This window comes from Paenibacillus zeisoli (assembly GCF_003994465.1).
GTDB classification, from domain to species: Bacteria; Bacillota; Bacilli; order Paenibacillales; family Paenibacillaceae; genus Fontibacillus; species Fontibacillus zeisoli.
In genome coordinates this window covers 1-48,537 of the sequence record NZ_RZNX01000017.1, presented here as the reverse complement: position 1 = coordinate 48,537, position 48,537 = coordinate 1, and the positions used below count along the sequence as shown (strand labels likewise).

At 50.3% G+C, this 48,537-nt stretch carries 39 protein-coding genes, 1 pseudogene and 1 riboswitch; of the genes and pseudogenes, 12 read left to right on the top strand and 28 right to left on the bottom strand.

All coding sequences use genetic code 11. From position 1 onward, the window contains the following. Positions 1 to 388: 388 nt before the first annotated feature. The 6 genes from EJP77_RS20490 to EJP77_RS20465 form a co-directional block, all read right to left on the bottom strand. Complete coding sequence (locus EJP77_RS20490; RefSeq protein ID WP_127201122.1) at positions 389 to 1,759, bottom strand: NCS2 family permease; 1,371 nt, start codon at positions 1,757 to 1,759, stop codon at positions 389 to 391. A gap of 152 nt (positions 1,760 to 1,911) precedes the next feature. Next, positions 1,912 to 2,011, bottom strand: a riboswitch (purine riboswitch). 283 nt (positions 2,012 to 2,294) lie between these two features. Continuing rightward, positions 2,295 to 3,833 (bottom strand): glutamine-hydrolyzing GMP synthase, encoded by a 1,539-nt coding sequence (gene guaA, locus EJP77_RS20485; RefSeq protein WP_127201121.1) that lies wholly within the window; start codon positions 3,831 to 3,833, stop codon positions 2,295 to 2,297. A 77-nt stretch (positions 3,834 to 3,910) separates the two neighbouring features. Beyond that, positions 3,911 to 6,220: a DUF4129 domain-containing transglutaminase family protein gene (locus EJP77_RS20480; protein ID WP_127201120.1), complete on the bottom strand. Its 2,310-nt coding sequence runs from the start codon at positions 6,218 to 6,220 to the stop codon at positions 3,911 to 3,913. Further along, complete coding sequence (locus EJP77_RS20475) at positions 6,213 to 7,415, bottom strand: DUF58 domain-containing protein (protein WP_127201119.1); 1,203 nt, start codon at positions 7,413 to 7,415, stop codon at positions 6,213 to 6,215. The genes EJP77_RS20480 and EJP77_RS20475 overlap by 8 nt, the downstream gene beginning before the upstream one ends. Then, a complete protein-coding gene (locus EJP77_RS20470) occupies positions 7,412 to 8,404 on the bottom strand; it encodes an AAA family ATPase (protein ID WP_127201118.1) in 993 nt (330 codons plus the stop codon). Before EJP77_RS20470 ends, EJP77_RS20475 begins: the two co-directional genes overlap by 4 nt. 89 nt (positions 8,405 to 8,493) lie before the next feature. Then, a complete protein-coding gene (locus EJP77_RS20465) occupies positions 8,494 to 9,780 on the bottom strand; it encodes a polysaccharide deacetylase family protein (RefSeq protein WP_246021968.1) in 1,287 nt (428 codons plus the stop codon). A gap of 135 nt (positions 9,781 to 9,915) precedes the next feature. Between EJP77_RS20465 and EJP77_RS20460 the strand changes: the two genes are divergently transcribed. Further along, positions 9,916 to 10,575 (top strand): DedA family protein, encoded by a 660-nt coding sequence (locus EJP77_RS20460; RefSeq protein WP_127201117.1) that lies wholly within the window; start codon positions 9,916 to 9,918, stop codon positions 10,573 to 10,575. A 129-nt stretch (positions 10,576 to 10,704) separates the two neighbouring features. Here EJP77_RS20460 and bcp read toward each other — a convergent pair whose 3' ends face one another. After that, complete coding sequence (gene bcp, locus EJP77_RS20455; RefSeq protein WP_425464270.1) at positions 10,705 to 11,181, bottom strand: thioredoxin-dependent thiol peroxidase; 477 nt, start codon at positions 11,179 to 11,181, stop codon at positions 10,705 to 10,707. A 125-nt stretch (positions 11,182 to 11,306) separates the two neighbouring features. On the opposite strand from bcp, the gene EJP77_RS20450 reads away from it, so the two are divergent. Both EJP77_RS20450 and EJP77_RS20445 read left to right on the top strand, forming a co-directional pair. Continuing rightward, positions 11,307 to 12,350, top strand: coding sequence for an LCP family protein (locus EJP77_RS20450; RefSeq protein ID WP_127201115.1), 1,044 nt, complete (start codon positions 11,307 to 11,309; stop codon positions 12,348 to 12,350). A gap of 61 nt (positions 12,351 to 12,411) precedes the next feature. Then, positions 12,412 to 13,722, top strand: a complete 1,311-nt coding sequence (locus tag EJP77_RS20445; RefSeq protein WP_127201114.1) for a glutamate-1-semialdehyde 2,1-aminomutase — start codon at positions 12,412 to 12,414, stop codon at positions 13,720 to 13,722. A gap of 364 nt (positions 13,723 to 14,086) precedes the next feature. Here the strand turns inward: EJP77_RS20445 and EJP77_RS20440 are convergent, their stop codons facing one another. After that, positions 14,087 to 15,544: a multicopper oxidase domain-containing protein gene (locus EJP77_RS20440; RefSeq protein ID WP_127201113.1), complete on the bottom strand. Its 1,458-nt coding sequence runs from the start codon at positions 15,542 to 15,544 to the stop codon at positions 14,087 to 14,089. A 45-nt stretch (positions 15,545 to 15,589) separates the two neighbouring features. Then, positions 15,590 to 17,845 (bottom strand): alkaline phosphatase PhoX, encoded by a 2,256-nt coding sequence (locus EJP77_RS20435; protein ID WP_185897415.1) that lies wholly within the window; start codon positions 17,843 to 17,845, stop codon positions 15,590 to 15,592. 344 nt (positions 17,846 to 18,189) lie between these two features. Here EJP77_RS20435 and EJP77_RS20430 point away from each other — a divergent pair, with 344 nt between their 5' ends. Further along, positions 18,190 to 19,398 (top strand): hypothetical protein, encoded by a 1,209-nt coding sequence (locus EJP77_RS20430; RefSeq protein WP_127201112.1) that lies wholly within the window; start codon positions 18,190 to 18,192, stop codon positions 19,396 to 19,398. 196 nt (positions 19,399 to 19,594) lie between these two features. Here EJP77_RS20430 and EJP77_RS20425 read toward each other — a convergent pair whose 3' ends face one another. From EJP77_RS20425 to EJP77_RS20390, 8 genes are all read right to left on the bottom strand, one after another. Continuing rightward, complete coding sequence (locus EJP77_RS20425) at positions 19,595 to 20,872, bottom strand: stalk domain-containing protein (RefSeq protein WP_246021966.1); 1,278 nt, start codon at positions 20,870 to 20,872, stop codon at positions 19,595 to 19,597. 21 nt (positions 20,873 to 20,893) lie between these two features. After that, the gene (locus EJP77_RS20420; RefSeq protein ID WP_127201110.1) at positions 20,894 to 21,139 is read right to left on the bottom strand and encodes a hypothetical protein; all 246 of its coding nucleotides are present in this window, start codon (positions 21,137 to 21,139) and stop codon (positions 20,894 to 20,896) included. Positions 21,140 to 21,161: 22 nt separating this feature from the next. Continuing rightward, complete coding sequence (locus EJP77_RS20415) at positions 21,162 to 22,043, bottom strand: inositol monophosphatase family protein (protein WP_246021964.1); 882 nt, start codon at positions 22,041 to 22,043, stop codon at positions 21,162 to 21,164. A 244-nt stretch (positions 22,044 to 22,287) separates the two neighbouring features. Continuing rightward, on the bottom strand, positions 22,288 to 23,058 hold the full coding sequence (gene fabI / locus EJP77_RS20410; RefSeq protein ID WP_127201109.1) for an enoyl-ACP reductase FabI: 771 nt from the start codon (positions 23,056 to 23,058) through the stop codon (positions 22,288 to 22,290). Between the two features lie 90 nt (positions 23,059 to 23,148). Next, positions 23,149 to 24,150 (bottom strand): UV DNA damage repair endonuclease UvsE, encoded by a 1,002-nt coding sequence (uvsE, locus tag EJP77_RS20405; RefSeq protein ID WP_127201123.1) that lies wholly within the window; start codon positions 24,148 to 24,150, stop codon positions 23,149 to 23,151. 114 nt (positions 24,151 to 24,264) lie between these two features. After that, positions 24,265 to 24,585, bottom strand: coding sequence for a hypothetical protein (locus tag EJP77_RS20400; RefSeq protein ID WP_127201108.1), 321 nt, complete (start codon positions 24,583 to 24,585; stop codon positions 24,265 to 24,267). 2 nt (positions 24,586 to 24,587) lie between these two features. After that, on the bottom strand, positions 24,588 to 25,682 hold the full coding sequence (locus tag EJP77_RS20395; protein WP_127201107.1) for a D-alanine--D-alanine ligase: 1,095 nt from the start codon (positions 25,680 to 25,682) through the stop codon (positions 24,588 to 24,590). A gap of 27 nt (positions 25,683 to 25,709) precedes the next feature. After that, on the bottom strand, positions 25,710 to 26,711 hold the full coding sequence (locus tag EJP77_RS20390) for an amidase domain-containing protein (RefSeq protein ID WP_127201106.1): 1,002 nt from the start codon (positions 26,709 to 26,711) through the stop codon (positions 25,710 to 25,712). 358 nt (positions 26,712 to 27,069) lie between these two features. Here EJP77_RS20390 and acnA point away from each other — a divergent pair, with 358 nt between their 5' ends. Together acnA and EJP77_RS20380 are read left to right on the top strand one after the other, a co-directional pair. Further along, positions 27,070 to 29,793, top strand: a complete 2,724-nt coding sequence (gene acnA, locus EJP77_RS20385; protein WP_127201105.1) for an aconitate hydratase AcnA — start codon at positions 27,070 to 27,072, stop codon at positions 29,791 to 29,793. Between the two features lie 140 nt (positions 29,794 to 29,933). Continuing rightward, positions 29,934 to 31,115 carry a copper amine oxidase N-terminal domain-containing protein gene (locus EJP77_RS20380; RefSeq protein ID WP_185897414.1) on the top strand — a complete coding sequence of 394 codons (1,182 nt, stop codon included), beginning with the start codon at positions 29,934 to 29,936 and terminating at the stop codon, positions 31,113 to 31,115. A 358-nt stretch (positions 31,116 to 31,473) separates the two neighbouring features. Here EJP77_RS20380 and cysK read toward each other — a convergent pair whose 3' ends face one another. Next, the gene (gene cysK, locus EJP77_RS20375; RefSeq protein ID WP_127201103.1) at positions 31,474 to 32,409 is read right to left on the bottom strand and encodes a cysteine synthase A; all 936 of its coding nucleotides are present in this window, start codon (positions 32,407 to 32,409) and stop codon (positions 31,474 to 31,476) included. 170 nt (positions 32,410 to 32,579) lie between these two features. Between cysK and EJP77_RS20370 the strand changes: the two genes are divergently transcribed. The 3 genes from EJP77_RS20370 to EJP77_RS20360 are packed head-to-tail and all read left to right on the top strand — an operon-like array spanning position 32,580 to position 35,766. Beyond that, on the top strand, positions 32,580 to 32,981 hold the full coding sequence (locus EJP77_RS20370) for a GntR family transcriptional regulator (RefSeq protein WP_127201102.1): 402 nt from the start codon (positions 32,580 to 32,582) through the stop codon (positions 32,979 to 32,981). A 2-nt stretch (positions 32,982 to 32,983) separates the two neighbouring features. Next, positions 32,984 to 34,084: a DUF1648 domain-containing protein gene (locus tag EJP77_RS20365; protein ID WP_127201101.1), complete on the top strand. Its 1,101-nt coding sequence runs from the start codon at positions 32,984 to 32,986 to the stop codon at positions 34,082 to 34,084. A 44-nt stretch (positions 34,085 to 34,128) separates the two neighbouring features. Beyond that, on the top strand, positions 34,129 to 35,766 hold the full coding sequence (locus EJP77_RS20360) for a stalk domain-containing protein (protein WP_127201100.1): 1,638 nt from the start codon (positions 34,129 to 34,131) through the stop codon (positions 35,764 to 35,766). A gap of 98 nt (positions 35,767 to 35,864) precedes the next feature. Here EJP77_RS20360 and EJP77_RS20355 read toward each other — a convergent pair whose 3' ends face one another. Both EJP77_RS20355 and EJP77_RS20350 read right to left on the bottom strand, forming a co-directional pair. Further along, entirely contained in the window at positions 35,865 to 36,179 is a 315-nt protein-coding gene (locus EJP77_RS20355) for a hypothetical protein (RefSeq protein ID WP_127201099.1), read from the bottom strand. 96 nt (positions 36,180 to 36,275) lie between these two features. Continuing rightward, on the bottom strand, positions 36,276 to 37,019 hold the full coding sequence (locus tag EJP77_RS20350; protein ID WP_127201098.1) for an IclR family transcriptional regulator: 744 nt from the start codon (positions 37,017 to 37,019) through the stop codon (positions 36,276 to 36,278). A 237-nt stretch (positions 37,020 to 37,256) separates the two neighbouring features. Between EJP77_RS20350 and EJP77_RS20345 the strand changes: the two genes are divergently transcribed. After that, positions 37,257 to 38,276, top strand: coding sequence for an alpha/beta hydrolase (locus EJP77_RS20345; protein ID WP_127201097.1), 1,020 nt, complete (start codon positions 37,257 to 37,259; stop codon positions 38,274 to 38,276). Between the two features lie 90 nt (positions 38,277 to 38,366). Next, positions 38,367 to 39,737: a Fe-Mn family superoxide dismutase gene (locus EJP77_RS20340; protein ID WP_127201096.1), complete on the top strand. Its 1,371-nt coding sequence runs from the start codon at positions 38,367 to 38,369 to the stop codon at positions 39,735 to 39,737. A 95-nt stretch (positions 39,738 to 39,832) separates the two neighbouring features. On the opposite strand, the gene folE is transcribed toward EJP77_RS20340, so the two are convergent. The 7 genes and pseudogenes from folE to chrA form a co-directional block, all read right to left on the bottom strand. Then, positions 39,833 to 40,426, bottom strand: coding sequence for a GTP cyclohydrolase I FolE (folE, locus tag EJP77_RS20335; protein ID WP_127201095.1), 594 nt, complete (start codon positions 40,424 to 40,426; stop codon positions 39,833 to 39,835). A 45-nt stretch (positions 40,427 to 40,471) separates the two neighbouring features. Beyond that, positions 40,472 to 40,702, bottom strand: a complete 231-nt coding sequence (locus EJP77_RS20330; RefSeq protein ID WP_127201094.1) for a YneF family protein — start codon at positions 40,700 to 40,702, stop codon at positions 40,472 to 40,474. A gap of 98 nt (positions 40,703 to 40,800) precedes the next feature. Further along, a complete protein-coding gene (locus EJP77_RS20325) occupies positions 40,801 to 41,838 on the bottom strand; it encodes an HD-GYP domain-containing protein (protein WP_127201093.1) in 1,038 nt (345 codons plus the stop codon). Between the two features lie 127 nt (positions 41,839 to 41,965). After that, positions 41,966 to 43,094, bottom strand: a pseudogene (gene queG, locus EJP77_RS20320) (tRNA epoxyqueuosine(34) reductase QueG); the annotation flags it as partial. 29 nt (positions 43,095 to 43,123) lie between these two features. Next, the gene (gene lepB / locus EJP77_RS20315; protein WP_127201091.1) at positions 43,124 to 43,720 is read right to left on the bottom strand and encodes a signal peptidase I; all 597 of its coding nucleotides are present in this window, start codon (positions 43,718 to 43,720) and stop codon (positions 43,124 to 43,126) included. Positions 43,721 to 43,846: 126 nt separating this feature from the next. Next, positions 43,847 to 44,284, bottom strand: a complete 438-nt coding sequence (locus EJP77_RS20310) for a GNAT family N-acetyltransferase (protein ID WP_127201090.1) — start codon at positions 44,282 to 44,284, stop codon at positions 43,847 to 43,849. A 358-nt stretch (positions 44,285 to 44,642) separates the two neighbouring features. Continuing rightward, a complete protein-coding gene (chrA, locus tag EJP77_RS20305; RefSeq protein ID WP_127201089.1) occupies positions 44,643 to 45,854 on the bottom strand; it encodes a chromate efflux transporter in 1,212 nt (403 codons plus the stop codon). 213 nt (positions 45,855 to 46,067) lie between these two features. Between chrA and EJP77_RS20300 the strand changes: the two genes are divergently transcribed. Beyond that, a complete protein-coding gene (locus EJP77_RS20300) occupies positions 46,068 to 46,682 on the top strand; it encodes a superoxide dismutase (RefSeq protein WP_127201088.1) in 615 nt (204 codons plus the stop codon). 272 nt (positions 46,683 to 46,954) lie between these two features. On the opposite strand, the gene EJP77_RS20295 is transcribed toward EJP77_RS20300, so the two are convergent. Continuing rightward, positions 46,955 to 48,537: S-layer homology domain-containing protein (locus tag EJP77_RS20295; protein ID WP_185897413.1), on the bottom strand; the 1,583-nt coding region annotated here is incomplete at its 5' end.

Genomic DNA, 48,537 nt, shown 5'->3' with positions numbered 1-48,537 from the left:
TTCAGTTTTCAAAGATCAAACTCGCTTTTGTTCGTCACCGCTTCACTTTCATCAAGTGTTTGATCAGCAACTCTTATACTATATCACTTCAGCTTCACGAATGCAAGAAGTTTTTTTCTTGCGAAATTCACTTACCTGCTTACCGCTCAATTACTGCGGTGTGTTTGGCTGGATTTATAATATACCATCCTGGGCACTCAAATGCAACGTTTTTGAAACAGTTATTTTTTTACAACTCAGACGTTGTTATTCACCCTTCCTCAACACTTCCTATATAAATGTTATCCATGGGAAATGGTAGCTGTATCTCTACACCTTTAATTTATGTCGGTATAGCAGTTAAATAAAAAGCCGACTCTAATGAGCCGGCTTACTACTGATGAATATGTTATGCAGCCCCAAGGAAAATGTAGCGACATAAGATTAGAATGGCCAAGATCCACATTAACCAGTGAATTTGCACTTTATTTTTGGTGAAGAGGTTATTAAACAAGGCCAGAATTACATAAGACACAATCCCTGCTGAAATTCCGTTTGCGATTCCGCCTGTAAAAGGCATCAGTACAATGGTAAGGAAGGCCGGAAATGCATGAAGGAAATCATCCCATTCAATATTACGGACCTGAGACATCATAAGAACACCAACAATAATCAAGGCCGGTGCAGTTGCAGCCGATGGTACCATACTTGCTAGTGGAGAAATAAATAGGGCCAGAAGGAACAGAATACCTGTAGTTACCGAGGTAAGACCTGTACGTCCACCTTCAGCCACACCAGCTGTACTCTCTACATAAGAAGTAATTGTACTTGTACCCAGGACGGCACCCGCGCTAACCCCTACCGCATCGACCAGCATCGCTTTACCGATCTTCTTCTCGCCTTCTTCTTTGTTCTTCATTAATCCAGCTCGTGTAGCTGTACCCACCAAAGTACCGAATGTGTCAAACAACTCAACGAAAGTGAAGATAAATACGATCTCGAACAAGCCGATTTTGAAAGCACCTGCAAGGTCAAACTGACCTACAGCTAAATTCTCGAATGTTGGAATCCAGTGTCCACTGGATAACCCTTCCGTATGGGTAACTCCCATTGGTATACCGATCAATGTTGTAAGCACAATCCCGATTAGTAAAGCTCCCTTTACGCGAAGCACCATCAGAACTGCGATAACAATCAGACCAATTAAAGTCAGTTGAACATCATGATTATGGACAAAGTCTCCAAGAGCAAAATTCATGCTGCTGCCTGGAACTGTCTGAGTAGGATCTTTGACTCCAGCAAGATTGGCTACCATGAGGTTGCTCAGTTTGAAACCAATGATGGCTACGAACAGACCAATGCCGACTGTAATTGCTGCCTTAATGCTTGAAGGCACCGCTTTGATCAGCAGTTGTCTTACCTTAGTTACCGTAAGGATAAGGAAGATAATCCCCGAGATAAATACCGCACCCAGCGCAGCTTGCCAGGTAATAGCTCCATTGGAACTAAGAACGACTGTCATGAAGTAAGCGTTCAAGCCCATACCAGGAGCGAGCGCGATAGGAATGTTAACGAACAATCCCATTAGGATTGTAATCAAGCCTGCGCCTACTGTTGTTGCAAAGAACACACCGTCAGCCGGGATCCCGGCGCCACCAGGACCCAAGAAGATGTTGTTAACAACCAGGATGTAGGCCATCGTCATAAAAGTGGTAATCCCTGCGATCACTTCTGTTCTCACATTTGTTCCATTTTCCTTTAGCTTAAAGAACCGATCCATTGTAGAAATTCTCCCCCTTAGAAATGAGTCAAAGACGACAAAAAACCCGCGACACTAACTGTCCCCGGGCTCTAAGCTTGGAGGAAAAGGTGGAAGCTGCATCAGCATCTCCTGCTAAACAGCAGGCCTTGAGCAATGTATGCTTCTTGAATCAGAGCGCCTTTTCCCTTCGTAGCCAGATCATTACGGTGACCTCGTAGAAACTCCCGGGCCAATCCCCGGAATTATACGAAAAGCTATATGGTTTGTACTAAAGACTGCGTAAAGATTACCTTTAGTGCATTCCATATTTATTGTATTATTGTCGAAAATCCTCGTTAAAAATCGTTTTAACACTCTTTACTTGATTTATTGTAGGCGTGAGTGATGAACTTGTCAACACAAAATACGAATGTTTTACGCTGCATTTACTTTATTGTTCGTGATTTACCTCACTATTATTAATTTTAATGATTTTCAACCCTTAAAGCCTGTTATGTAAAAAACAAAAAGAAGAGCAATCTCATATAGCGAGATTGCTCTTCTGTATTCGGTGCTATTCCCACTCAATCGTTGCCGGCGGCTTGGACGTTACGTCGTAAACGATACGGTTAACATTATCGACTTCGTTAACGATACGAACGGAGATCTTCTCCAGCACGTCCCAAGGGATACGTGCCCAGTCGGCTGTCATGCCATCGATGGATGTCACCGCGCGGATACCTACGGTATAGGAATACGTACGAGCATCACCCATAACGCCGACACTCTTCATATTTGGCAGGGCTGTGAAGTACTGCCAAATCTCACGATCAAGTCCTGCCTTGGCGATCTCTTCACGAAGAATGAAGTCGGAATCACGTACAATCTTGAGTTTCTCCTCGGTTACTTCGCCAAGAACACGGATGGCCAGACCCGGTCCAGGGAACGGCTGTCTCCATACGATCTCTCGTGGCAGGCCGCACTCTTCGCCTACTTTGCGAACCTCGTCTTTAAACAGAGTCTTGAGCGGTTCTACGAGTTCGAAATCCATATCTTCCGGCAGACCGCCGACATTGTGATGTGACTTAATCGTATGCGCTGTTGCAGTACCGCTCTCCACGATGTCCGTGTACAGAGTTCCTTGAGCCAGGAATTTGAAGTGATCGAACTTCTTGGACTCCTCGTCAAACACATAGATAAACTCGTTGCCAATAATTTTACGTTTCTGTTCGGGATCATCTACACCAGCAAGCTTCGACATAAAGCGCTCTCGTGCATCAATCTTCACAACCTTCATATCAAATTTGCCTACGAAGGTCTCCATTACGCTCTCGGCCTCGCCTTTCCGAAGCAGACCGTGATCGATGAACATACAAGTAAGCTTGTCCCCAATAGCTTTGTGGAGAAGTATGGCTACTACGGAGGAATCGACCCCACCACTCAGGGCGCACAATACATTGTTGTCTCCGACCTGTTCACGAATATCCTTAATTGTATCCTCAATGAAAGTTCCCATCGTCCAGTTGCCTTCGCAGCCGCAGATCTCGTACAAGAAGTTACGAATCATCTCGTTGCCATGCACAGAGTGGCGGACTTCCGGGTGAAACTGTACACCATATAAGCGGCGGTCCGGATTACTAAAACCTGCTATAGGCGCATGGTCAGTGAAAGCATCAATCTGGAAACCTTCAGGAAGCTCCACTACGTGATCTCCATGACTCATCCACACGGTCTGCTTGGATTCAAGACCTTTGGTAAGCGCAGAATTCTCTGCAAAGCTTACGTCAGCCTTACCATATTCCCGCTTGGCAGCACGTTCGACTTTACCGTTCAACTGCTGAGCCATCAACTGCATGCCATAACAAATTCCGAAAATCGGAACATTCAGGTTGAAAATCTCTGGGTCTACATGCGGGGCATTCTCCGCATACACACTCGTAGGTCCGCCTGAGAAAATAATCCCTTTCGGGGAGATCTCACGCAAACGCTCCACTGGTGTGTTATAAGGAAGAAGTTCACTGTACACACCCAGATCGCGAATCCTTCTGGCAATTAACTGGTTGTATTGTCCTCCGAAATCCAGAACGACAATCATTTCATTTGGCTTATTCATTTCCGAGCCTCCCTCAATTCATGGGTCTTATTATACGAAACGACAAAACAGATCGTCAAGAAAGATCGGGGAGATATTCACCCCCGGGAAGGCCCCATCTGACGGCAGTGTTCAAGAAAAGACTTTGTCGATATGCGGTCCAGATCGTTCGCTCCGTAATATAGCGATTCCCACATGTGCAAAAATTGATCAAGATGACCACGCTGCTTCGGGTCTATTCTATATATACGCTGAATATATTCTCTTCCCGTTACTCCAGGCGGGCGGGGCCCATATGTGCCGTATAACTGCTTCCAAGCCTTGTCTGAGGCACGAAGCAGCTGTTCCCGCTGGGGAAAGCGTCGTGACTTCCGTCCATACGGCAGCTCTATCAAACTGATCCAGCCTGAAATCGCCGGCCAAAAAGCACGACCCAATAAGTACATAGCCCCAGCCAGGCATGCAGCGGCCAGCATAAGCAGCGTGTGGGGTAACCATCCTACGATCCCCGGAATGACGGCGAGGGCGGATCTCAGAGTGTAGTTAACCGCGTCCTGCATTTGATTAACCAAATTTCCAAATGAGCTGCCGCCTGTGATATTTTGCGGATAGGGGGTTGACCCTTCTGCTGGCTCGAAGCCAGGCGTGGGATCAAAGGGTACCCACCCTACACCCGGGAAATACACCTCAACCCATGAATGAGCATCCGAGTAGGAAACTGTAAATTGATGAGGATCACCTTCACTCATCCGCCCGGGGGCAAATCCTTTGACCCACCTTGCCGGAACTCCCTGCGTCCTCAGGAGCACAGCCATGGCAGTGGAGAAATGATCGCAGTAGCCTATCTTTTGGACAAATAAAAAGTTGGCTGTGAAATCCTGGCCTGAAGGGAGGGTATCCGGCTCAAGGCTATATTTGTAGTTGTTCTTCAAATAAGACTCCACCGACTTCACAGCTTCGTACCGGGTCCTGCTTCCCTTGGTCAGCTTAGCCCCTAGCTCCCTAACTTCCCTCGGCAGGTTATCGGGCAGTTCAACATAGGTATTCACAACATAGGCAGGCTCATCTCCCTTCGCCCGGTTCAGTATAGCAGGGGAGACCCTCTGTTCTTGTACAGTCATCTCGTAGCTAGAGAGTTCTTCTGGCGACTGGGTTGATCTATTGCTGCCAGTATGCAGGCTCTTCCCAGCCGTACCGATGCTGTACTCAATTAAGCCAGAGCTCGGAAAGGTCGTGAGATTCAGGAAGGGAAGCTCCTGCTTTCCATTGGTAATTCTGTTCACTTTCACCGGAATCCCGCCCCCGACTAAGACAACCCTTCCAGTCTGGGGTTCTTTGAAAATAATTGATTGCTTGAATTCCTCCGCAGATGAACGGACAGGACCTTCTGAAGCAACTCGGCCATCCTGAGATAGTGGAGCTGTGGTCTGATCACGCTGAGTCCAGCCGCGACCGGTATAGGTGCTCTTGCTCTCTCCTCGATAATAGGTAGAATGCGGCGAAACCGCGGTGAAGAACACTTTATTGTTCAGCGTTAAAGGGCCGCCGAGCTCATGATCATCATTCCCGTAGCCCGACATGTTATTTGCCCCTGGGCTGTGAGATGGCAGTTCCGTCTGTGTCCAGGCCTCCAGACTTACCACCGCCTGCTGAAGCGAAAGTGTCTTCGCAGGCTGAATCGGCAGAGTTCCCACCAGTGTGGCCAGACCAATAATCCCACCCAAAACAACGGTAATAACAGCCGCAAATTCTGCCGTTCGGAACCTTCCATCCGGCGGACTAGCGCTCCCGGGTTCCTCATCAGCACCTTCCTCCTGTATATGCAAGGTATGCATAACTGCCTGAAGCAGCAGACCAATCAGAATTGTTCGGACCAGTCCAAGGTATGTATGCAGACCAAGACCAAACTCCAAGCTTAACAAATAAACTACAGTTGCAGAGAAGAACAACAGGATACTTTGACGGCTGAGTGCCAGCACTTGAACTGAAGCAACAAGAAGAGACCAGCCTAACAGAAGGACAAACATTCGCATCTCAGAGCTTAACATAGCAATCTTCCCGGTGTTTAATACGCCTGCAATATCCCTTTCAAAGATCTGGATACAATCCGCTATCCAGCTTATTCCCTTGCCTTCCCCAAATAAATAAATCATAGCGCCGAGGCACAAGAAAGGGGGGACTATCGAAAAAATGGCAAAAGACATATTCAAACATCCCGCCACCAAAAGCAGAATGGTCAGAATATAGAACAAATCCAGAGGTTTTTCTCCCTCCGGACCGAGCAGGGTCATCAGCGGGGAGAGCCACTCCCGAAAAAGACCAAAGATAAACAAAGACAGGATCAGCCGTTCTCCCAAGCCCTTAAACCTAGGCAGATTTGCAGTTAGGAGCGATTCAGACTTAGGCATGACGATGACCTCCCTTAGCAAGGAAATCCGGCATATCTCGTTCAATAGTCGCCCTATCGAAAATTCTAATCCCCGAGGCCAGCAAATGTTCTAACATTTCTGCCGAAATCCCGGGAGCAGAAGCATCCTCACCAGTAACCATGATTTCCAGGGCGATTCCCCGAACAACAGCAGATGCCGCAGCAGAGGCAATCTCCGGAGTCAGCTTTCCAATAATAAAGGTTATGAACTTATGGCTGTGCTCTTGAATCGTTTCGATGAGCAGGCTGTGTCCCGGGCTCTGAGTGTCTAGATTAACAGCCGCGAGAACGTTCATCCCTTCCTCTCGTTCCGGCTCCCAGCTGAAGACTCTTCCTCCTTCTGCACTGCTGCAGATCAGGCTAACCTGTCTTCCGGCCAAGCTCTCCGCCCGCAGCAAAGACGCCGCACAGGATACGGCGAGTTCAAAGTCCCCTGCTGAAGTTGCATACGAGGCTTGATCCGAGGCAAGCAAAATAACCCGCTCTGCCGGGCCACCGGCCTCCGGCAATCGTGATAACAAGCTGGAACGCCGGGATGAGGCTTTCCAGTGGATGCTTTTCCATGAGTCACCCGGTCTATGCTCCCGGAGTAAATCCCCATTCCGGTCCTTCGGTATCCCTCCCTGCAAGGATTCTCCGCTGCCCTGTATACTGAGCTCATTCTCATAAGAAGTCTGCAGACTGGAAGTCACGGGAATAACGGTCAGAGAACCTTCTGCCTCTACCCATAGCGTGCGCTGAAACCATCCAAATAGATCGCCGTAGGTAATGCTCAGCCTTTCCGCCGTATACACGCCTCTTCGAAGCTCGCTTACGGTTCCTCTGAGTACAACATGCCGCCGGAACCCCGTGAACAAAGCAAATTCACCCGTTCTGCCAGCACGGACAGCCAGCGGGTCATGGACTTTAATCCATAAAGGAGGTAAGCCTCCTTTAAATTCAATATGCAGCGAAAGCCCGGCACTCTCTCCTGCCGCTAAGCGGACACTGGACCATTCACGCCTTACCATAGTCAATCTTGGGCTACCCGCCTGGACGATCGCTCCCTGCAGCATGATTAGCCCCGTTACCAGGAGAAGAAACAACAGGGACGGGCCACCGTACCCCGCGTAAGCAGCCACCAGAAGAACCGAAGCAGCCGACGTCCAGAACCATGGCAGAATGGATATGCTCATGATGATACCTTGGCAGCACTAGGTGACATAGGGACAGGAGTTCTGCCAAGCCACTCATGGACCATTTCTTCCCCACTCAGTCCACTAAGCTTGCTTTCCGGGCTTAATACGACCCGGTGGGCGAGCACAGCAGCTGCTACCGCCTTCACATCGTCCGGAATGACATACATCCGGCCTTGATAATAGGCATGAGCCTGGGCAGCTCCCATCCATGCCAGCGTCCCCCGCGGGCTGATCCCGAGCGAAGTCTTGGGATGCCGCCTAGACAAATCAGCTACTGAAACCAGGTAACGCTTGATCGTGTCGTCTACCAGCACAGTGCGAACCCTGCGCTGCATTCCGGCCATTTCCTCGGCAAGCAGGACCGGCTTCATCTCTTCAAGCAACGAACCGGCCTGATGACGACCGAGCATATCCATCTCCTGCTCAGGCTGCGGATAACCCAGGGAAATCCGCATCAGGAAGCGATCCATCTGGGCTTCGGGAAGGCGATACGTTCCCTCGAACTGCAGCGGGTTCTGCGTAGCCAGCAGGAGAAAGGGCTTGGGCAAATTATAAGTAACCCCATCCACGGTAACTCTACGCTCCTCCATGGCTTCCAGAAGCGCTGACTGTGTTCGCGGTGCGGCCCGGTTAATCTCATCCGCAAGTACGATATTCGAGAGTACAGGGCCTGGGCGAAATTCAAAATCCCCCGAATGGGGATGATAGACGGCCACGCCAGTCACATCTGAGGGCATCACATCCGGGGTGAACTGAATACGTCCGAATGAGCTCCCGAGACTGGCAGCTATGGCCCGCACAAGGGTTGTTTTCCCAACACCCGGAATATCTTCAAGAAGAACATGCCCGCCTTGAAGCATGGCGATAAGGATAAGCTCAATTTCATGTCTCTTGCCGATCACCACTTGATCCACCCGGTTAACAAGACGTTCCAGCAGCTCCGTTGTCTGGGCGTGAGACAGTGCGAAAGAATTTAACAAGTTCATAACCTCCATCTCCGAAAGGAATCTAGTAAACAGTGTCACCAGTTTCCTGCGGAAATAGACATCGGGAGTCTATCGTTATCATAGTTCTTCTACGAAGCTATGACTTTGTAATTGTCCGGACCGGCAGCAGCCTGAACAACCGGATGGCCGAGCATTTCTAGCAGGCTTCGCAGTGGAATCCAGATGGCATCGTTCCTCGTGGATACCGGGATTTGATAGGTTGTGAAGCTGGAATCGGCTTTCTTCCGCAGTTCTACTATATTAGAATCCGCCCTTACCGTAAGCGTGCGCGTTCCCCAGGATACGACAGCTGCATGCTCTGCATTGTTCCATTTCACCGTGGCGCCAAGACGCTCTAGCACCGCTCTCAGCGGAACCAGATAGCGTCCGGAGGACAGTTCATACTCTCCGCTCTTCATCTCCGTCGCAACTCCTCCCGCCTCTACGATCAGCGGAGCAGCATGCTTGAATAATGCAGCATTCGGAACGACATGAGCTGCAATCCATTTCTGGGTCGGCTGAACCCTCCCTCCGTACACCGCACTGACATGAACTGAGAACTGAACTGGTTTCACTTTGGGCGATAACGTGCCGAATTCGTATCCATGCGCTTTATAGTAAGCAATAATCTCGGGAAGCGCCTTTACCGTCTGATCATGCCCTGCCCCGTCATGCATAAGCACAACGATCTGATCCTTCAGCTTCGCCTGCTTCACATTGCGGATGAGCTCTGATGCAGGCACTCCTTTCCGGGAAGAATCCCGGGTATCCACATCCCAGTCAAACACCGTATATCCACCCTGCTCCAGCAGCTTAAAGTAGTTATGATCGAAATGGCCGAAGGTCCCGCCTGGGGCCCGAATTAGCTCCGGTCTTGTACCGGTGATATTCCTAAGTATTTCTTCGGTTTGTTTTATTTGTCCCCAAAATTCGCTAAAATTGTGGTAAAGCTTCTTATATTCATGATCATAGGTATGATTGCCAATGACATGCCCGCTCTCAGAAATACGGCGGATGACTTCCGGATACCGCTCTGCCTGTTCTCCAAGTACAAAGAAAGTCCCTTTAATCTTGTTCCTGGATAAAATGCTCAGCACTTGATCCGTCAGCTTGGTCGGCCCATCATCAAAAGTTAAATACACAGTCTTCTTATTTGCTGTATAGGAAGCGGTTGTCAGAGCAGCTGCTGGTGCCTTTACAGATTTTTGCCCCGAAGGAATTATGCTTAAGGACGAATTTGTATGAAACCCTTCATGTGCGTCAACCGTAGTTGTCAAAGGAGAATGAAATTCCAATCGGAGTGCCCCGAAAATAAGCAGCACCAAGAGTGCTGGTACATAAAAACGCTTCATTACGTTCAGAAGGGTTCTGGACATTGAATATAACCTCCATCGGTTTCTATGAAATAAGTAGCTTTTGATAGATTATATGGAGGTACATTTGGAAATAGACTTAGGGTAGATAGAATAAAGCTGAGAACTTTGTTAGCAGATTGGAGCTGGAGTGAGCGAATGGATTTCCTTAAATATCTTGAAAGTTTGTTTGAGCAGCATGGTTACTTTGTTCTCTTTATTGGACTCGTTCTTGAATTCATTGCCCTACCCTTTCCCGGTGAGACTACCATGGCCTATGCAGGTTACCTGTCATATAAAGGCGTGCTTCACTGGGAGCTGTTGATCTTGCTCGCCTTCCTTGGGACGACCATTGGAATCTCGATCACGTATTGGATCGGGCGCAGGGCCGGGCTGCCATTCATCCAGAAATATGGAAAATGGTTCTTCCTCCCCCCAAAAAAGCTGGAGGTTACCCGGTACTGGTTCGAAAAATATGGATATACGCTGATCTTCATTGGATATTTCATCCCCGGTGTCCGCCATTTCACGGGATATTTCTCCGGCATTATTGCACTGCCCTTCCGCAAATTCGCCATGTTCGCCTATTCGGGCGCACTCTTCTGGACCCTTCTGTTCATTGGGATCGGAAAAATATTCGGCCCCCAGTGGAACCGGATGTTCCACCTTGCGGCTACCTACTCAGCGGCCGCGGGGATCGGCCTCGTAGGGGTTATTCTTGCAGTAGTTCTCATCCGCTACCGCAAAGCCATTCGGGAATTTGCTGCCAGACGTTTTGGCAAATCGAAAGACAAATCAAAAGCCTCCAAGCTGGAATAGAATGTGTTAACAGGAATAGGGCCGTCCCAAAAGGGGCGGCCCTTGTTTTGCGTTTATAATTTGAAGCTGGAGCCAGAACGGTCCCAACCCGTGTTGTTGTGTGAGAGCTTACCATTACGGCGGATTCAACTAAGTCTCACTAATAGCGTGAAGAACCTCATCTACATGGCCGCCGACTTTTACCTTGCGCCACTCTTTAACAAGAATGCCCTGCTCATCAATCAAAAAAGTGGAACGAACAATCCCTTCGAATTCACGGCCGTACATTTTCTTCAGCTGCCATACGCCAAACAGCCGGCTGACCTCCTTCTCCGTGTCCGCAAGCAGCGGAAATGGCAGGCTATGCTTGCCTGCAAACTTCTGGTGAGATTTCAGATCATCGGCACTGATCCCTATAACGGCTGCACCCTTGGCTGCGAAGAAGCTGGAACTGTCCCGGAAATCGCAGGCCTGCTGGGTACATGCCGGGGTTGAATCTTTGGGATAAAAATAGATAATGACTTTCTGCCCCCGAAACTGACTAAGGCTTATATCCTCCCCTGAGCTGGAAGGTAGAGTGAAATCGGGTACCTGCTGACCCAGTTGAACCTGTTGTTCTGACACGATCGTAAAGCCCCTCTCTGTCTTAACCTGTAGGATAAACAGGAAAATTGATTGTATTTATAAAAGAAATTATAATGTAAATACCGATTAGGCTAAAGAGCAACCTCTGGTTCGAAGGGAAGAACGTGATGACAAAGAGAACAAAACGGACCATTCTATGGTCCATTGCCGCTGTATTGGTTGCGGTTATTGCTTTTGCAACTTATTATTTCGTAGCTATTTATAATCAAGTGAACAATTTTCACAAGGTTGGAGAGAATTCTCCATTCAGCCAGCTCTCTCCCACAGATACCAAAGTCTCAGATCCCCCCAAGTGGGAAGGCAGCGAGCGTGTTAACATTCTTATGATGGGTGTGGATGCCCGCGGCCTGAAGAAAGGGGAAATTCCACGTTCCGATACCATGCTCGTAGCTTCGATTGACCCGGTACAGAAGAAGGGCTACCTCTTCTCCATTATGCGTGACACTTATGTCGATATCGCGGGTCAAGACAGGCAGGATCGAATTAACACCGCGATTACCCATGGTCCTGAGTCGGCCATGAAGACGGCTTCAGATCTGCTCGGAATCCCGATTCAATATTACGTCTATACCGACTTCCAAGGCTTTATCGCTCTGGTTGATTCGGTGGGTGGGGTTGACTTCAACGTCGAGAAAGACATGCATTATGTCAGTGCTGCTGATCAGCACGAGTATGATATTGATCTCAAAAAAGGCATGCAGCACCTGGATGGCAAGACGGCGCTCCAGTATGTCCGCTTCCGTCATGACGCCATGTCGGATTTCACACGGACCGAACGCCAGCGGAACTTCCTCAAGGCCGTCGCCGATAAAATGAAATCCACAACTTCCATTATGAACCTGCCCGGCATTCTGGAGAAAATCAATCCTTACATTGATACCAACATGTCGGTAAATGATATGTGGAAGCTGGCCTCAGTAGGTTACGACAGCCAGATGAGCGGCAGTGAGCAGATTCCGCCAATGGACCTGCTGGTAGAGAAGAATACTTCGGCGGGTTCTGTTCTCGGAATCAGCAGCGAGAAGAAATTGAAACAATACGTTCAGGATGTACTGAACGGAACCAAAAGTACCGGGAAATCCAAATCCGGAACGGTCTCAAGCAGCAGTGACCATTCATCAGACACGGGTACTTCTGAAGCCGCGAGATGATAGTTTGGCGAATGTCACTGCCGCTTACGCGGCCGTACAATAGAAAGGAAGTCCTTATAGTATGAACCGGAAGCAATCAGAACATTTATATCAAGAAGCACTTAAGCATATTGTTGGCGGCGTCAACAGCCCCTCCCGCTCGTTCAAAGCGGTAGGCGGCGGGGCGCCTGTTTTTATGAGCAAAGCCCAGGGGGCGCACTTCTGGGATGTGGACGGCAATAAATACATCGATTATCTGGCGGCTTACGGGCCGATCATTACTGGCCATGCGCATCCTCATATCACGGAAGCCATTACCCGCGCAGCCGCAAGCGGAGTGCTGTACGGGACACCCACCGAGCTTGAGATCAAGCTCGCTAAGATGCTGAAGGAAGCCATTCCTTCCATGGACAAGGTCCGCTTTGTCAACTCTGGCACTGAAGCCGTCATGACTACGATCCGTGTAGCCCGTGCCTATACGAAACGGAACAAGATTATCAAATTCGCCGGATGCTACCACGGCCACTCCGATCTGGTGCTTGTGGCCGCAGGCTCCGGCCCTTCCACGCTCGGGATTCCGGACAGTGCGGGAATTCCGACGAGCATCGCGCATGAAGTCATTACCGTGCCGTTCAATAACACCGGGGCGCTAAAGGAAGCTTTGGACAAATGGGGCGATGACGTCGCAGCCGTCATGGTAGAGCCCATTGTCGGCAACTTCGGCATGGTCATGCCGGAAGCCGGCTTCCTGGAAAGCCTCTGCCGCCTCGCCCGCGAGTACGGCGCCCTCGTCATCTATGACGAGGTTATCACGGCTTTCCGCTTCCATTACGGGTCCGCGCAGACTTACGCGGGCCTCGCAAACCATGAAGCCATCAAGCCGGACCTAACGGCGCTTGGCAAAATCATCGGCGGAGGCCTGCCGATCGGCGCCTACGGCGGCAGCAAAGAGATCATGGAGCAGGTTGCTCCGCTCGGACCAGCCTACCAGGCGGGGACGATGGCGGGCAACCCGGCCTCGATCTCGGCAGGCATCGCCTGCCTGGAGGTGCTGCAGGGCGCGGGCGTCTACGACGAGATGGAGCGCCTGGCTGTGCGGCTGACGGAAGGCCTTGGCGCTTCCGCCGCCCGTCACGGGGTGCCGCTGACGATCAACCGGATTCGCGGCGCCTTCTCGACTCACTTCTGCGACCATCCGGTCACGAATTATGACGAGGCCCAGGATACTGATGGCGAAATGTTCGCTGCCTTCTTCCGGCATATGCTGGACCAAGGCGTGAACCTAGCCCCCTCGAAATATGAAGCGTGGTTCCTGACCACGGCTCATACGGATGAAGATATTGACTTCACGCTGGAAGCGGCGGAGAAGGGCTTTGCGAAGCTGAAGGCTTAGAGTTTCCCTGAAGATGATTGGCTTTACTAGATTAGCGTTGACTTGCGATAATTAACATTAGCTTGGGTTGCTTCGCGTTCACTTGGGTGATTAACATTTACTTGGGATAATTAAAGTTCCCGCAAATAAGCATGAATCCGCTGGCCTATATGGCCTGCGGGTTCTTTAATTTCCCGTGATAGATGGGAATAGGAACAGAAGTTGAGAAGTTAGCTGAGAGGTTTAGATTAACGTCAGAGTTAGGGTTTTCGCTGGAGTTAAAAAAAGATCAGGAGAGCCTATCCAGATGGATAGACTCTCCTGATCTTTTACTTTATAGAGATTATTCACCGCTCTTGCTTTTTACAGCATCAAGTCCTCTAGTTCAAGGTTTTACCTTCACGATAGTTACCAGGCCGCCCATTTCTCCACCTGACATATCCGATTCCCCATTCATCGTATGGTCCAGAATGTGGCAGTGGAAGGACCAGTTCCCCGGATTATCCGCACGGAACATCAAATCTACGGTTTCACCTGGTCCCAGCATCACGTTATTCATCCGCTCTGGATTGGTTAACGGGCTGCCATTGCGGGCGACTACATAGAAATCCATGCCATGCAGGTGCATCGTATGAATCTCCATCGTGTCTATGTTAATTAGACGAATCCGCGAGGTCTCTCCCTGCTTCACTTCGATGGGAGGGGTGTCCGGATAACTGCGGCCGTTGATCGTATAGTAATCCTCTTCCCCCTCCATCGTAGTATTGATATGGAAGCCGGACAGCAGCATCGTATAATCATGATCCGTCTTCGTACTGTCGGTCAACGTGCCTCCGTTATCGGCGGCATTCGCCGGCTGCTTCGGATCGATAATGAACGCACCGTACATGCCCGAGCCGATCTGCTTCATATCATCGTAATGCGAATGATACATGAACGTGCCCGCATGGCTGGCCGTGAACTCGTAGGTGAACGACTTGCCGGATTGAACCGCGGGTTGAGTCAACCCTGGCACCCCGTCCATTGCATTAGGCAAAAGCAAACCATGCAGATGCACCGTCGAAGGCTCAGGCAAATTGTTATTGAACACAATCCGCACCCGGTCCCCTTCGGTCACCCGGATCGTAGGTCCCGGAGCCTGACCATTAAAGGTCCAGGCCGTTGTCAGAACCCCCTTCAGCGGAGACCAGTCATGCAGCCCAGCTGTCAAAGTAAATTCTTTGGTTCCGTCCGCTGTGATATGAGGCGCCATCCCTACCCCGTTCAGAACATCCTCAACCTGCTTTTGCTCGGTTGTGAATTGATCAGCCGCAGCCTGGGTCATAAATTTAACCTGATGGATACCGGCATCATACGTATACTTCAGGTCCATGGCCTGAGCGAAATCCTCTGCCAAAACATATACGCTGTTCTTCATCATCATGGGGTCTGCGTCCACTTTGGCACGCTGGCCATGAATATACAGTCCGATATGACCCATCTGGGCGTGATGACGCATTTCCACACTATCCAGCATGGCCGAAGGAACCTGTTCCTGTCCGATCAGCACCGCCTTATGTTTGGCATCCCATTTCAGAGGCAGACCAAGCGCCTCAATTACATCCCGCAGGGGAACCCGGAGATCTGTAAGGTCATCGTTCATATGAGCCTGTGCTGCAAGTGTATGCCCGTTAACACTAATCTGAGTCCCCGCCTCACTGGCTTCCATTCCGCTCATGCTGGTTCCGCTGCTATCTGGGTGAGCGGAGACAGCGCCGCTTAATATCCCGGACACCATCGTCATTAGCACAAGCGCTGCCTTGACCTTACCTGGCCGTGAAGTTCCTTGGGATCGTTTTGACATTTTGAATTTCTCCTCTGCTGCTTGCTTGCTGATTACAACATACTCTTATTTAAGCTGTGCAAATTGGTGGAATACGGCTGCCGAGAAATGAACCGTGTTCTTCTTCATCACCGTCTTCAGAGGCAGCTTAATGGTCTTTCCATCCAGTACAGCCGTCTGGGAATCCACACGAATGACAAGTTTATGCTTGCCTTTCACCAAAACGACCTCATGGGTTTTCCCGTTCCATGTAAGGGAGATGCCTGCAGCTTTAGCCGCTTGGCGGATACCGATCAGCCCTGTTGGCTGTGCGCCAGGGTTGGAAGAATTGTGACCGTTAGATGCGGAAGGTTCAGCCGGCGTTGCTGGTGTCGCAGGTTCAGGCTTCGTGTCCTTAGCCACCGCTGCCAGCATTTGCTGCTCTGTCGGTACTCCCGAGATGTAGCCCACTACCCCGGCAGATTTGTTATTGAAATTCTGGTTGATGTTGCTCTCCACCGCAGCCTTCAGGTTATCCGGCACAATCATCTCATCCCCCGGGTGCTGGAAGTTACTCATCACGTAGTTGAAGCCGTTCAGTCCTTCTACAAATTGAAGTCCTGTCGCTTCTGCACCAGCTGGAGTGCTCAGCACACGAGAGAGCTTGCCAGTATCAATGTTATAAGCCCATACATAGTTATTGGCATGCATTCCGCTGTCTTCGCCAATGAACAGAGTTCTTAGGGATTCGGAGTAGGACAGGTTGTCTGGATTCGCCACCTTGTCATCAGCAGCCTTATTGCCCTTGGCATCCGGCTGAGCAAGGTCCTCACCCCAGACGAGGCCCTTCATGAAGCTTGGAACATAGCTGCTATCAATGGCAGCCTGATCACGGTCCTTTTGTCCTCCGTTAAGCGACAACTCATAGGTAACCCCGGAGGAAATTTTATTAACCTGGATATCGTCGGCAGGATCCGTTCCCTTGCTATCCTTCTCCATGGCTTTCTCCACGTAGGACATCGCAATATAAGTCTTCTTGTCCTTCGCGTTCACAGTCACGCCTTCCATCTTGTTAAATTCGGAAGTCGCACCTAGCAGGGCGCCATAACGGCGGCTTTCCAGGAAAGCTGCGGCCTGCTCCATGCCTGGTTTCACTTTCACATATTCAACCTTGCCCGATGGATAGGTCTTGATTGCCTTAAATCCATCAGCCGCTTTGTCGGATGTCAGGAAAATATCGCTGAATTTCAGCCCTTTATCAATATAGGACTTCACTTCACTGTCTGTGGCATGTCCAAGCTTGATCCACTGAAGATCAGCCGAACCGCCATTCTCTGCGCTCATTTGAATCCATTTGGCAGCATACAGAGAACCGGAGGAAAGGTCTGCGGCCTTGTCGGCAACATACAGGAACAGCATGGTGTTCCCGCCATCATCTCCGAAGAACACTGTTCTTTGGTCAGGTGCAACCTTACCCAGCTCGTGGGAGAAACGGCCAGTGCTGTAGTGTTTGGCTACCGAAGTGGAATTATCTTTATTTACAGTGACTTCTGTCAAATAGTTGTAAGCATAAGGGTTCCCTGTCTTAGTCTGATCCTGATAATAGCTCTGAACGAAAGGGTTCACATAAGTCTGCTTCGGATCGGCCTCGAACGCACGCGCATCCGCCTCATACTCTTCACTGCCCAGATGCGTATTCCAAGGGGTTAAAGAGCCGTTACACGGAATCCAGAGACCATCTACACCCGAGAAGTCAACCTTTGACAGCTTGACTGGAGTTAGCTCACCCGTTGTCTTGTTCTGGTCAATAATCGTATGGCTCATGCTCGCTGGAATAATTCCATATGCAGAGCTGCCAGACTGATTGTGGGTGATGTACTCATAATGTGTAATCAGGGACAGTGGATTGCCTCCGAGGCCAGTCGCAGGAGCGCCCTGAACCTGAAGCAGGCTGTTGGAATCCGGATCATCGGACACGAAAGGCTGCGGATTATTTGGAACGCTTGTATCCATAATTGGCTTCCCTTTGGAATCTACGGCTACTCCCGCAATGGTTCCACCAATGGAATCCGTGGTTTTGAACAATTTGTTATAGGCTAGCGGGAAAGTCTTCTCGGTATTATCCGAATAAGTAACTTTAACAGAAGCTTTAGTATAGATTTGAGCCATTAGCTCCGGCGTTGAAGGGGCATCCATACCCACAAATTCAACTGATTTCACGCTAATAGGAGAGGCTACCGGGCCTGCTGCTGCTGATACAGGAATGGAGGCTGTGGGCAGAACCAGAGCCAGTCCAAGGACAGGCACCAAGCATTTAAAAAACTTAGACTTAGAAGATTTCATTTTCCTCACACACTACCTTTCTAGTAAAGATATTTAGTTACTAGCATAGACCTGTTATGTTTGCTCCATATGAAGTCGATTCCGGTAATTGTAAATTGAACGTAAAAAACAAGCTGCAAAGTTCCCTTCGATTTACGAGAACTTATGCTGCTTGCTAGAACAGAGAGTGGATTATTGCGAGTCCGATTTTCAAGCTCAGCGGGGCCTGCTATCATTTTCGAGAGGAGATAGGAGTGGGAATATGCGGAAAATAATCCCAATATACGGAACTTTCTTCTTATGTTGAGCGTCTGTACTAAATATGAACGGATGAACTGTTCAAACCCTACTATTGGAGGTATACTGTGAAATCATTTTACAAAACATTACTGCTCTCAGCTGCCATTGCTGCTATGGCTTTTTCTTCCTCTATTACATTCGCAGCAGGGAGTACATCCCTAGGTGACGCGGCTCCACGCCCCGAAACGGCGGTGCAGATCTCGCAAGCAGCTGGCTCATCTGACCAAATCACTTTCAAGCAGGAAGGGACCCCGGTGTTCGCCTCCAACGCGCCCGAGACTTTGTTCGAAGGCAATCGTTCCGACGGCTCCAAAGTTGTTCAAGTCAACAACACCTTGTACCGGGACCGGATGAAGGGCAGCTTCCGCTTTTGGTCTGTCCACACGAATGCAACCAAGAAGCGGGTATCGTTCTATATGCACGTTAAGAATCCCGCCGCAAATCCGGTCAAGCTCTACATCAAGCGCAAAGGTTATTCCAGCGGAAGCTCTGCCGATCCGGTTACCAGCCTGAAGGCGGCTACCGCACAATTCCTGAATCAGTCTGCGGGAACTGGCGGAACTTATCTGGCTACAATTGCTCCGGGTAAATCTTATGTGCTGCCTTATTCTACCTCTATAGCCCCTTACCAAGTCATGAATTATATTGGGGATTTCCGTGCCGTCAATGTGAAGACAGGACAGAGTGAGACCGTTATTGTATCGGATATTGTTACGAATAATGGCACCACCAAGCTGGAGGAATACGCCATGAGCCCGCGAATCGCTCCCACCAACTTTGACTTCAAGACCGGAGATGACTACCGGGGATTGCTCAAATATTCAGCCCGGAAGGTCAATCTGAAGGTGCAGCTTACCGAGGATGCCCCAGCCAAATATATCAAGGTGAGTGACTCCGAGCCCTTTGCCTATTCTGGCGAACAGGAACGCCTGACCGCTAACTGGAATGTGCAGGGTGAGCCTCTGAAATCCCCTGTTGAAGTAGTTGGTAAAAACAACAAACAACGCGGCTCCTACTGGTTCACCGATCTCATCTATAACATCCAAATTCAGCATTCATCTGACCAAGCGAATGTTCATACGCTATATGGGGCTGCTCCCCGCAGTGATTCAACCGGATATGTTCATTACCGGATCGACGACGGACCTGTGGAGACCTACAGTTATGGGAACAAACAGACCCGGATCATCAGCAATGCCTCATCCTTCACCTTAACTACAATGATTCAGCCGTTCCTCTCCGTTCCCTTGGGGCTCTATTTCATCTCGGAATAGCGGAGAGAATACCGATAACCTGAATATTCAATACCATGAATGAATTAAGACATGAGATATTCGAAATCACACAAACATCATAAAAAAGCCGTTCACCCAGGATGGTCATGAACCTGTCTACATAACAGGTTATGACCGAGGTGAACGGCTTTTCTTGTTCATCGTGAATCGTACATTTAATTATTAATAAATGCCATTAAGGATTAATAAATACCACTTTTAGATGTGAGCTGTACTGCACATCCAGTCCAAGACCTTGGGCAAGCAGGGCAAGCGGCACATACGTCTTTGTCTCTTTGCCAATTTTGTTCAAATAAGCTGGTGAGGCAGTCGCCACATTCTTCCCATCCACCTTGATCGTCTTGGAGCCCACCGGAATGACAACCTTGCGGCCTCCGCTGGTGATTACAGCACTGCTCGTGCGATTGTCCCAGGCTGTCTGGGCGCCAATAGCGGAGACGATATCCTTAATGGCCACAAAGGTCTGGCCGTTCTTAACGACCGGCTTATAAGGGCTGCTGATCTCTTTGCCCTTCACAATAATCGTAAGCGGCACATCGCTGGACCGAGTCGAAGGCTGCAGATACTCTCCCCAGATTTCTTTGGCGAATACTTTGGCAATCACTTCGTAACCGAACTGGTTCGGATGTATATCCTTCTCCAAAATGTGAGTATAGGAGATTTCACCGCCTATAAATTCCTTCGCCACGTGGGCCACCTTGACTTTGGCTCCCTTGGCTGTGAATTCCGCTGCCAATGCGTCAACCGATGCGGTAAAAGCGTCCGCAACTTTCTCCAGCTGTTCATAAGCGGCTGCACCCGCAAGCTTGGGTACAGGCTGGTATTGATCCGCGATCACAATCTGGGCATTCGGATTCAGTTCGGTCAGATCGCTTAAGGTCTGGCTCACATTGGTCTTGTAATTCGCAAGCAGCTGGGCAACACTCGCATCCAGATTGCTGGATGCTGCTCCGCCTTCCGCAGCGACTGCCATGACCTGCGATACATCATTACCTCCGATGGTAATGGTGATCAGATTGGCTCCCTGCAACTCGGTCTTGGCTGCGGCAGTTCCCTGACCAAAGGAAGCTGCTCTAGGATCAGCCAAAGCGGGCTGAAGCTCATCTGGAGTCAGAGTTCGGCCTTCCTTAATCGCCTTTACATAATGACTCAGTCCCTCCGTCTTCAAGCCAAGAATTCCATAATTCACAGTCTGTGTACGCCCGCGGAACAGCCCCTGTTCCTGAAGCCGATCCACATACCCATAAGCCTTCGGGTTAGCCTGCGTGATCATAGCCGGCTCGAAGCCGGCTGTTATGGAATCCCCAAGGGCTACAATCTTGTAGCTGCTGGAGCTTGCTGCCTGAACTGTTCCACCCGCTGCCGCGGCAGCGGAACCAGCCCCGGAGATCATGAGAATCAACGACATCACGCCGCTGAGAATATGGCCTTTCTTAACTGCCCGTAGATTCAATGCCTGCACTCTCCCCGTCATTTACGATTTCTTGTGGGTCTGCTCTGTCTTCTTCATATATTCGTCATAACGTCCGTCAATTTCCTTAGCGATTCTGCGATATTTGAGAGTCTCCTCCACAATGGGGTCAAGCTCCGTCTGAATGCGAATTTCATACTTGGGCGAGAGCCGTCTGCGCTCTTCCTCGTGGCGCTCTTCTTCACTAAGCTCACCCTCTTCAGTAAGCAGCTCGCTAAGCTGACGTTCAAGTTCTTTGTCCTCACTCATCCTCTTAACCCCCTCTAGAGAATTATAGTCCTGTAGCTCCGGCTTGCTCGATGACCTGCTGAAGCTCCTGATGAATAAGCCCATTGGTAGCCAGCATGTGGCGAACACCCAGATGATACGGGTTCCCCTTCGTATCGGTCACCTTACCCCCAGACTCCTGCACCAGCAGCGTTCCCGCCGCAATATCCCAGGAGTTCAGGCCAACCTCATAGTAACCGCTCATCCGCCCAGCGGCCACATAAGCCAAATGCAGGGCAGCAGATCCCACTGCACGCAAGCTCCGCGTTCTAGTTGCCAAAGCTTCAATGCCCTTCATATTCAGCGGCAGAGCGAAGTCCCGTTCAGGGTTGAACCCGATGGCCATCACACTGCTCGCGAGATCCTTGTCACCTGATACCCGTGTCGGATTTCCATGCATATAAGCCCCTTTACCCTTCTCCGCCACGAACAACTCATCACGTACCGGGTCATAGATTACACCTACAATCACTTTCCCGTGATGAGCCAGCGCGATGGATACACAGAAGCCGGGAAATCCCTGCACGAAATTCGTAGTCCCGTCAATGGGATCTACAATCCACAAATATTCTGCATCCTCATAGGACGCTAGAGCTTCCGCTGAAGCCTCTGGACCAGGCTGGATCCCTTCCTCACCCAAAAACTCATGATCCGGGAAGTGCGTCAGAATCAGCTTGCGAATCATCAGCTCGGCCCCTTTGTCCACATCCGTAACCAGGTCCTGAGGAGACAGCTTCGTGTTCAGCTCTTTGTGATTACCGAGTCTAGTCTTGATCCACTCCCCGGTCTTGGCAGCAGCGTTGATCGCTACGGCTGTTGGGCTTTTACTGCTGACTGTATAAGGAACTTGGTCTTGATCATGGCTCTGGTTCACATTCCGGTTCAAATCTCTCACTCTACTTTCTGTAATATTCTACTAAAATTTTCCTTTTTTCTTCTCTCTATACGTTACTTGAACAAGGAGCCGTTCGTCAACCGTATGCCGCACAAAAAGTCGCCCTTTTGGCAGATGAGAGCAGGGCATCCACTAATGGTCCGGAAGAGGCCATCACTTTCCAGGAGGAACAAAAAGGCCGTTCCCGGGTCTTAACTTGTACCTGCCCGGTAACGAACCTTTTATTAACATATGCTTAAGCTCCGACGATATTATAACCGCCATCAACAAAGATAACTTCACCTGTAATGCCTCTGGACAAATGGCTTAGCAGGAACATCGCTGTATCTCCAACTTCAGCAGTTTCCGTTGTTTTGCGAAGCGGCGCTTTCTCTTCAACCTGCTTGAGGATGGAGTTGAAATCACTGATCCCTTTAGCCGCAAGAGTACGGATAGGTCCTGCAGAGATCGCATTCACACGAATATTCTTCGGTCCAAGATCATTCGCCAGATAACGAACCGAAGCCTCGAGTCCAGCCTTGGCTACACCCATGACATTGTAGTTACGCATTACACGCTCTGAGCCCATATAGGTCATCGTCATGATGCTGCCGCCTTCTGTCATCAGCGGGGAGAGACGCTTGGCCACAGTCACCAAGGAGAACACACTGATGTCATTAGCGAGCGCGAAGCCTTCACGGGAAGTATCCGCAAATTCACCTGCCAGATCTTCAGCTTTGGCAAAAGCAATGCTGTGCACCAGTCCGTGCAGCACGCCAAATTCACTCTTCAGCGTCTCAGCCAGGGTGTCAATCTCTTCATCCACCGTTACATTGCACGGCAGGATGAGTGAACCTGGGATCGTCTCGGCAAGCTTGCGTACGCGGCCTTCCACCCGTTCACTTTCATATGTAAATGCCAAGCGGGCACCGTGTTCCGCAAGGCTCTGAGCGATAGCCCAAGCGATACTGCGGTCATTAGCCACACCCATAATAATAATATTCTTGCCTTCCAATAAATTGCTCATTAAATAAGTCCTCCTTCAGTCGCGTGTGACACGCATCTTACGTCCAACTTACCTTATTTCCCATAAGTTTTCAAGGCTAGCCCTCTAAGCTCAAGGCGTAATCTCCACAGAAGCTTCATTAATGACACGAACCCCTTCACCTGAAAGGAGCGCCAGGTCTTCCATCAAAGCGAACAAGGCTCCATCCTTAAGCTTCGCTTCCAGCATCACGTCAAGCCGATCGGTTACGGGTGCTATCCGGCGCAGGAAATCCAGCAACGGGCCGACCTCCACGTGATCCGCATGGCTTCTTGCATCGCTCGCGCTTTTCGGGCTGGAAGCATGAATCTTCGGAGGTAGCGGGCTCTCCGGTTCTGAATCCGCCTGAGCAAATGAAGACTGCCACGTCTTTAGAATACGGGGCCACAGCTGCGCTGGGTCATCGCCCTCGTTATTCACCCATTGATGATGGATGTCGAGAACCATCGGTATGCCAAGCTGCTCACAGAGCTCCAGCGTCTCAGGAGCATTAAAGGTCTTGTCATCATTCTCAAAAGTCAGCCGCTTCTTCAGCTTGTCCGGCAGCGCACTCACATTCTGTACAAATCGCTCTGCCGCAGATTTCTTGTCCCCATAAGCACCGCCCACATGGATGTTGTTCTTCGCTCTCGCATCAAGGCCCATAGCGTCCAGCATGCTCACATGATGCATCAGATCCCTGATCGAACTCTCCAGCACCTCAGGGCGCGGGGTACTGAGTACAGTGAAATGGTCCGGATGGAAGGATACCCTCATCTTCTCCTTCTTCACATAGTCTCCTACAGCCCGGAAATCCTCTCCAAGGGCAGCAAAGGGATTCCAATCCGCGAGCTCCCCGTGAGTGGCAAGCGGGATCAGCTTGGATGAGAAACGGTAGACCTGAATATCATAAGCACGGTTGTGCTTCAGCAGACGCAGCGTGTTATGTAGATTCTCAGCGGCCACGTGCTCCAGTCTGCGTAAGGCTGCCTCTCGATCAGCGAGCTGACTGAAGCTCTTATAGGTCATGGTCTTGGAGGGGGAAGCATTCTTCACGACGGTTGACATGGCTACATAACCAAAACGGACAATCACTTCAGCACTCACCTGCTCCTCTTCAGAGTGAAAAAGAAACCGTTAATCCTCAACGGATTAACGGTCTTTATCTTGTGTTATTCCACCAATCGGGAATAATCATTCATTATAGAATTACCCGCTGTGCTCACCAAAAAACATCTCGTAAGCCAGCGCGGTCTGTATCCGCGATTCTTCCTCATTCAGCGGGCGGACGAGGGACATCTCCACCTCGGTAACCTCGTCTCCGTTAAAGTTAATCTCGGCGATACAGCCGAGAATCTTCACGATGGCGACGGCACGGTTGTCCGGCGTATAGGCGATCACCTTTTGGCCGGTCGGGAACACGCGCAGGCCGGATTTAACCATTTTGCCGCGTCCATATTCCAATAGTTCATACAGTTCCTGCTCATTCTTGAACTTACAGACGGAATTGAATTCAGTTTGGAATCCCATAATTAATTCACTCCGTTATTGAAATCTAAGTTTTGTCTTGTGTCAAAACGTTCCTGAGCCAGCTCAATCAGACGATCCAGCAAGGCTTCGTAAGATACCCCTGTCTCTCTCCAGAGCAGCGGGTACATACTGAACGGCGTGAAGCCCGGCATCGTGTTCACTTCATTAATAAGAAGGCTTCCGTCTGCCTTCAGGAAGAAGTCTGCACGGCAGAGGCCGCTGCCTTCGGTAGCCTTGAATGCCTTGACTGCGAGCTCGCGAATCCGGTCAGCCACTTCAGGATCCACTTCAGCTGGAATAACCATCTGGGATTTACCGTCCAGATACTTCGCCTGATAGTCATAGTATTCACTGGAAGATACAATCTCACCGGGTACGGAAGCCTCAGCTATATCGTTGCCGAGTACACCAACCTCGATCTCTCGAGCTTCTACGAACTCCTCCACTACCACTTTGGTATCATATCGCAGCGCATAGGCCACAGCCTTGTTCAATTCCTCCTGATTGGAAGCTTTGGAGATGCCTACACTTGAACCCAGATTGGCAGGCTTGACGAAGCAAGGATAACCCAGTCTCTCCTCAATCCCCTGAATAAGCGTGTGGTTGCTCCGCTCCCACTGGGCACCCGTGAAGTAGCAGTATTTGCACTGCTCAAGTCCGGCATCGGCGAACAGCTTCTTCATTACTGCTTTGTCCATCCCTGCTGCTGAAGACAAGACACCTGCACCTACATAGGGAAGTCCCGCCATTTCGAACAGGCCTTGAATCGTCCCATCTTCGCCATAGGTTCCATGCAGCAGCGGGAAGGCGACATCTACAGAAGCCTGGCCGGTCGCCAGCTTGCTGAACAAGCGCTGAATGGCATCCGCCGTATTGCCGGCCCCATTCTCCAGGCGAAGCTCACCGAGCTCACCGTATGGAGCCGAGAGCGTTCCTCCGACTCTCCATTCCCCCTGCTTCGTAATATAGAAAGGAAGCACTTCATATTTATCATAGTTAAAAGCATTCATCACAGCGAAGGCCGTTTGAAGCGACACTTCATGCTCGCCAGACTTACCGCCGTAGATCAGACCGACGGTTAACTTATCCTGTCCCATGGTTAACCTCTCTTCACTTAATTATGATCAGAACCGGTCTGCCAGATGGAAGAAGCGGTATACCGTATTCTTCGTCCAGGCATAAGAGTCACGGTAATCCCAGTACCGATGCTTGCTGTTCGTGGTATGGGCATTGACCAGCGGCATTCCCCCCGCATCAAATGCGGTTACAATGGTGCTGTGCTCATAAGCGCCGTTGCCATCCCAGTCATAGATGATAACATCACCTAACTCTAACTGCTGAGGACGATCCAGCACCTGAGCCCCCAGCCCGCCGCCGCTCAGGTAGCGTTCCAGGCTGTTCGCAACAGCCCAGCTGAAGCTCCAGGCTTCTTTCCCGCCAACGTAACCCTTGTACCACCAGCCCGATTCTCTTTTTCCAGTATAGTTTATTGGGGCTCCGCCTGCAAAGAGACTTTGGGAGATGAAGTTGGTGCAATCCACCGCGAACTCCTGGAATTCCGGATTGGAACTATTCCACCAGCGGTCCGCGTACGCTGCGGCTTCAGCCCTGTTGTACGTACTTCCGCGGCTCTGCCCACCAAAACCCAGCACCTCGCGATTCAGATAGGGACTTGAGAGCACGCGGGGAATTTCAAGATCTGTATCCTCGGCGGTATAGGGGAGAACTGAATGCGGATGCCTTTCGGCTGGCGGATTGTCTACCCGGATAATGGACCATTCACCTTCCTCACGCTGCAGGGTCAGACGCTCCACATCCATACGTTCTTCCTTGTGGGTGACTCCACCCTTCTCATAATAAATAGTTCGGTGCAGCTGAAGATCCACCTGAACCTCATCCTGGCGGTTCGCTAGTTCCCTAAGCAGCTTGGCCCGGGTCTCACTCCGCAGGGGAACGGCTTTTCTCCTTTCGTACCACTCGGACAGCGCCTGTCTTCTCTCCCCCCGCTGAATCAAATAATCCAAATCCGTAACAATCGTAGGTACAGCATTGGGACGAAAATCCACCTCATCCTTGTTCTGCTGCTGTATATAAGCGGATAATGCACCTTTCCACTCTTCCGCCATGACTTCATGCCTCCTTCCACAAATCCACATCAGAGAGGCCGTCCATGCCAAAAAGGCCTTCCTCTGTTTCTTCATTTATATGAGCAGACAGCAGGCAGTATGTTTAGACAGAATGAGCCGGAGCTTTCCGGCTGAAAATCCGCTAAAACCGTGCTTTTAACCAATAAAAAATACTTTACTCACTTCAAAGTAAGCGGTATACTTAAAGAAGATAATATTTTGAAATTATGTTTCATCTAATGAAACCAAGTCGAAAAAGCACGACTAAATAGTTCTCGATCTTATCGAATTCTACTATGGCTAACAGCTTACTTGGTCCCCTGCTTACTTCGCGCAAAATGATTAGGAGGTCAACTACATGTCCATTAATGATCAGTACTCTGCAGCCCGCAGTCTAGACGTGGGCGGCAAATCTTACCGTTACTACGATCTGCAGGCACTTGAAGCTAAAGGATTTGCCAATGTCTCCAAGCTTCCTTTCTCCATTAAAGTGCTTCTTGAAGCTGCGGTCAGACAGTTTGACGGCCGGGCGATCACAGAAGAGCACGTGAAGCAAATTGCTGACTGGACCGAAGGACAGGACAGCAACAAGGAAATTCCATTCATTCCAGCACGTATCGTACTGCAGGACTTCACCGGCGTACCGGTGGTTGTCGATCTGGCGGCAATGCGCGATACCGTGAAGAAGGCCGGCGGCGATCCAAAACAGATCAACCCGCTTGTCCCGGTTGACCTTGTTATTGACCACTCGGTTATGGTCGACGCATTTGGTACTCCTGAAGCTCTTGAATATAACATGAACGTAGAGTTCGAGCGTAATGAAGAACGTTACCGGTTCCTTCGCTGGGCTCAGACTGCATTCAACAACTTCCGCGCTGTTCCACCAGCTACAGGTATCGTTCACCAGGTTAACCTGGAGTACCTGGCTTCCGTAGCAGCTACGAAGACGATTGACGGGGAGACTGTCGTATTCCCGGATTCCCTTGTAGGTACGGATTCCCATACCACCATGATTAATGGTCTTGGTGTAGTCGGCTGGGGTGTCGGCGGTATTGAAGCCGAGGCGGGTATGCTTGGCCAGCCGCTGTATTTCGTAGCTCCTGAAGTTATCGGCTTCAAGCTCACAGGCAGCCTTACCGAAGGCGCAACGGCAACTGACCTTGCCCTGACCGTAACTGAAATGCTTCGTAAGAAAGGCGTGGTTGGTAAATTCGTAGAATTCTACGGACCAGGCCTTGCCAATATCAGTCTTGCTGACCGTGCAACCGTAGCTAACATGGCTCCTGAATATGGTGCCACAATCGGTTACTTCCCGGTTGATGACGAGACTTTGAACTACCTTCGCAGCACTGGCCGCCCAGATGAGCAAGTAGCTCTGGTTGAAGCCTACTACAAAGCTCAAGGCATGTTCCGTACGAGCCAGACTGAAGATCCGCAGTTCTCCGATCTGATCGAGCTTGACCTTGCTTCTGTCGTACCAAGCCTTGCAGGTCCTAAGCGTCCTCAAGACCGTATCGAACTGACAGATATGAAGAAGAACTTTAACGACATTATCCGTACACCTGTGGAGAAAGGCGGATACGGCCTCAGCGACGAGAAGATCGCCAAGACTGTTGATGTGAAGCATCCAGATGGACGCGAAACGAAGCTCGGTACAGGCGCGGTGGTTATCGCAGCGATTACGAGCTGTACGAACACTTCCAACCCAAGCGTTATGCTCGGTGCAGGTCTACTTGCGAAGAAAGCCGTGGAACGCGGTCTGACTAAGCCTGCTTATGTGAAGAGCAGCTTGACGCCTGGTTCCCTTGTGGTAACCGAATACCTGCAGAAGGCAGGTCTGATCGACTCCCTGGAGCAGCTTGGCTTCCACGTTGCCGGCTACGGCTGTGCTACATGTATCGGTAACTCCGGACCGCTTCCGGATGAAGTCAGCGCGGCTATTGCAGACAATGATCTGACCGTTGCGGCTGTAATCTCCGGTAACCGTAACTTTGAGGGCCGTGTTCACGCTCAGGTCAAAGCCAACTACTTGGCTTCACCTCCACTTGTGGTAGCCTACGCTCTTGCGGGTACCGTGAACATCGATCTGCAGAACGATCCGCTGGGACATGACCAGGATGGTAATCCGGTCTACCTTAAGGACATCTGGCCAACATCGCAAGAAATCAAGGATGCGATTGGCTTGTCCGTCAGCCCTGAGATGTTCCGCAGCAAATACGAGAACGTATTTACACAGAACGAACGCTGGAACTCCATCCCTGTGCCGCAAGGCGAGCTTTACGAGTGGGATGAGAAATCCACTTATATCGCAAATCCTCCGTTCTTCGAGAAGCTTGCAGATGGCCTGCAGGATATTGAAGAAATCCGCGGCGCACGTGTACTCGCCCTGCTTGGCGATTCCGTTACAACGGACCATATCTCCCCAGCAGGTAACATTACACCTACCAGCCCGGCTGGATTGTACCTGAACGATCACGGCGTAGCACGCAAGGACTTCAACTCCTACGGCTCCCGCCGCGGTCATCACGAAGTCATGATGCGTGGTACGTTCGCGAACATTCGTATCCGTAACCAGGTCGCTCCAGGAACTGAAGGCGGCGTGACCAAGTACCTTCCAACCGATGAGGTCATGTCCATCTATGATGCTTCGATGAACTATCAAAGCAATGGTACCAACCTTGTCGTTCTGGCTGGTAAAGAGTACGGTACAGGAAGCTCCCGTGACTGGGCAGCCAAAGGTACCTTCCTCCTCGGTGTCAAAGCGGTTATCGCTGAAAGCTTCGAGCGTATTCACCGCAGCAACCTGGTTGGCATGGGTGTCCTTCCGCTTCAATTCCAGGAAGGAATCAGCTGGAAGACGCTCGGTATCGATGGAACAGAGACGTTCGATATTCTGGGTATTGACAATGAAGTGAAGCCTGGACAGATTTTGACCGTGGTCGCTACACGCACGGACGGAACTCAATTCGAGTTCCATGCAGTTGCCCGTCTGGACAGTATGGTTGACGTAGACTACTACCATAACGGCGGTATCCTGCAAACCGTACTTCGCCAGATGATCAAAGAATCTGCAGCGAACTAAGATATAATAGAAAAGCCTGCAGCTCGGGATAATCCCTGAGTTACAGGCTTTTTTTCATTTACCTTCTTCCAATGCTATGCAACTTTGTCTTTCGGTAAGCGTCAAATATGTATATTATTGGAAGGAGTTTGATCATATACATGTCAAAATTACTAAATCGATTATGCCGGGTAAGCTTATCACTCGCTCTCATAGCCGGAAGTCTGGCAGCTCTCAGCAGCCCCGTCTCAGCAGCGTCGCCTTCCTCTAACAAGGCGATCAAACTTGAATTTAACGGATCCATGGTAGAGTCCGATAAGGCCCCATTCTTGGATTTCAAAGGAAGAGTATATGTGCCCCTTCGCCTGGTATCGGATATGCTTAAGACTGTTGTGATCTGGAATGAAGCAGCCAAGGAAGTGTCTATTTATGCACCAGGGCATACTTTACAATTGAAGCCTGGCAGCCAGACCGCAAGACTTAATGGACAAGCTATCCAGCTAACAGCTCCATCCACCATAAGGAACGGTTCGGTCTATGTTCCGCTTCGTTTCATTACTCAGTCCCTGGGAGCCAAGGTGGGCTGGACAGGATCACAACGAAAGGCGTCCATTTCATCCCCAGAAATAGATAACGTGGAAATGGGACGTTCCCCTGCTAACACTGCAAACGCGTTCTGGTTTAACACATCGACCGGCAACCTCTATCAATATACCCTAGGAGCTAAAGCAGCAGTACTTACAGGGACGATAGCCTTCAAGAAACACTCTATTGATATTGTCGCCGTTAGAGTCGATCCCCTGCAGACTGATGAGTTTGTCGTCACCGTGTCGGATTGTTATGGCGAACCCATGATCTACACTATGAATAACACTGCGTATATAAAGAATAATAAGTTGCTTAAGCAGTCGTCTGTAGAATACTTCCAGCGGGATAGTGTCAACATTTCCAGCTTCAAGAATCACCCGATCTTAACAGATGGGAAACGGCTTCAGATGCTTAATCCCAAGGATGGTTCTGTAGAAAAGGAATACGACTTAGTGAAGCTTGGCGGATATAATGAGCTCTACAGCGTGGAAGGCATGGGCGATGATTACCTGCTTATTAGACCTAACAAGACTGGAATGCTTACTCTTGTTAACCCTGATACGGGCAAGAAGAAAGTGCTTAATGAGCTTCTAGACAAGGAAGATCAGGAATTCTTCAATACGAATGACCTTCCCTATTTGGGAGATAGGCTCATCGTAAAAGGGGAGCAGGATGGGATCATTAATCTCGAGTACTACAGCTTTATCGATAATAAGACGCATAAACTGAGCGTTAAAGCTAAGGATTCGCTGTAGCCAATCCTTAACCTTACTGTGGACAGTTATGTCCATGTGCTCAAAACCGTAAACGTCAAATGAGCAGCGAATCCCCTGTTATGGGTGGATCGCTGCTCTTCGTTTGTGGTCATTTTTTGGCTTGTAGAGTTAATTCATGCTTACTAGCGTAGAGGACGGAACGATTGTGGAAAAAGCGGCAGCGGTCGCCTTTGTGTCCGGGTTTTTACCGCTAAGAGGAAAGAGAAAATCTGGACACAACAGCGATTGGAACAATGGTCCGTTCTCGCAGCGTCCACCTAAGCGATGATGCGGAATCTAGTTACAAGAAGAAGCTCCTCCAGCCAAGTGAATTTCCGGCTGAAGCAGCTTTCTCTTCCTACTCATCCTGGAACAAATTCGTAGACAGATACCGCTCTCCGGTATCCGGAAGGACGACCACGATCGTCTTGTCCTTGTTCTCCGGACGAGCAGCAAGGACTGTCGCCGCATAGGCTGCTGCGCCAGAGGATATCCCGACCAATAGCCCCTCGGTCCGGGCAAGTCTGCGGGAGGTTTCGAAGGCGTCGTCATTTTTGACTCTGATCACCTCATCTACCACTTTCGCGTTATAGTTACCAGGTACAAATCCTGCACCAATCCCCTGAATCTGATGGGCTCCGCGCTTGCCTCCGGATAATACCGGGGAATCATAGGGCTCCACAGCAACAATCTGCACCTTCGAATTATACTTCTTGAGCACCTCGCCTACTCCGCTAATCGTACCGCCAGTGCCAACTCCCGCTACAAAAATGTCCACCTCTCCGTCCGTATCCCGCCAGATCTCTTCAGCCGTGGTCGCCTTATGTATGTTCGGGTTCGCCGGATTGTTAAACTGCTGAGGAATGAATGCATTCGGGATTTCTGCTGCCAGCTCCTCAGCCTTGCGAATTGCACCTGCCATCCCTTCGCTAGCCGGGGTCAATACAATCTCTGCACCATAAGCCTGCATCAGCTTGCGCCGCTCAATACTAAAGGTCTCCGGGAGTGTAATCATGAGCTTATATCCAAGTGCGGCTGCCGCAAAAGCAAGCCCGATCCCCATATTCCCGCTGGTCGGCTCTACAATTACGGAATCCTTGTTCAGCAGGCCCTGCTCTTCCGCACTCTTGATTAGGGCAAATCCGGTACGATCTTTGACGCTCCCAGCGGGATTGAAATATTCCAGCTTGGTCAAAATGCGCGCTTGAAGCCCTTTATCTTCTGCATAATTGCTCAATTCGAGCAGGGGTGTGTTCCCAATAAGCTCGGTTAAATTCTTCGCAATCTTCGGCATATGTACAACCCTTTCGCGTAAATTTAGTTTTTATACCCAATTAATCGGATTTATCAGCTTTCTTCTAATATACGGGATGCTACCTCAAACCTCAAATCGAGTACCTATTTACAAACGGAAATACAACTGTTATATTATATGTATAACAGATAGAAAAGAGGTACTCGTTCATGCTTATGGAGTTAGACATGCAATCTGATGTCCCCATATACACCCAGCTAATCAATCAGATCCTAGAAGGCATCGCTAGCGGGCGCCTTCAGCCTGGAGAGGCACTTCCTTCTGTAAGAAGTATGGCATCCGATATCGGGATTAACCTACACACAGTGAACAAAGCCTATACGCTGCTCAAGCAGGAAGGCTTCATTCTGGTTCACCGTCAGAAGGGGGTCGTCGTCAATCCCGACGGCATGCCGCCGGTTACAGCGGAATACACTGAGCAGCAGCACAAACAGCTGAGGTCCATTACGGCCGAGGCAATCTGCCGGGGAATGACTCGGGATCAGCTTCTGGGGATTGTAGGGCAAATTTATGATGATCTCAGACCAAATGAACACGAAAGGGGCAGCTAGCTATGCATTGGCTCTCAGCTTTAATTCTGATTCTTATGTTCGCGGCGATATCCGCCACTCTAATTGTGACACCCTATCTCACCAGAAGGACCGTAAGTTTTGGGGTGTCCGTGTCCGAAGAAGTGTATTTCAGTGAGCCCCTTCGCCGAATGCGAAGAACCTATGCGTGGATCACAGGAGTCCTGCACTCTCTCCTGATTCTTGGGATGGCTGTATTCCTGTTCGCCGCATCTGAGCAGACTCTGAGCTATGTGCTCCCCGCCTACTCGATCATTCTTATTGTCAGTATTATGTTGATTCAAGGTTATTTCTATACGCAAATGAAACGCTACAAGGCCTCACAGCCTGAGATAACTCATACCCCGGAACGGCTGATCATTGATACAAGCTTTCGTCAGCAGAAGCTTGTCCATTCTGATAAATGGTTCCTCATCCATCTAGCTGTAACCGCGGCAAGCTTTCTCCTGGCATTGATGTACTACGATCAGGCACCGAATACGATCGCTATGAAATACAGCTTGAATGGAGAAGTACTTCGAACTGTAGACAAGTCATACACGTCGATCTTCTTCCCGAATGTTATGCAAGTCTTCATGCTGATCTTGTTCTTTACCGTGAATAAAGTAATTCATAAAAGCAAGCAGCAGCTCAATCCGGGAAAAGCGGAGGCCTCTGTCAGACAAAATGTTATCTTTCGCCGCAAATGGTCCATGTTCTCGATCGTGACCGGCCTGGTCCTGATGCTCCTCTTCTCCTTGATACAGCTGAGCATGTTCCATCAGATCAGCCCAGAAGTGCTGATGCCTACAGTTCTCATCATCCCGGCATTTATCCTGATCTCGGCTCTGATCTTATCCTTTCAGACTGGGCAGGGCGGGAGCCGGATTGGGCGTACAGCGGACAGCCGGAGTGTGGAAACCGTTCGTGATGATGCTTATTGGAAGCTTGGCAACATGTATTTTAACGCGAAGGACCCTTCCCTTTTTGTCGAGAAAAGAATGGGCATTGGCTGGACTCTGAACATGGCGAGGCCGCTAGCTTGGTTGATCTTCCTTGCTCCATTTGTAATTATTATACTTGTCATCAGCTTTCTGGCGCCTTAAGGCCAGTATTCACTTATATATCACTTATTTAGGAGGCCACCATAATGTCGAAAGGTCCACGCAACAAATTACTGCACACCGCAGCAGCTGCTGCCCTAGCACTTAGTCTCTCTCTTCCTGCTGCCGCGGGCGCAGCCGCAGGGAGCTCCTCGGCTATCGCTCCTGTACGGGATACTGCGAACAAGATCGGGGCTTCTGTAACCTGGAATCAAAAGACACAAACCGTGACTCTTACAAAAAAGAGCACCATTCTTGTTATGACTGCTGGCAAGAAGTCCGCCAAGCTTAACGGCAAACCTGTGACTCTCTCCGAACCATTACGGGTGGTCCGCAACCAGGCTATGATCTCTCCTGATGCGGTTACCAAATGGTTCAAAGACAGCCCGGTAGTTGCAGCTCCCCCTGCTGAAGCCGGCCTTCCGGGGGACTCCTTTATCGCAGCCCTGAAATCAGGTGATTCTGCGAAAGCCCAGAAGCTGATGAGCCCGGCCTTCCAACTATCTCTGACTGCTCCGCAGCTCCAAGGTCTGTGGAAAGGATATGCTCAGGTCTACGGGAATCCTACTACCCAGTTATCGAGAACAGTTGCGCCGAACAGTGTGCATACGAATATCACTTATTCGTTTCAGACAGCGGGTGCCCCGGTTAACTATACCCTGCGCCTGAACAAAGAGGGAAAAGTAGACGATCTCTTTATCGGACCGGGCAGTACCGCAGCCTACACAAATCCATCTTACGTTAATCCAACTTCATTTACGGAAGAGGAAGTCACGATTGGGGAAGGCGTCTTCGCTCTGCCTGGCGTATTGACCAAGCCTGCTTCCGGCGGACCAGCTCCCGTGGTCGTATTGGTACAGGGGTCGGGTCCTCACGATAGAGATTCCTCCATCGGCGGTTCGAAACCTTTCCGGGATCTGGCTAACGGTCTTGCCAGCCAGGGGATAGCTGTACTTCGATATGACAAAATCAGCTACGAGCATACGTTCAAATTCGCCGCTAATCCGCGGGCTACAATCAAACAGGAGACTGTGGACGATGCTATTTCGGCAGTCCGCTTCCTTAGCACACGCAAGGATGTTGACCGTTCCAATATTTTTGTCGCCGGTCACAGCCAAGGCGGCTTCGCCCTTCCGCTTATCCTGAATGCCGATAAGGACGAACGTAATATTAAGGGCTCCATTATGCTTGCCGGGCCAAGCAGCTCCTTCATTGACGTAGCTCAGGAACAGCAGCGGGAGCTGATCAGTCGAGTGAAAAGCTTGGGCGGTGACCCAACTCCTTACGAGAAGAACGCCGAGGTATGGGCAGCAGCAGCCAAGCTGCTCAGTGATCCGCAGTATTCCCCGGATCATCTCCCAAGCAGCTTCCCGCTAGGATCAGCTTATTGGTGGTATACCCTTAAGGATTACAAGCCGGTAGATGTGGCCAAGACACAGAAGGGGCCCCTTCTGATTCTGGCGGGTGAGAATGACTGGCAGGTACCGATGACCCAGTTCAACACCTGGAAGAACGAACTGACTAACCGGACGGATGTACAGTACAAGTCCTATCCGAAAGTCAATCATCTGCTGAGTGAATATGACGGGCTATCGACCGGTGCTGAATACTCACAAGCCGCCCATGTAACGGAATCCATGGTCAATGACATAGCCGCTTGGGTGAAGAGTATTACCAAGAGCTAAGCACCTATGAATACAAATAAAACAAGGCCAACCTCTCCGGGTTGGCCTTTGCTTAGTTATAGGACGCATGAGAATAATGATAATACGATCAAGTAATGTTATGATTCCACTTTTACCTGACGAAGCTTCATCAGCATAATTAGTGTGGCAGTAAATACATAAGAGACCAGCATAATATTTAACATATGGATATAACGGTTCAAATTGATCACTAAGGGAACAATCTCTCTTAAAGCACCAGCTGCAGCGATGGAGTAACAATATAATCCAATCCATCTGAATATTCGGTTCAATCCATTATCCGGTATAGAGTCCCTGCGGCCTTTGTTCGCCAAGCTATACAGCTTGCCGCGGCTGATGGAGAATCCGAGCAGTATTACAATACCCCAAAAAAATAACCATAGGACCAACACTGTACCCCTCCCTCCTCTGATACACGCACTTCTCAAGAAAAACCCTGTCCTAATCACCGGAAACGGGTCTTTCAAGTTTTCCTCATTTGCGGAGGATCAATTCATCATCATGCCCATCTCCCGGGCAGCCTGAACCAGGATGGGTCCGAATTCGATCAGGGTCTGTGGAGACAACCGGCTGACAGGGCCTGAGACGGACAGAGCGGCAGCAGCTTGACCTGCATGATTGAAGATCGGCGCCGAGACGGCGGCAGCCCCCGGTTCGCGCTCCTCATAGCTGGTGGCATAGCCTTTACTTCGGATCTCCTCCATCTGGCGGACATAATCCTCCTTGTCCACCGATGCGGGCCAGTCCGGACTGCTCAGAACCGCCTGCAGTATTCCCGGATCGGCAAAGGCTACAAGCACTTTGCTGGACGCTCCCACATATAGGGGAAGCCTGGCACCCACCGGGGCCACTCTGCGTATCGCCTGTTTGCTCTGGACCGCTTGGATGCGCAGACGCTCCATACCATCAAGCAGGTACAGGCTCACCGTCTCGCCAAGCCGATCACGAAGCTGCTCCATCTGAGGCAGCAGCAGTACTGCAGGGTCGTCACTATGGGACAGATGCGCCGAAAGCTCCCAGATTCTCAGTCCCAGTCGGTACTTCTCCGTGGCGGCATCGCGAATGACGAATCCCTTCTCCTCCAGCGTAGCCATGAGGCGGTGAACCGTGCTTTTGTGAAGTCCGATCTGGCTGGAGATTTCCGTGAGTCCCAGATCCGTGGCTTTGGTAAAACACATTAGTATATCCAGTGCCCTTTCTACGGCACGTACAGTTAATTTCCGGTCTTCCATTTCGAAAGCCCCTCTCCCAACGTTTCACTGTATGAAACCCAGTTACATAAAGTATATCTCAAAATCTAATGACTCGTCTACAGCTTCATCCGTATTCCTTCAATAAAGGGCCCATATTTTTCCCGGCATTGACTTTACCCATTCCCCGTCATACGATAATTTATAAATTCAATTCCGATTTAATAGTCCCTCATCGGGTAATCACCATAGATAATGTTATTAAGGAGGGAACGCCGCATGAACCCGACTACGACTACAACGCGGAGCGATGCTTCCCTGTCCTCCGGGGTGAACGGAGGCACTCAGACGTCACCGCTCCTTCCGGCGCGTTTTATCAAATTCAAACATGTACTGGTAGCCCTGGTGCTGTCTATTATATTCTTCCTGGTGTTCTGTTTTGTTGCCCTGCACGGATATATTGCATGGGTACTTTCCAACCCCAGCGTTGCCCCTTTATATTCCAACCCATTAATGGCTAAGGGCATGAAATACGAAGATGTATCCTTTCCTGCCATAGACGGCAGCCGTTCCATGCAGGGCTGGTATATTCCTGCCGCTGGTTCCAAGAAGACGATTGTATTCAGTCATGGCTATGGCGCCAACCGGGAGGAAAGCTGGATTCCCATGTACGATCTTGCCCACTATGCACACCGGCTGAATTTCAATGTTATTATGTTCGATTACGGCTTTGCCGCCCAGAACAGTAAAGAAGTGGCCACCGGAGGGAAGAAAGAGACCCAACAGCTGTTAGGAGCTATTCAACTCGCCAAACACCGTGGAGCCAAGGAAATTATCGTATGGGGCTTCTCCATGGGAGCAGGAACCGCACTGCAGGCGGGCTTGGTCAGCAAAGATATCGACGCCATGATTCTGGACAGCACCTTTCTGCTTGAACCGGATACCCTGTACCATAACATCCGTCAGAAGATGAGCTTGCCGCAGCATCCGTCCATTGAAATTCTTGAACTGCTACTGCCTATACAGAACGGTACAAGTCTGCGCCAAATCCCATATCAAGCTGTCAAGAAGAAGGACTATCCCTTCCCGATCCTGTTCATTCACGGAACAGAAGATGAGAAGGCGCCTTATCCGATCGCGGAGAAGCTTGCATCCAACCAGACGAATCCCATCTCCGGTGTCTGGATCGTGGACAAAGCCCATCATGAGCTCATCTTCCGCGAGCATCCAAGAGAATATTTACGCCGCGTCTCTACATTTCTTGGACAGACTCAAGCTTATTTGACAGAAAAGAAATAATAGTTAAGGCCCGTAACGGGGAAGCATAGGCCAAACTCTTCTCAGCATAACTTCAATATTGAGGTTATTTTTGGAGGAGGTACGCCTGATATGCTCTACGTTTACGGGCCTTATCTGCCTGTTCGTATTCTGGAAGAAATCCGGTTCTGGAAGGAACAGGAGAAGGAACATACCGATGTAATTAAAGCGATTGTTCCTACACTGGAACAGCCCTATGTCAAGCTGCTGGACGACTGGTCCAAAGTGTTCGAAGAAACCGAAAAGGCAGCCAACGACCTGCTTCAGCATACGATTCATATTCAGCAGGATCAGCTGCATCCCGAGCTTCTCAAGCAGATTGAACGACTGCTCGATGCCTCCTTCCGCCAATCGCGGGAGTGGGTTCGCCAGCTGTACATTCTTCTGGATCAAAGCGCTGCTGTAAAGTCCATTCCTTTAGCCAAAGTTGTCATCCTTCACATCATTAGGGAATCCGAGTATTTCCTAGGGGTGCTTGAGACACTTAACAGACCGGGCGTGATTGAGGATGCTGTCCATAATCCTCCGCCGATTCTGGATCCTTATCAGCAGGCAATGGATTACACCCGCGGAGAACCAGCTGCAGAGGGAGCAGAAGCCCAAATGGGTACCGGGTCTGCTCAGAACAAAGCATCGTCGGGTTTGGGTTCTGCTGTAAATAACGCTGTGACGGGTGCTGGGGCAACTGGGAACAATGCCGTGGGTTCTGCTGCTGTTGGAAATAACGCTATGACGGGATCGGGTGCTGCCGGGAACAGTGCAGCAGCGGGTTCCGGTACGCCAACTACCAGTACCGCCGCCGGCGTACAAGAGCAGCCAGTTCCTATAGGAGGACACAAGCTGCCTCCTCTCCCCTATCCGTACAATGCACTGGAGCCCCATATTGATGAGGCGACCATGCGCATCCACCACGACAAACATCATCAGAGCTATGTAGACAACTTGAATAAGGCAGAGAAGAAGCTGGAGGAGGCGCGCAAAACAGGCAATTTCGACCTGGTTAAGCACTGGGAGCGGGAGCTGGCCTTCAATGGAGCAGGTCATTACCTGCATACGATTTACTGGTCAATCATGAACCCGAAAGGCGGTGGCCGGCCGGAAGGCGCGCTCGCCGACCAGATCCGAAGAGACTTCGGCAGCTATGAAGCCTTTCAGAAGCAGTTCACCAAAGCAGCCGAAGAAGTGGAAGGCGGAGGATGGACGATTCTGGTCTGGAGCCCGCGAAGCCAGCGGCTGGAGATTCTGCAGGCCGAGAAGCACCAGAACCTGTCCCAGTGGGATGTGGTTCCCCTGCTTCCCATCGATGTGTGGGAACATTCCTATTATCTTAAGCATCAGAATGAGCGCAAGAAATACATTGCCGATTGGTGGAAGGTCGTCTACTGGCCGGAGGTCGCTTCTCGTTACAGCGAGGCTAGCAAGCTGAAATGGCAGCCGTTCTAAGCAGCGAATTTCTCGATTTATACGAAAAAAGGAGCATGTCCGAGGCATTCACTGCCTGGCATGCTCCTTTATTATCTAGATTGCGCTCCTATATCCTAGGACTTGATCAAGGACAAGAACTCGGCCCGTGATGCCGCTTCGCTGCGGAAGGTTCCGCGTACCGCAGACGTCACCGTCTTGCTTCCCGGCTTCTTCACGCCCCGTGCACACATGCACAGGTGCTCGCCTTCAACCACGACCATAACCCCTTGAGGGCTAAGAACTTCGTCCATGATATCTGCAATTTGTGAAGTGATGCGTTCCTGGACCTGCAGTCGGCGTGTAACCGCCTCGACCAGACGAGCCAGCTTACTGAGCCCGGCTATTCTGCCACTTGGAATGTAACCGATGTGCACCTTACCAAAGAAAGGCGCCATATGGTGCTCACATTGACTGTAGTAGACGATGTCCTTCACAATGACAAGCTCCTCGTGGTTCTCCTCGAACGTAACCCCAAGCACGTCTCTAGGATCAACTTCATATCCGCCAAAAATCTCTTCATACATGCGGGTAACGCGGGCTGGTGTGTCCAGCAGCCCTTCACGTTCTACATCTTCACCAATCAGCTTCAATATCTCCCGCACATGGTGTTCAACTTGCTCCCGGTTCTTGCCGACCTGGGTATTCAAGTAATCTTTAACGCCTGCCATTACTTGTCCCCCTCCTTCCAAAAGCCGAATAACGGCTTATCTGACTTACTTCTTCTTGCGATTCACAGGCGGCATTCCGCCTTGATTCTTCATCATTTGCTGCGCACGCTGCATTTGCTTGCCATTCAGGTTATAGCCCATCTGCTTGGCCATCTTCTGGAGCATTTGCGGATCGCTCTGCATCTTCGTCAGCTGCTTGCGTAAATATACAACACCGATGAAAAAGCCGCCGACCAAACCAACGATAAGCGCAATAATACCAACGACATAAACCACGGTCGATCACCTCTAAGTTATGATTCTTCTCAACATCCGGACATGCGGACGCACTCAATAATAATAGCATTCTTTAACCATACGAGGCAAACCAATAATCAGGTTAGAACCGCCTCTATAAACAGGGTGGTCTCGCTGGCCAAATCGACTTCCTTCACTTCCATATCCTCGCCTGAACCACGAATGATCCGGATAACCGGACGGCCCGGAAGCCCGCGATGCTGGCGCACCACAACCCCTGTCTCCTTGGTGGATAGCCGAACGGAAGTTCCATTGGGATAAATGGATATAATCCGTGTGAATTCAATGAGGACCTTCCGGTCCAGATCGTGTTCCGATGCAGCCATCATGGTCTCACAGGCCTCATGAGGCAGCATCCTCCCCTTAAAGCCGTCTGTTCCTGCACCAATAAGGTTGTCATACCGGTTCGCTGCAGCGACTATCTTGGCATATAAATGAATCTCCTCATCCATAAGACCACGCGGAACTCCCGTGCCGTTGGGCTTCTCATGGTGCTGCAGTGCCGTATGTGCCACGAGCAAGCTGAGTTCCCTCTTTTGCTTAAGGAGTTCAAATCCACGCCAGGTATGATGCCATTTCCCCCTCTCAGCCGAGAATTCCTCCGGCACGGGCACCATCTTGCCGATATCATGGAGCATGGCACCTATCGCCAGATCCTTAAGCTGAGAATAGTTAAACCCCATATTGAGACCCATTAGGGAAGCCAGCAGGCAGACATTAACCGCATGAAGATATTGATGATTATCAGCCGTCCGGATATCGGTCAGATGAACAAGTACACCTTTTTGATCCAGCACCTCTCTAAGGAGCTGATCAATGGACAAGCTGAGCTTGCGGGTACTCCACTCCTTGCCGGAGCGTGCGGCCTCCAAGGTTTCGCTCATCTCACGAAAGATGGCCTGCTTAGTCTGCTCGCTAAGCACATCCTCAATTTCAATATCATCATATTGTTCATCTTGAATATACAGCATCGTAACGCCGATTCGGTTAAGTGTGTTAATCATAAATACCGTTAATTGAACACCGCTGGACAATAGAACCGTTCCATTTGAAGAGTACACCGTTCTCCCAAGATGCTGCCCTGGTTCGATATCCCCTATGCTTACGTACCTCATGCACGATCCCCCCGCAATTTTCTGATACGCAGCTGTCAATTCGTCTGTGGGCTGGCTGAAGCGTGCCTCGAATCCCCGGCAAGGTCAGTTGCCAGAAGTTTGGTTGTCGCACGATTAATCCGGTCTTGTACAGCTTCATCCTGCTCCGATTCGGCAGCTGTCATAAGGCCTTGCATAGCCTCTTCACCGCCGATTCGGCTAAGCGCCCACGCCGCGGTACCCCGAAGCTCGGGCCGCGGGTCTTGAAGCAGCACTTCTATTATCTTCGGCACCGCCAGGCGATCTTTGAAGTTCCCAAGCCCAATTAACGCATTTCGCTGAATCGGCTTCTTACCTCTCCATGCCGCAGCGCTCTCCCCGAACCGTTCCTTGAACTCCCGGTTGCTGATATCCAAGATAGGCAGCAGCAGCGGCTTGGCAACTTCGGGATCCGGAAGGAGCTCCGGTCTGTGACTCCACTGCTTGCCGCGGTTCTTCGGACAGACGGTCTGACAGGTGTCGCAGCCATAAAGGCGGTTACCTATCTTCAGCATGAACTCTTCCTCTAGAAGTCCCTTTGTCTGGGTTAGAAAGGACACGCAGCGCTGAGCATTCAGCTCTCCTGGGCCCACCAGCGCGCCAGTCGGGCAGGCATCCAGACATTTGGTACACTCTCCGCAGTCCTCTGTGACCGGGGTATCCGGGGGAAAAGGAATATTCGTAATCAGCTCGCCGAGATAAATCCATGAGCCCCATTTGGGCGAGATGATCAGGCTGTTCTTCCCGCGAAACCCGATACCCGCACGCTCTGCAACCGCCCGGTCATTAAGTGCTCCGGTATCCACCATACTCTCGATCCGGGCGTCCGGAACCCGTTCCTTAATGAATGCTTCAAGCTTCTTCATCGCTTCGCGAAGAACGTGGTGATAATCCCTTCCCCAGGCAGAGCGGGCCATAATTCCCCGATTGGCGCCGGGCTCCGATTTCGGCGGATTCTCCATCTTGGACGGATAAGCCACCGCAATGGAGATAAGCGAAGCCGGATTCTCAAGCGAAAGCTCGGGATAGATTCTTTTGTCGATATCCGGTTCCTCGAAGCCGGACTCATAACCTTTGCGGCGCCGATCCAGCAGCACTTCTTTTAGAGAAAAAAAAGGGTCCGCCGAGGCGAATCCAATATCGTCTATGCCAAAAGATGACGCAGCATCTTGTATTTCACGCTTCAGCTTAATCCAAGGGGAATTCACATGTTCCCCGGAATGTTCCTCCTGCGTCATATTTCTCACCTCAAATTTCTGATCTTCCGCTACAAGCCGCGGATCTTAGTTAACGGCCAGAATACAAATTCAGCACGGCCTATTATTTCCTTTTTCTTCACATTCCCAAAATATCGGCTGTCCTTACTCCGTCCAGCATGACGATTGTCGCCCATCACGAAGTATTCGTCGGCATTCAGGGTCACCGGCCCAAAGTCCGCATCCTCAATTTGGATATCGGTGTAAGGCTCATTCACCGCGGTGTTATTAACAAACAGTTGGTGGCCTCTCACTTCAACGGTATCTGCTGGTACAGCAACAATACGCTTAACAAGATATTCCTTCTTATCCGGCCCAAGGCTCGGGTCCTTCAGGACCACCACTTCACCCGGTGACGGACCTTTGAAATCGTAGATCAACTTGTTCACGAACAGCCTTTCGCTCTCTTCCAGGGTTGGCTCCATAGACTGTCCTTTGACTACTGACAAATTAAAGACATATATTTGAAGCAGCAGCAATACAATGAAAGCAATCCCTACCGTTCTGATGACATCCCAGAGCTCAGCGCGCCAACCACGCTGACTGCCTCCAGATCCAGCTTGCTGCTTAGTGTCTGACTTTTTGCTTGAAGGAAATACGGGTTCCACACGGCACCTCGCCCTAATTAATTTCACCTTGTACTACAAAGCTCTACAATAATAGAAAAGCATATCTAACCGCCAAATGCAATGAGCGGAAAGATATGCTTATAAGAGATAAAACCCGGACTTATTCTATGATCTGGATAAAGTGTGGGTAGCCGCAATTCCCAGCTTCTGAAAAGCTTCAAGAATTCGCCCCGCATAACCCATCGCTTCATAAAGCGGCATTGCAGCGAGATTGTGCTCATCGCCTGCAACCATGATACGGCTTACATTACGCTGCTGGAAACGCTGTTCCATAGCCGATACCAGGTTCTTGCCTACGCCCTGACGACGGTATTCAGGATGTACCGCAACCCGGTAAATACAACCCAGGTTCTGATCGATCGTTCCAATTAAAGCACCTACAATTTCCCCATCTACTTCCGTAACCACAATGAGTTCGGAATCCCAAGAAAGCTGCCGGGCAAAAGCCCGCTTTGTATCCTCATAGCATTCTTCCGACAAGGCGACCTGCAAAAGCTCCATTACCTGACTAGCGTCACTCAATTGAAAGGAACGAACCCGCATGACATTATCTCCCTTTTCCTGACAAGATAGATTAACGCAAAGTAAAATCGGCATAGATACATTCCATCTGAGCCGATATAAATTTTACATTAATCGAACATATTTCATGACAAAAACCGATAAATTAATGCTTCCTTGACCATTAAACCACATTTATCTAAGCAAATCACCTGTTTTCTTCTGAAAGCGCTTAATAGGAAGCGTTTACATTATTTTTGATGTTTTGCCCTCTTTTCATGACAAAAGCTCCTCTTAAAGAGAAGCCTTTGTTGTAAAGGGTTTTTTCTATTTTTCAACCTGTCAGGAATAGTTTTGAACACAGATTGTTACAATAAATACCAGCAGCATGAAATGCGATCTACAGCATGGAAATGATCATGCCTCCGGCTGCTCCCGCTGCGACAACTGCCCACGGCGGCAGCTTCCAATAGACGAGCAGAATGAACAATATAGAGACCAGTACAAAGTCGGCCGAATTCATAATCGTCGTTGTCCACAGCGGATTATACAATGCGGCAAGAAGTATCCCTACTACAGCGGCGTTGATGGCAATCAGTGCTCCCTGGACTTTACTGTTCCGGCGAATAAGGCTCCAGAACGGAAGAGTTCCTGCGATGAGAAGAAAGGCCGGCAGAAAGATGGCAAGTGTGGCCGTGATGGCTCCAGGATATCCTTCGGACATCTGCCCCAGGTAGGAGGCAAAGGTGAATAGCGGACCTGGAACTGCCTGCGCAGCACCGTAACCGGCGAGGAAATCGGATTTGCTGATCCATCCTGCTCCCACCGTCTCCCTCTCAAGGAGCGGGAGAACAACATGTCCTCCTCCAAATACGAGTGATCCCGAACGGTAAAAGCTATCGAATAAGGCCAGCAGCGGCTGGTGGATAAATAGCCGAAGCAGGGGAAGTATAAGCAGCAGGCCTATCAGCAGCGTAAGACAAAGAATAGCAAAGCTGCGCTTCACCGGCACATCGGTATCCGGGATTTCAGGCACGTCCACCTTGCGGTATAACCAAAGCCCCAGAAGCCCTGCAGCGGCAATTACAGCGACCTGGCTAAATACGGTCTGCCACAGCAAGATGACGGCTGCGGCCAGGACCGCAATCGTCGCCCGTATCTTGTCCGGGGCAAGCTTCTGGCCCATTCCGAGGACAGCATGAGCGACGATCGCTATGGCAGCGATCTTGAGCCCATGAATCCACCCTGCATGGCTGATATCCATGCCCTGCATGATAACCGCGAACAGGATAAGCGCAGCAACCGAGGGGATGGTGAAGCCAAGCCAGGCAATTAGGCCTCCAAGCACCCCGGCGCGCATCATGCCAATTCCAATGCCAACCTGACTGCTGGCCGGCCCGGGCAGGAACTGACACAACGCAACCAGATCAGCGTAGCTGCGTTCATCCATCCATTTCCTTCGGCGAATATACTCGTTATGGAAATAACCAAGATGCGCAGTAGGTCCTCCAAAAGAGGTAAGTCCAAGCTTTGTCGACACCGCAAGGATCTCCAAAAGCTTGGAGGGTCCGGATTTTGAGGAACCCGGCAATGCAGTTTTTTCCTTTTGCATGGTCTAAATCTCCTCCACCTGCGTATTGATCTGGCGCTGTTTCTATCTAACATTACAATGCCATATAAGGCGGCTGATATCCAGCTGTTTCCATACATCCCTATTGATTTACTTTTAATTATAAGGTTTAATAAATATAGTAGCATCGGTACATACATTGGTGCTCTTTTGCATGTGTTAAATACTAATAACATTTCAGGAGGGATTCACAAAATGGCTCATCAATTACCAGCATTGCCTTACCCAGCAAATGCACTTGAACCACATATCGACGAACAAACCATGAATATCCACCATGATCGTCACCACAACACATATGTCACTAATCTTAATGCAGCACTTGAAAGTGCACCAGAGCTGCAAGATAAGAGCGTTGAAGAATTGATTTCCAACTTGGATGCCGTTCCTGAGAACATCCGTACTGCAGTTCGCAACAACGGTGGCGGCCATGCCAACCACACTCTTTTCTGGGAGATCATTGGGCCAAATGGCGGCGGCAACCCTACTGGCGCGATTGCCTCGGCTATCGACAGCGAGCTTGGCGGCTTCGACAAGTTCAAAGAAGATTTCGCTAAAGCGGCAACTACCCGTTTCGGCAGCGGCTGGGCTTGGCTCGTAGTGGGCAAAGACGGCAAGCTTGCAGTAACCAGCACACCTAACCAGGACAACCCGCTTCAAGACGGACAAACTCCGGTTCTGGGTCTGGACGTATGGGAGCACGCTTACTACCTGAAATATCAAAACAAACGCCCTGACTATATCGCAGCGTTCTGGAATGTGATCAACTGGAACGAAGTGAACAAACGTTACGAGGCTGCTGCAAAATAATAGCTTGATACCGAAAAGACCGCGCAAGCGGTCTTTTTTGTGCCTGTTCTCAGCTGCCCCGTTAATTTGGAGTAAACGCTCCGCGAACGGATTGCTGTTCGAATCGCTGATCACTCGGGCTGCTGCCGGGTAAATTCGCTTGCCCTACAATTACTGAGGCGAGCCGCCAATAGCCAAGAATAATAAGCAGCGGTCCTCCATTAACCGGAGAACCGCTGCTTTATTAACCTTTTACATTAAACAAAAGTATACGGGGCAGCCTTCACAGCCTGCTAGATTAACCCCGAGTTCCTAAGCAGATTGCGAACCATCACAGCCACCTCGGCACGGGTCACAGAGGTACCCGGATCAAGCAGTTTGCCGTTTCGGCCAGTTACAATCCCCGCAAGCAGCGCACTCGATACGCCATCTGCCGCCCAGGCGGAAATGGCATCCGCATCTGCGAAATCATGAATCTGCGTCCTCGTATTCTCTCCTTGAATCTTGTCCTGCAAGCCGCTGATCTTCATCGCCCTGGCGATAATCACCATGGCCTGCTCACGGGTGATCTTATCGTTCGGACGGAAGTTCCCGTCTTCAAACCCCTGAATGAGGTCGTAAGCCGATGCCGTGTGGACCGCATTCGCATACCAGTCACTGGATTGAACATCACGGAACTTCGCGGTTCCGCTCTCTAATTTGAGGCCCAATCCGCGGACAATCATTGCTGCAAACTCGGCACGGGTCATGTTCTGATCCGGCTTGAATGTCCCATCCTCAAAGCCGTTGATAACCATCCGTGAGCCCATGTCATTGACAGCGTCCTTCGCCCAATGTGCAGCAACATCAGAGAAGGCAAGTGGATGCCACACTACAGCATACATACTGTTCGTCAAGCTGTTGATTTTGGCGAAATAGCTGTTAGCAATCTTGACCACCTTGGTCGGCACATGACGTACAGTACCATCCGGCTCCACCACAAGCCCTGTCGTTATCTTATTCGGATCTACACCGTCAGGAATAGCAACCGTCCGCTCTACATAAGCGTTGAACTTGTTTACTTCTGTTGTCTGATTGCCGTACACTGCGTTCACTGTAAATTGCAGGGCTGGAACAACTAATGTAAAGCCACCCTTCGACACGGCTCGCTGGATGATCTGTGCAGTATCTGCCTTGGGTGAGGATATTTCAATATTGATCGTTATATCCTTTAGATCAACGCTGCTTCCAAAGTGTTTCGAGAGGTCATTAATATTGATTTGGTTGGCTGGGAGTGTATAGGTCGCGTTCTCCGTATGGATTTCTAACACGGCCTGCTTGCTCTCCATATTCTTGATCATCTGACCGTTCAGCTTCGCGACGACTACATCCGAGCTGGTCTTGACTGGGATCGTAATAACTGCGCCGCTGCCTTCCGATTGCAGACGCTGTTCCAGCTTCTTCTCATCGATTGTAATCGTTGTAACCGACTGGCCATCCTGCTGACTCGTCGAGGATGTACCGGCTGTTTCAACTTTGCCGTTCACAATGACTTCAACGTCTCCGGTCGTAGTTGTCGGTGCGGGCGTCGATGGAGTAGGAGAAGATGGTGGATTCGGAACCACAATCGTATAGCTTGCGGTCAAAATCTCGCTGTCCCCCATACCTGACTTCACAGCAATCGCCTTGATTGTCCGTGCGCTTGTGATGCTGATCGGCGCATTGTACACAGGGCTGCTGGCCGTTGGCGTGCTGCCATCCAGGGTGTAATGAATGACAGCATCAGGTGTAGCGCTGGTCAGGGTGACTGTTGTACCGGAAGCCACCGCCCCGCTTGACGGGCCCGCGATCGGTGCAGCAACCCGAGCCTGTATCGTTACCGTCACCGTGTACGTCT

Coding starts and splice junctions, on each gene's coding strand:
- EJP77_RS20490 (WP_127201122.1), bottom strand. CDS start 1,759: ATGGATCGGTTCTTTAAGCTAAAGGAAAATGGAACAAATGTGAGAACA.
- guaA (WP_127201121.1), bottom strand. CDS start 3,833: ATGAATAAGCCAAATGAAATGATTGTCGTTCTGGATTTCGGAGGACAA.
- EJP77_RS20480 (WP_127201120.1), bottom strand. CDS start 6,220: ATGCCTAAGTCTGAATCGCTCCTAACTGCAAATCTGCCTAGGTTTAAG.
- EJP77_RS20475 (WP_127201119.1), bottom strand. CDS start 7,415: ATGAGCATATCCATTCTGCCATGGTTCTGGACGTCGGCTGCTTCGGTT.
- EJP77_RS20470 (WP_127201118.1), bottom strand. CDS start 8,404: ATGAACTTGTTAAATTCTTTCGCACTGTCTCACGCCCAGACAACGGAG.
- EJP77_RS20465 (WP_246021968.1), bottom strand. CDS start 9,780: ATGTCCAGAACCCTTCTGAACGTAATGAAGCGTTTTTATGTACCAGCA.
- EJP77_RS20460 (WP_127201117.1), top strand. CDS start 9,916: ATGGATTTCCTTAAATATCTTGAAAGTTTGTTTGAGCAGCATGGTTAC.
- EJP77_RS20450 (WP_127201115.1), top strand. CDS start 11,307: ATGACAAAGAGAACAAAACGGACCATTCTATGGTCCATTGCCGCTGTA.
- EJP77_RS20445 (WP_127201114.1), top strand. CDS start 12,412: ATGAACCGGAAGCAATCAGAACATTTATATCAAGAAGCACTTAAGCAT.
- EJP77_RS20440 (WP_127201113.1), bottom strand. CDS start 15,544: ATGTCAAAACGATCCCAAGGAACTTCACGGCCAGGTAAGGTCAAGGCA.
- EJP77_RS20435 (WP_185897415.1), bottom strand. CDS start 17,845: ATGAAATCTTCTAAGTCTAAGTTTTTTAAATGCTTGGTGCCTGTCCTT.
- EJP77_RS20420 (WP_127201110.1), bottom strand. CDS start 21,139: ATGAGTGAGGACAAAGAACTTGAACGTCAGCTTAGCGAGCTGCTTACT.
- fabI (WP_127201109.1), bottom strand. CDS start 23,058: ATGAGCAATTTATTGGAAGGCAAGAATATTATTATTATGGGTGTGGCT.
- EJP77_RS20400 (WP_127201108.1), bottom strand. CDS start 24,585: ATGGGATTCCAAACTGAATTCAATTCCGTCTGTAAGTTCAAGAATGAG.
- EJP77_RS20395 (WP_127201107.1), bottom strand. CDS start 25,682: ATGGGACAGGATAAGTTAACCGTCGGTCTGATCTACGGCGGTAAGTCT.
- EJP77_RS20390 (WP_127201106.1), bottom strand. CDS start 26,711: ATGGCGGAAGAGTGGAAAGGTGCATTATCCGCTTATATACAGCAGCAG.
- acnA (WP_127201105.1), top strand. CDS start 27,070: ATGTCCATTAATGATCAGTACTCTGCAGCCCGCAGTCTAGACGTGGGC.
- EJP77_RS20380 (WP_185897414.1), top strand. CDS start 29,934: ATGTCAAAATTACTAAATCGATTATGCCGGGTAAGCTTATCACTCGCT.
- cysK (WP_127201103.1), bottom strand. CDS start 32,409: ATGCCGAAGATTGCGAAGAATTTAACCGAGCTTATTGGGAACACACCC.
- EJP77_RS20370 (WP_127201102.1), top strand. CDS start 32,580: ATGCTTATGGAGTTAGACATGCAATCTGATGTCCCCATATACACCCAG.
- EJP77_RS20365 (WP_127201101.1), top strand. CDS start 32,984: ATGCATTGGCTCTCAGCTTTAATTCTGATTCTTATGTTCGCGGCGATA.
- EJP77_RS20360 (WP_127201100.1), top strand. CDS start 34,129: ATGTCGAAAGGTCCACGCAACAAATTACTGCACACCGCAGCAGCTGCT.
- EJP77_RS20350 (WP_127201098.1), bottom strand. CDS start 37,019: ATGGAAGACCGGAAATTAACTGTACGTGCCGTAGAAAGGGCACTGGAT.
- EJP77_RS20345 (WP_127201097.1), top strand. CDS start 37,257: ATGAACCCGACTACGACTACAACGCGGAGCGATGCTTCCCTGTCCTCC.
- EJP77_RS20340 (WP_127201096.1), top strand. CDS start 38,367: ATGCTCTACGTTTACGGGCCTTATCTGCCTGTTCGTATTCTGGAAGAA.
- folE (WP_127201095.1), bottom strand. CDS start 40,426: ATGGCAGGCGTTAAAGATTACTTGAATACCCAGGTCGGCAAGAACCGG.
- EJP77_RS20325 (WP_127201093.1), bottom strand. CDS start 41,838: ATGAGGTACGTAAGCATAGGGGATATCGAACCAGGGCAGCATCTTGGG.
- EJP77_RS20310 (WP_127201090.1), bottom strand. CDS start 44,284: ATGCGGGTTCGTTCCTTTCAATTGAGTGACGCTAGTCAGGTAATGGAG.
- chrA (WP_127201089.1), bottom strand. CDS start 45,854: ATGCAAAAGGAAAAAACTGCATTGCCGGGTTCCTCAAAATCCGGACCC.
- EJP77_RS20300 (WP_127201088.1), top strand. CDS start 46,068: ATGGCTCATCAATTACCAGCATTGCCTTACCCAGCAAATGCACTTGAA.